Origin of the sequence: Mycobacterium haemophilum DSM 44634 (assembly GCF_000340435.2) — a bacterium.
Classification (GTDB): Bacteria; Actinomycetota; Actinomycetes; order Mycobacteriales; family Mycobacteriaceae; genus Mycobacterium; species Mycobacterium haemophilum.
In genome coordinates this window covers 3,740,271-3,797,108 of sequence record NZ_CP011883.2, presented here as the reverse complement: position 1 = coordinate 3,797,108, position 56,838 = coordinate 3,740,271, and the positions used below count along the sequence as shown (strand labels likewise).

General features: G+C 63.7%; 54 protein-coding genes and 4 pseudogenes (2 of these 58 running past the window's edge). 29 read left to right on the top strand and 29 right to left on the bottom strand.

Going from position 1 to position 56,838, the window contains the following annotated elements; genetic code table 11:
• The 6 genes and pseudogenes from B586_RS17845 to B586_RS17820 all read right to left on the bottom strand — a co-directional run.
• Window positions 1–49, bottom strand: the 5' portion of a protein-coding gene (locus tag B586_RS17845; RefSeq protein ID WP_054879231.1) for an MBL fold metallo-hydrolase. The gene continues 872 nt to the left of window position 1, outside the view; the window shows 49 of its 921 coding nt (coding positions 1–49); its start codon is at window positions 47–49; its stop codon lies beyond the left edge, outside the window.
• Window positions 49–599 (bottom strand): annotated as a pseudogene (locus B586_RS17840) (LamB/YcsF family protein). Before B586_RS17840 ends, B586_RS17845 begins: the two are co-directional and overlap by 1 nt.
• 88 nt (window positions 600–687) lie before the next feature.
• A complete protein-coding gene (locus tag B586_RS17835; RefSeq protein ID WP_054879232.1) occupies window positions 688–1,398 on the bottom strand; it encodes a sensor domain-containing protein in 711 nt (236 codons plus the stop codon).
• A gap of 88 nt (window positions 1,399–1,486) precedes the next feature.
• Window positions 1,487–2,344 (bottom strand): metal ABC transporter permease, encoded by an 858-nt coding sequence (locus tag B586_RS17830; protein ID WP_047316716.1) that lies wholly within the window; start codon window positions 2,342–2,344, stop codon window positions 1,487–1,489.
• A complete protein-coding gene (locus tag B586_RS17825) occupies window positions 2,344–3,171 on the bottom strand; it encodes a metal ABC transporter ATP-binding protein (RefSeq protein WP_047316733.1) in 828 nt (275 codons plus the stop codon). Before B586_RS17825 ends, B586_RS17830 begins: the two co-directional genes overlap by 1 nt.
• Before the next feature lie 17 nt (window positions 3,172–3,188).
• The gene (locus B586_RS17820; RefSeq protein ID WP_047316715.1) at window positions 3,189–4,094 is read right to left on the bottom strand and encodes a metal ABC transporter solute-binding protein; all 906 of its coding nucleotides are present in this window, start codon (window positions 4,092–4,094) and stop codon (window positions 3,189–3,191) included.
• Between the two features lie 140 nt (window positions 4,095–4,234).
• Between B586_RS17820 and B586_RS17815 the strand changes: the two genes are divergently transcribed.
• A complete protein-coding gene (locus B586_RS17815) occupies window positions 4,235–5,323 on the top strand; it encodes a LacI family DNA-binding transcriptional regulator (RefSeq protein WP_054879233.1) in 1,089 nt (362 codons plus the stop codon).
• Here B586_RS17815 and kstR read toward each other — a convergent pair.
• On the bottom strand, window positions 5,320–5,925 hold the full coding sequence (gene kstR, locus B586_RS17810) for a cholesterol catabolism transcriptional regulator KstR (protein ID WP_168162600.1): 606 nt from the start codon (window positions 5,923–5,925) through the stop codon (window positions 5,320–5,322). The genes B586_RS17815 and kstR overlap by 4 nt on opposite strands.
• Window positions 5,926–6,196: 271 nt before the next feature.
• On the opposite strand from kstR, the gene B586_RS17805 reads away from it, so the two are divergent.
• The gene (locus B586_RS17805; protein WP_054879234.1) at window positions 6,197–8,329 is read left to right on the top strand and encodes an acyl-CoA dehydrogenase family protein; all 2,133 of its coding nucleotides are present in this window, start codon (window positions 6,197–6,199) and stop codon (window positions 8,327–8,329) included.
• A gap of 97 nt (window positions 8,330–8,426) precedes the next feature.
• On the opposite strand, the gene B586_RS17800 is transcribed toward B586_RS17805, so the two are convergent.
• Together B586_RS17800 and B586_RS17795 are read right to left on the bottom strand one after the other, a co-directional pair.
• Window positions 8,427–8,960: a hypothetical protein gene (locus B586_RS17800; protein WP_047316884.1), complete on the bottom strand. Its 534-nt coding sequence runs from the start codon at window positions 8,958–8,960 to the stop codon at window positions 8,427–8,429.
• 25 nt (window positions 8,961–8,985) lie between these two features.
• Window positions 8,986–10,062: a ferredoxin--NADP reductase gene (locus B586_RS17795; protein WP_054879235.1), complete on the bottom strand. Its 1,077-nt coding sequence runs from the start codon at window positions 10,060–10,062 to the stop codon at window positions 8,986–8,988.
• A gap of 209 nt (window positions 10,063–10,271) precedes the next feature.
• On the opposite strand from B586_RS17795, the gene hsaA reads away from it, so the two are divergent.
• The 4 genes from hsaA to hsaB are packed head-to-tail and all read left to right on the top strand — an operon-like array spanning window position 10,272 to window position 13,823.
• A complete protein-coding gene (gene hsaA, locus B586_RS17790) occupies window positions 10,272–11,456 on the top strand; it encodes a 3-hydroxy-9,10-secoandrosta-1,3,5(10)-triene-9,17-dione monooxygenase oxygenase subunit (protein ID WP_047316886.1) in 1,185 nt (394 codons plus the stop codon).
• Between the two features lie 18 nt (window positions 11,457–11,474).
• The gene (gene hsaD / locus B586_RS17785; RefSeq protein WP_047316887.1) at window positions 11,475–12,353 is read left to right on the top strand and encodes a 4,5:9,10-diseco-3-hydroxy-5,9,17-trioxoandrosta-1(10),2-diene-4-oate hydrolase; all 879 of its coding nucleotides are present in this window, start codon (window positions 11,475–11,477) and stop codon (window positions 12,351–12,353) included.
• Entirely contained in the window at window positions 12,350–13,252 is a 903-nt protein-coding gene (gene hsaC, locus B586_RS17780; RefSeq protein ID WP_054879236.1) for an iron-dependent extradiol dioxygenase HsaC, read from the top strand. Before hsaD ends, hsaC begins: the two co-directional genes overlap by 4 nt.
• 7 nt (window positions 13,253–13,259) lie before the next feature.
• The gene (gene hsaB / locus B586_RS17775) at window positions 13,260–13,823 is read left to right on the top strand and encodes a 3-hydroxy-9,10-secoandrosta-1,3,5(10)-triene-9,17-dione monooxygenase reductase subunit (RefSeq protein WP_054879237.1); all 564 of its coding nucleotides are present in this window, start codon (window positions 13,260–13,262) and stop codon (window positions 13,821–13,823) included.
• On the opposite strand, the gene B586_RS17770 is transcribed toward hsaB, so the two are convergent.
• Together B586_RS17770 and B586_RS20510 are read right to left on the bottom strand one after the other, a co-directional pair.
• On the bottom strand, window positions 13,779–15,275 hold the full coding sequence (locus B586_RS17770) for a sugar porter family MFS transporter (RefSeq protein ID WP_047316890.1): 1,497 nt from the start codon (window positions 15,273–15,275) through the stop codon (window positions 13,779–13,781). The genes hsaB and B586_RS17770 overlap by 45 nt on opposite strands.
• A 340-nt stretch (window positions 15,276–15,615) precedes the next feature.
• Window positions 15,616–16,645, bottom strand: a pseudogene (locus tag B586_RS20510) (protein kinase domain-containing protein); the annotation flags it as partial.
• A gap of 247 nt (window positions 16,646–16,892) precedes the next feature.
• On the opposite strand from B586_RS20510, the gene B586_RS17755 reads away from it, so the two are divergent.
• Window positions 16,893–17,723, top strand: coding sequence for an arylamine N-acetyltransferase family protein (locus tag B586_RS17755; protein WP_054880835.1), 831 nt, complete (start codon window positions 16,893–16,895; stop codon window positions 17,721–17,723).
• Window positions 17,724–17,818: 95 nt separating this feature from the next.
• Here the strand turns inward: B586_RS17755 and B586_RS17750 are convergent, their stop codons facing one another.
• The 5 genes from B586_RS17750 to fadD3 are packed head-to-tail and all read right to left on the bottom strand — an operon-like array spanning window position 17,819 to window position 23,564.
• Entirely contained in the window at window positions 17,819–18,985 is a 1,167-nt protein-coding gene (locus B586_RS17750; protein WP_054879240.1) for a pyridoxal phosphate-dependent aminotransferase, read from the bottom strand.
• The gene (ipdE2, locus tag B586_RS17745; RefSeq protein ID WP_054879241.1) at window positions 18,985–19,947 is read right to left on the bottom strand and encodes an acyl-CoA dehydrogenase IpdE2; all 963 of its coding nucleotides are present in this window, start codon (window positions 19,945–19,947) and stop codon (window positions 18,985–18,987) included. Before ipdE2 ends, B586_RS17750 begins: the two co-directional genes overlap by 1 nt.
• Window positions 19,944–20,882 carry an acyl-CoA dehydrogenase family protein gene (locus B586_RS17740; RefSeq protein WP_054879242.1) on the bottom strand — a complete coding sequence of 313 codons (939 nt, stop codon included), beginning with the start codon at window positions 20,880–20,882 and terminating at the stop codon, window positions 19,944–19,946. The genes ipdE2 and B586_RS17740 overlap by 4 nt, the downstream gene beginning before the upstream one ends.
• 8 nt (window positions 20,883–20,890) lie before the next feature.
• The gene (locus B586_RS17735; RefSeq protein ID WP_054879243.1) at window positions 20,891–22,027 is read right to left on the bottom strand and encodes an acyl-CoA dehydrogenase family protein; all 1,137 of its coding nucleotides are present in this window, start codon (window positions 22,025–22,027) and stop codon (window positions 20,891–20,893) included.
• 1 nt (window position 22,028) lies between these two features.
• Window positions 22,029–23,564, bottom strand: coding sequence for a 3-((3aS,4S,7aS)-7a-methyl-1,5-dioxo-octahydro-1H-inden-4-yl)propanoate--CoA ligase FadD3 (fadD3, locus tag B586_RS17730; protein ID WP_054879244.1), 1,536 nt, complete (start codon window positions 23,562–23,564; stop codon window positions 22,029–22,031).
• Between the two features lie 46 nt (window positions 23,565–23,610).
• Between fadD3 and ipdE1 the strand changes: the two genes are divergently transcribed.
• From ipdE1 to B586_RS17705, 5 genes are all read left to right on the top strand, one after another.
• Complete coding sequence (ipdE1, locus tag B586_RS17725; RefSeq protein WP_054879245.1) at window positions 23,611–24,771, top strand: acyl-CoA dehydrogenase IpdE1; 1,161 nt, start codon at window positions 23,611–23,613, stop codon at window positions 24,769–24,771.
• The gene (gene ipdF / locus B586_RS17720) at window positions 24,768–25,556 is read left to right on the top strand and encodes a (5R,7aS)-5-hydroxy-7a-methyl-1-oxo-2,3,5,6,7,7a-hexahydro-1H-indene-carboxyl-CoA reductase (protein ID WP_047316594.1); all 789 of its coding nucleotides are present in this window, start codon (window positions 24,768–24,770) and stop codon (window positions 25,554–25,556) included. Before ipdE1 ends, ipdF begins: the two co-directional genes overlap by 4 nt.
• 50 nt (window positions 25,557–25,606) lie before the next feature.
• Window positions 25,607–26,203, top strand: a complete 597-nt coding sequence (kstR2, locus tag B586_RS17715; RefSeq protein ID WP_156166579.1) for a TetR family transcriptional regulator KstR2 — start codon at window positions 25,607–25,609, stop codon at window positions 26,201–26,203.
• A gap of 21 nt (window positions 26,204–26,224) precedes the next feature.
• Window positions 26,225–27,373 carry a steroid 3-ketoacyl-CoA thiolase FadA6 gene (gene fadA6, locus B586_RS17710; RefSeq protein ID WP_047316596.1) on the top strand — a complete coding sequence of 383 codons (1,149 nt, stop codon included), beginning with the start codon at window positions 26,225–26,227 and terminating at the stop codon, window positions 27,371–27,373.
• 102 nt (window positions 27,374–27,475) lie between these two features.
• Complete coding sequence (locus B586_RS17705) at window positions 27,476–28,345, top strand: endonuclease domain-containing protein (RefSeq protein ID WP_054879246.1); 870 nt, start codon at window positions 27,476–27,478, stop codon at window positions 28,343–28,345.
• 51 nt (window positions 28,346–28,396) lie between these two features.
• Here the strand turns inward: B586_RS17705 and ipdC are convergent, their stop codons facing one another.
• The 4 genes from ipdC to echA20 all read right to left on the bottom strand — a co-directional run bounded on the left by ipdC (window position 28,397) and on the right by echA20 (window position 32,037).
• The gene (ipdC, locus tag B586_RS17700; RefSeq protein ID WP_054879247.1) at window positions 28,397–29,473 is read right to left on the bottom strand and encodes a (3aS,4S,5R,7aS)-5-hydroxy-7a-methyl-1-oxo-octahydro-1H-indene-4-carboxyl-CoA dehydrogenase; all 1,077 of its coding nucleotides are present in this window, start codon (window positions 29,471–29,473) and stop codon (window positions 28,397–28,399) included.
• A gap of 106 nt (window positions 29,474–29,579) precedes the next feature.
• Window positions 29,580–30,332 carry a cholesterol ring-cleaving hydrolase subunit IpdB gene (ipdB, locus tag B586_RS17695; protein ID WP_156166580.1) on the bottom strand — a complete coding sequence of 251 codons (753 nt, stop codon included), beginning with the start codon at window positions 30,330–30,332 and terminating at the stop codon, window positions 29,580–29,582.
• Between the two features lie 2 nt (window positions 30,333–30,334).
• The gene (ipdA, locus tag B586_RS17690; protein ID WP_054879248.1) at window positions 30,335–31,213 is read right to left on the bottom strand and encodes a cholesterol ring-cleaving hydrolase subunit IpdA; all 879 of its coding nucleotides are present in this window, start codon (window positions 31,211–31,213) and stop codon (window positions 30,335–30,337) included.
• Window positions 31,214–31,293: 80 nt separating this feature from the next.
• Window positions 31,294–32,037 carry a (7aS)-7a-methyl-1,5-dioxo-2,3,5,6,7,7a-hexahydro-1H-indene-carboxyl-CoA hydrolase gene (echA20, locus tag B586_RS17685; RefSeq protein WP_054879249.1) on the bottom strand — a complete coding sequence of 248 codons (744 nt, stop codon included), beginning with the start codon at window positions 32,035–32,037 and terminating at the stop codon, window positions 31,294–31,296.
• Window positions 32,038–32,105: 68 nt separating this feature from the next.
• Here echA20 and B586_RS17680 point away from each other — a divergent pair, with 68 nt between their 5' ends.
• The 3 genes from B586_RS17680 to eccB all read left to right on the top strand — a co-directional run bounded on the left by B586_RS17680 (window position 32,106) and on the right by eccB (window position 35,489).
• Window positions 32,106–32,897 (top strand): SDR family oxidoreductase, encoded by a 792-nt coding sequence (locus tag B586_RS17680; RefSeq protein ID WP_054879250.1) that lies wholly within the window; start codon window positions 32,106–32,108, stop codon window positions 32,895–32,897.
• Between the two features lie 27 nt (window positions 32,898–32,924).
• A complete protein-coding gene (locus B586_RS17675; RefSeq protein WP_054879251.1) occupies window positions 32,925–33,848 on the top strand; it encodes an SDR family oxidoreductase in 924 nt (307 codons plus the stop codon).
• A gap of 219 nt (window positions 33,849–34,067) precedes the next feature.
• On the top strand, window positions 34,068–35,489 hold the full coding sequence (eccB, locus tag B586_RS17670; RefSeq protein WP_047316623.1) for a type VII secretion protein EccB: 1,422 nt from the start codon (window positions 34,068–34,070) through the stop codon (window positions 35,487–35,489).
• Window positions 35,490–35,501: 12 nt separating this feature from the next.
• On the opposite strand, the gene B586_RS17665 is transcribed toward eccB, so the two are convergent.
• From B586_RS17665 to B586_RS17655, 3 genes are read right to left on the bottom strand one after another with little or no spacing between them, the layout of a single operon-like run.
• Window positions 35,502–35,948: a nitroreductase family deazaflavin-dependent oxidoreductase gene (locus B586_RS17665; RefSeq protein WP_054879252.1), complete on the bottom strand. Its 447-nt coding sequence runs from the start codon at window positions 35,946–35,948 to the stop codon at window positions 35,502–35,504.
• Between the two features lie 13 nt (window positions 35,949–35,961).
• Complete coding sequence (locus tag B586_RS17660; protein WP_054879253.1) at window positions 35,962–36,348, bottom strand: DUF8021 domain-containing protein; 387 nt, start codon at window positions 36,346–36,348, stop codon at window positions 35,962–35,964.
• Window positions 36,349–36,356: 8 nt separating this feature from the next.
• On the bottom strand, window positions 36,357–37,532 hold the full coding sequence (locus tag B586_RS17655) for a steroid 3-ketoacyl-CoA thiolase (RefSeq protein WP_047316605.1): 1,176 nt from the start codon (window positions 37,530–37,532) through the stop codon (window positions 36,357–36,359).
• A gap of 161 nt (window positions 37,533–37,693) precedes the next feature.
• On the opposite strand from B586_RS17655, the gene B586_RS17650 reads away from it, so the two are divergent.
• From B586_RS17650 to B586_RS17620, 7 genes are all read left to right on the top strand, one after another.
• Window positions 37,694–38,947, top strand: a complete 1,254-nt coding sequence (locus B586_RS17650; protein WP_047316606.1) for a cytochrome P450 — start codon at window positions 37,694–37,696, stop codon at window positions 38,945–38,947.
• A 17-nt stretch (window positions 38,948–38,964) separates the two neighbouring features.
• On the top strand, window positions 38,965–40,008 hold the full coding sequence (locus B586_RS17645; protein WP_054880836.1) for an acyl-CoA dehydrogenase family protein: 1,044 nt from the start codon (window positions 38,965–38,967) through the stop codon (window positions 40,006–40,008).
• Window positions 39,993–41,156: an acyl-CoA dehydrogenase FadE29 gene (fadE29, locus tag B586_RS17640; protein WP_047316607.1), complete on the top strand. Its 1,164-nt coding sequence runs from the start codon at window positions 39,993–39,995 to the stop codon at window positions 41,154–41,156. Before B586_RS17645 ends, fadE29 begins: the two co-directional genes overlap by 16 nt.
• Entirely contained in the window at window positions 41,153–42,118 is a 966-nt protein-coding gene (locus B586_RS17635; RefSeq protein ID WP_047316608.1) for a bifunctional MaoC family dehydratase N-terminal/OB-fold nucleic acid binding domain-containing protein, read from the top strand. The genes fadE29 and B586_RS17635 overlap by 4 nt, the downstream gene beginning before the upstream one ends.
• A complete protein-coding gene (locus B586_RS17630) occupies window positions 42,115–42,516 on the top strand; it encodes a MaoC family dehydratase (protein WP_047316609.1) in 402 nt (133 codons plus the stop codon). The genes B586_RS17635 and B586_RS17630 overlap by 4 nt, the downstream gene beginning before the upstream one ends.
• Complete coding sequence (locus tag B586_RS17625) at window positions 42,516–43,697, top strand: lipid-transfer protein (protein WP_054879254.1); 1,182 nt, start codon at window positions 42,516–42,518, stop codon at window positions 43,695–43,697. The genes B586_RS17630 and B586_RS17625 overlap by 1 nt, the downstream gene beginning before the upstream one ends.
• Window positions 43,698–43,785: 88 nt before the next feature.
• Window positions 43,786–44,625 carry a hypothetical protein gene (locus B586_RS17620; protein ID WP_054880837.1) on the top strand — a complete coding sequence of 280 codons (840 nt, stop codon included), beginning with the start codon at window positions 43,786–43,788 and terminating at the stop codon, window positions 44,623–44,625.
• Between the two features lie 63 nt (window positions 44,626–44,688).
• Here the strand turns inward: B586_RS17620 and B586_RS17615 are convergent, their stop codons facing one another.
• Together B586_RS17615 and kstD are read right to left on the bottom strand one after the other, a co-directional pair.
• Complete coding sequence (locus tag B586_RS17615; protein WP_054879255.1) at window positions 44,689–45,549, bottom strand: MaoC/PaaZ C-terminal domain-containing protein; 861 nt, start codon at window positions 45,547–45,549, stop codon at window positions 44,689–44,691.
• A 5-nt stretch (window positions 45,550–45,554) separates the two neighbouring features.
• Window positions 45,555–47,264 (bottom strand): 3-oxosteroid 1-dehydrogenase, encoded by a 1,710-nt coding sequence (gene kstD / locus B586_RS17610; protein ID WP_054880838.1) that lies wholly within the window; start codon window positions 47,262–47,264, stop codon window positions 45,555–45,557.
• A gap of 72 nt (window positions 47,265–47,336) precedes the next feature.
• On the opposite strand from kstD, the gene B586_RS17605 reads away from it, so the two are divergent.
• From B586_RS17605 to B586_RS17580, 6 genes are all read left to right on the top strand, one after another.
• On the top strand, window positions 47,337–48,122 hold the full coding sequence (locus B586_RS17605; RefSeq protein WP_047316612.1) for a 2-keto-4-pentenoate hydratase: 786 nt from the start codon (window positions 47,337–47,339) through the stop codon (window positions 48,120–48,122).
• A 33-nt stretch (window positions 48,123–48,155) separates the two neighbouring features.
• Window positions 48,156–49,082 carry an acetaldehyde dehydrogenase (acetylating) gene (locus B586_RS17600; protein ID WP_054879256.1) on the top strand — a complete coding sequence of 309 codons (927 nt, stop codon included), beginning with the start codon at window positions 48,156–48,158 and terminating at the stop codon, window positions 49,080–49,082.
• Entirely contained in the window at window positions 49,079–50,161 is a 1,083-nt protein-coding gene (gene dmpG, locus B586_RS17595) for a 4-hydroxy-2-oxovalerate aldolase (protein WP_236971320.1), read from the top strand. Before B586_RS17600 ends, dmpG begins: the two co-directional genes overlap by 4 nt.
• Window positions 50,162–50,343: 182 nt before the next feature.
• A complete protein-coding gene (locus tag B586_RS17590; RefSeq protein WP_054879257.1) occupies window positions 50,344–51,483 on the top strand; it encodes a hypothetical protein in 1,140 nt (379 codons plus the stop codon).
• A 2-nt stretch (window positions 51,484–51,485) separates the two neighbouring features.
• Window positions 51,486–52,268, top strand: a complete 783-nt coding sequence (locus tag B586_RS17585; RefSeq protein ID WP_047316627.1) for an SDR family oxidoreductase — start codon at window positions 51,486–51,488, stop codon at window positions 52,266–52,268.
• On the top strand, window positions 52,268–53,422 hold the full coding sequence (locus B586_RS17580) for a sulfotransferase family protein (RefSeq protein ID WP_047316616.1): 1,155 nt from the start codon (window positions 52,268–52,270) through the stop codon (window positions 53,420–53,422). Before B586_RS17585 ends, B586_RS17580 begins: the two co-directional genes overlap by 1 nt.
• 1 nt (window position 53,423) lies before the next feature.
• On the opposite strand, the gene B586_RS17575 is transcribed toward B586_RS17580, so the two are convergent.
• Window positions 53,424–53,873, bottom strand: a complete 450-nt coding sequence (locus B586_RS17575; RefSeq protein WP_054879258.1) for a hypothetical protein — start codon at window positions 53,871–53,873, stop codon at window positions 53,424–53,426.
• A 5-nt stretch (window positions 53,874–53,878) separates the two neighbouring features.
• Window positions 53,879–55,036, bottom strand: coding sequence for a 3-ketosteroid-9-alpha-monooxygenase, oxygenase component (locus tag B586_RS17570; protein ID WP_054879259.1), 1,158 nt, complete (start codon window positions 55,034–55,036; stop codon window positions 53,879–53,881).
• A gap of 101 nt (window positions 55,037–55,137) precedes the next feature.
• Between B586_RS17570 and B586_RS21190 the strand changes: the two are divergent.
• A pseudogene (locus tag B586_RS21190) lies at window positions 55,138–55,221 on the top strand (gamma carbonic anhydrase family protein); the annotation flags it as partial.
• 62 nt (window positions 55,222–55,283) lie between these two features.
• Here B586_RS21190 and B586_RS17565 read toward each other — a convergent pair.
• Together B586_RS17565 and B586_RS17560 are read right to left on the bottom strand one after the other, a co-directional pair.
• Window positions 55,284–56,222, bottom strand: coding sequence for an NHL repeat-containing protein (locus B586_RS17565; RefSeq protein ID WP_236971319.1), 939 nt, complete (start codon window positions 56,220–56,222; stop codon window positions 55,284–55,286).
• 296 nt (window positions 56,223–56,518) lie between these two features.
• Window positions 56,519–56,838: pseudogene (locus B586_RS17560) on the bottom strand (PE family protein); its annotated part runs 1,179 nt beyond the window's last position; the annotation flags it as partial.

Sequence of the window (56,838 nt, the reverse complement as noted above, 5' to 3'; positions counted from 1 at the left end):
ACCGATTCGAATACCGCGCGATGTCGGGACGACCGAGTCTCAATCTCATCAGCAGAACGCCCTGATATCGACATCGGCGGCGTTGAGCTGATCACGCACCGCAGCCGCCATCTGCACCGCGTCGGGCGAATCGCCATGCAAACAAACCGATTCCACGATGACAGCCAGCTGCGTGCCGTCGACCGCGGTGACCTGGCCGGTGGCCACCATGGTCACCACCCGCTGCGCTACCACCGCCGGATCGTGCAACACCGCGCCGGGTGCGTGCCGAGAAACCAGCTGGCCGTCCGGCCGGTAGGCGCGATCGGCGAACGCCTCCGCCACCGTGCGTAAGCCAAGGCGCGCGGCCTCATCGAAAAAGGCCGAACCCGCCAAGCCCAGCACCGGCGGCGTCGCATCCACCAGCTGTGTCGCCGCAGCGACGGCGGCAACGTCGATGAAGCGCCGCCCGAACCCGGCCAGGTCGCGATAGCTCACCTGCGCTCCGATGCGCACGCCACGTTGGCGCTAGTGACGATCCGCAGCATGGCGTCATCATCGCCGAGCCGCCAAACGCCGAAGCCTTCGCCCAAGTCGGCGTTGAGGTCGATACCGGCCATGCGGCTAGCTTAGGAGCTGGCCCCGCAGCAAACTCATTGCGGGATGTGGACGGCCATCGAGGTGCCCGTCGCATTGCTTAGCTCATGGCTACTGCTTAGGCACCTTGGCGGCGATCTGGGAAGCGATGTCGATCGCCACCGGACCCGTTTGGCTGTAGCCGCACGTCACGATGTCGATGGCGACATTGTTGCGCACGGTCAGCGCACGCTGGCAGATCCATCCGTCGCCGCCTTCTTGAGCCTGCGAGGTGCCGAGCATGCCGTTGGCGTTGGTCACCCCAGCTACCGTCCACACGGTGTCCGGCGCACCGGGGTTGCTATCGGAATACCGGCGCCTCGAGCAGGTGGGCCAGCTTTGTGTCGAGGCATCGTAAAACGCGGACGCGTCCTGCGCCGACGGGAACCCGACCACAGCCTGAATGGCGTAGTGGTTGCGCTTCATGGAGTCGTCGATGCTGTCGTCGAGGCGTTGGCCGCGGACACCGATCCACCCAGTGTCCGCATAGACCTTGGCTTGTGCGGGCCCATCTATTGGTAGGCAAGTCGTGTCACTCACGCTGGCGCTCCAGTCCCACATTCCCGTGGCGTTGAACCACACCTTCATCGATGTCGCGCTCAACGCGCTATTGATCTGGCTGACGTCGAGCAGTAGCCCGTTAAGCGCCGAAACCGTTACCGCATTCGGTGACGCCGGTCCGGCATTGTCGGCGGCTACGGCCTTTCCGTTAACCGTGGTGCTGCAGGCCACGGTGAGTGTGCACACGCCGGCCAGCACAACGCCTGCAATTTGCTCACGCACTGCGCCTCCCCAGAGCTGTGCGCGAGCCGGAACACCCGTGCTGTCCCACCGATTCGGTCATTATGGTGGACAAGCTTATGCGCAGACCTCACCCCAATACTTCACGTCGCCCGAGTAGCCAGCAAAATAGGTAGATCAAAAACGAGATGGTCGCGACGAACACCGACACCGGCACACCGGGCGCCAACGACAGCACCACACCCCCGACTGCAGAGACCTCGGCGAAGACCACAGCGGCCACCATTGCCGCGATCGGCGAGGCGACGACCCGGGCGGCCGCGGCCGCCGGCGTGATCAGTAGCGACATCACCAACAACGCCCCGACAACCTGCACGGCTTGCGCGGCCACCACACCGACCAACGCGGCAAATACGATGCCCAGCGCGCGAACGGGGACGCCACGCGCGGCCGCGACGTCCGGATCGACCGTCGCGAACAACAGTGGTCGGTAGCACATCGTCAACACCGCGATGACAAGCAGGCAAACGAGCGCCAGCATGGCCAGCCCGGAGTAGCCCACGCCGACGATCTGGCCGGTCAGCAACGCGAAACTGGTCCCGGTCCGTCCGGGGTAGAGATGGATGAACAGCACCGCTAACCCCAGCCCGAACGCCAGCACGACCCCGATCACCGAATCCCGCTCTCGGGCTCGCCGACCAAGGATGCCGAACAGCGCTGCCGCCAAAGCGCTGCCGACTAGGGCGCCCACGCCCACCTCAAACCCGACCAGAAGCGCGAATGCGGCTCCGGTCAGCGACAGTTCGCTGGAACCGTGCACGGCGAACGACATTTGGCGCATCACGATAAACGGCCCGATCAGCCCGGCCACCAACCCCAGCAGCGCCGCCGCCAGCAGCGCCTGCTGGACGAAGTCGTGACTGAGCAAATGCGCAGTGATGTCGAAGGAGAACAGATGGTTCCACATGTGGGCGAGCCGATCGTTCATCAGGGCTCGCCAACCACGACGTAACGATCCTTGACCTTCACCACCTGGATGTCTGCCTGGTAAAGCGCTGACAGTGTCTCGGTGGTCATCACCTGTTCGACAGTGCCGATCAGGAATCGGCCGTCGACCAGATAGAGCACCCGGTCCACATACGGCAGGATCGGGTTGACCTCATGGGTGACGACGAGCACCGTGGTGCCGGCTTCCCGGCGGCGACGGTCGATCAACGCCGACACCAGCTTGGCGTTGGCCGGGTCCAAGGTCAGCAACGGTTCGTCGCACAGCAGCAGCGTCGGGTCGCTGACCAGCGCCGAAGCGATGCGGACGCGCTGCAACTCGCCGCCCGACATCACCCCGACCCGGACATCGGCCAGCTGCTCGCCGTTGACTTGCCGCAGCGCCGTGCATACGGCCTCGCGCCGGCGAGCCCGATCGGCGGACCGCAGTGGCATGGCGCCCCAGCGGCGTCCGTCGATGCCCAGTCGAACCAGGTCACGACCGCGCAGCAGCACTTCACGGTCGATGGGGCGGTGTTGCGGCACGTAGCCGATGCGTGGACTGCCGGCGGTGATCCGCTTGCCCTCCACCCGCGCAACGCCGGCACTGAGCGCCAGTTGTCCGAGCAGCACCTTGAGTAACGACGTCTTACCGGTGCCGTTGGGGCCCAGCACCGCGATGAACTCGCCTGCCGACACCGACAGGTTGAGGTGATCCCACAGCACACGATCGCCGAACGCCAGCCGCGCGTCGCTCAGCGAGATCGTGTGGGCAGCGTTATCCGCGGACCGCGGTCGTTGCGAGACCGCTTCGAGATCTTCAACCGCCACGGCAGTAATTTTCGGGATCATCGGGATGGCCGGTTCGACCGCAGCGCAATGAGCAGCTGATCAACCGTGTTGCGTTGCCAGGTCAGATAATCGGTGCCGCTCGGCAACGTCTCGGTCACTTCGGTTACCGGCACACCCGACCGTCGGGCCGCAGCCTGCAGGCCAGTGGTTGCGGCGCTCGACGTCTGCGGATTGACCAGCAGCGCCGAGACTTGACGGTGGTTAATCAGGTCGAGGACGGCCGCCATGTCGGCTGGCGACGGATCGCTCTCGTTCTCGTGGGCTGCGGTAAAGGCCGGCGGCGTGCGATTGACCAGGCCGGATGCCTGCAGCAGGTAGTGCACCACCGGCTCGGTCACGATGACCCCGGCGGCGGGGTAATCGCTGGCAATGGCGTGTTCGGAGATGGCGATCGCGTCGGCGCCGCGGCAGAATTCGGCGGCGTTGGCCTGGTAGTCCGCGGCATTGTCCGGATCGATGGTCACCAGCCGGTCGGCGACCAGGGCGGCGACCGACTTGGCGATGCTCAGGTCGTAGAAGACGTGTTCGTCGGGCGGCCTGTCGGTGGTGGCAGCCCTGCTAGCCAGAAGCGAGTAAGCATCCACCGATTGGATACCCGGACGGCCGGCCAGCACCGTGTCGACCCATGGGTCGTAACCGCCGCCGTTGTAGACCACCAATGCGGCATCGGTGATCGCGGCAGCGTCAGCGGGACTGGCGTGATACGCGTGCGGATCGGTTTGGGCGCCGGTCACGATGGAGGTCACGGTGACATGGCCGCCTGCGACAGCCCGCGCCACACTGCCCCACACATCGGTGGATGCCACCACGGCTGCCGCGCGCGGGTGCCCTGAACCAAGGGCGCCGCAGCCGGTCAGCGTGGTTGAGCCGATCAGGCACCAGACGATAGCCGTCAGACCCATTGGGGCTATTCGCACGCTCGACTTTCCTCTCGCCGGCCGGCCAGCCGCCACATAATACTAATGAAAATCGTTTTCAACAAATCGTAGTTTGATCGGACACGCGTAGGCACTGGAGAGAATCCGCGGTAGCCTCACCGAACGTGAGTCCCACACCACGTCGGCGTGCGACTCTGGCGTCGTTGGCGGCGGAACTCAAGGTTTCGCGCACCACAATTTCGAATGCGTTCAACCGTCCCGATCAGCTCTCGGCTGACCTGCGCGAACGGGTGTTGGCCACAGCCAAGCGGCTCGGTTACGCCGGACCCGATCCGGTCGCCCGATCGTTGCGGACTCGTAAGGCCGGCGCGGTTGGCTTGGTCATGGCCGAACCACTGACCTATTTCTTCAGTGACCCGGCAGCACGCGATTTCGTTGCCGGGGTAGCGCAATCCTGCGAAGAGCTAGGGCAGGGGCTCTTGCTGGTGGCGGTCGGACCCGGCCGCAGTCTGCAGGACGGGACAGCCGGTGTGCTTGCGGCCGGGGTGGATGGCTTCGTGGTGTATTCGGTTTGCGACGGCGATCCCTACCTGCAGGTCGTTCTTCAGCGGCGCCTGCCCGTTGTTGTGGTTGACCAGCCCAAAGGCCTGTCGGGCGTGTCCCGGGTGGGTATCGACGACCGGGCCGCGATGCGCGAACTCGCTGACTATGTGCTCGGACTGGGGCATCGCGAGATCGGGCTGCTGACCATGAGGCTGGGCCGGGACCGCCGACAAGACCTGGTGGACGCCGACCGGCTCCAGTCGCCGACCTTTGACGTGCAACGCGAGCGCATTATCGGTGTCTGGGAAGCAATGACAGCCGCCGGTGTCGCGCCGGATTCGCTGACCGTGGTGGAGAGCTATGAACACCTGCCGACGTCGGGTGGCGCCGCGGCCAAGGTGGCCCTCCAGGCCAATCCGCGGATTACCGCACTGATGTGTACCGCGGACATATTGGCCCTGTCAGCCATGGATTACCTTCGGGCACAAGGCATTTACGTGCCCGGTCAGATGAGCGTGACCGGTTTTGATGGTGTGCCCGAGGCGATCAGTCGTGGCCTGACCACGGTGGCGCAGCCAAGCCTGCAGAAGGGCCGCCGGGCAGGCGAACTTCTGCTGAAGCCACCACGGACAGGCACGCCGGGCCTGCCGGTTGTCGAGCTACTGGACACCGAGCTGATTCGGGGGCGCACCGCCGGCCCGCCTGCTTAGGCTGGGCTCGACTCTTGGTCGCCGATCAGCAGCTGCACGGCCAGGTCCAGTCGCTTGCTGACGTCGGTTGCCGAGGCCCGCCGGGTCAGCCATGCCAGCAGGTTCGACAGCCACACGTCCGAGATCACCCGGGCGATGTGGTATTGGTCTTCTGTCGGTTCGCCGTCGGCCATCGCGCGCGCGAACATGGAATCGATGAGCTTCTCGACGTGGTCGACCTCGCTGGCCGCGGAGGCGTCGGCGAAGACGTAGGCACGCGTCATCGCCTCGGTGAGCAGCGGATTGCGCTGCATCGCGCGGTTGAGCTTGCTCACCATGAAGTTCAGCCGCTGATACGGGCTGTTGCCGGACACCGAGGAGCGATCGGTCTTGGCGTCGATGCGGCCAAATTCGCGGCCCAACGCCGACACCAGCAGGTGCACCTTCGACGGGAAGTAGCGATACAGCGTCCCAACGGCCACATCGGCCCGGTCCGCCACGGCGCGCATCTGCACCGCCTCGTAGCCGCCTTTCGACGCGATCGCCATGGTGGCGTCCAAGATGCGTTTGCGTCGTTCCCGCTGCGCCTCCGAACCAAGTTCGGACTCAGCCAGCACCGCCACGTTCATGACCTCGCGCGGCTGTGAGTCAGCGACGTGGGCCGGGGTCGTGTTCGCTGGCGACATCTGACAGGCTGCTCCTCTTCCAGGCGGTTCGTTTGCAAACGATACGCATGCCGAGTGTGAATTTCGCACCTCCCCGAAGCAGGGACAACCGCGTGTGCTGCTGTAATGATGTTCGACTTGACGCTTGATCGCTGGCACTATTAGAACACGTTCTAGTGCGATTGGAATCACCGACGACCAGTCGAGTTCATGACGCGGAGGACCACCGGTGGTAGCGACAGTTACCGATGAACAGTTTGCCGCCCGTGCGTTGGTGCGCGACTGGGCCCGCAACGCGACTTCGGGACCGGGCGGGACTGTAGCGGTCCGTGAGGTCGAGCAGGGCAATGCCGACGCCTGGCGGCCGGTGTTCGCGGGCCTCGCCGACCTAGGACTGTTCGGTGTCGCCGTTGGTGAGGACTGCGGCGGGGCCGGCGGCAGCATCGAGGATCTGTGCGCGATGATCGAGGAGGCGGCCAAGGCGCTGGTGCCCGGGCCGGTCGCCACCACCGCGTTGGCCACGTTGGTGGTCGGTGATTCAGAAGTGCTGTCCGCGCTCGCCTCGGGTGAGCGCTTCGCTGGGGTGGCGCTCGAGGGTGATGTGCACTTCGACGACGCGACTTCGCGAGCCTCGGGCACCGTCGAGATGGTGCTGGGCGCCGCCGACGGCGGAATACTGCTGCTGCCCGCTGCCGGGACCTGGGTACTGGTCGACACCGGCAGCGAGGGCGTCGCGGTGCAGCCGTTAGGCGCCACCGACTTTTCCCAGCCTTTGGCCCGGGTGGTGCTGACGTCAGCACCGGCCACCGTGGTGGCGGTGTCGCGGGACCGAATGACCGAGCTGGCCGCGACGGTGCTCGCGGCTGAGGCGGCCGGCGTGACCCGATGGGCCCTGGACACCGCGGTTGGCTATGCCAAGGTGCGCGAACAATTCGGCAAGCCGATCGGCAGTTTCCAGGCCATCAAGCACCTGTGTGCGGAGATGCTGTGTCGCGCTGAGCAAGCCGAAGTAGCCGCCGCCGACGCCGCCCGGGCCGCTGCAGATTCCGATCACTCCCAGTTGTCCATTGCGGCGGCGTTGGCCGCGGGTGTCGGTATCGCCGCGGCGAAGGCCAATGTCAAAGACTGCATCCAGGTGCTCGGCGGGATCGGCTGTACCTGGGAGCACGACGCGCATTTGTACCTGCGTAGGGCCCATAGCATCGGGCGGTTCCTGGGCGGCGCTGAGCGTTGGTTGCGCCGCGTTGCCGCGTTGACCCAGGCCGGTGTCCGTCGTCGCCTGGGCTTGGACGTCACTGGCCTGAAAGAGGTTGCCGGCATGCGAGCCGACATCGCCGCGGCCGTTGCCCAGGTCGCCGCGCTGCCTCAAGGCAAGCGGCAAGTGGGCCTCGCCGATGCCGGGCTGCTGGCGCCGCACTGGCCGGCACCCTATGGACGCGGAGCCTCGCCGGCCGAGCAGCTGCTGATCGACCAGGAGATGTCGGCGGCCGGCGTCGTGCGGCCGGACTTGGTGATCGGTTGGTGGGCGGCGCCGACCATTCTGGAGCACGGCACACCCGAACAGGTGCAGCGCTTTGTGCCGGCCACCATGCGCGGTGAATTCCTTTGGTGCCAGCTGTTTTCCGAACCTGAGGCCGGCTCCGACTTGGCGTCGTTGCGCACCAAGGCGGTCCGGACAGATGGCGGCTGGCTGCTGACCGGCCAGAAGGTGTGGACATCCAAGGCGCACCTGGCGAAGTGGGGTGTGTGCCTGGCTCGCACCGATCCGGATGCCCCGAAGCACAAGGGCATCACCTACTTCCTGGTGGATATGGCCGCCGCCGGAATTGAGATCCGGCCGTTGCGCGAGATCACCGGCGATGCGTTGTTCAACGAAGTCTTCTTGGACAACGTGTTTGTCCCCGATGAGATGGTCGTTGGCGCCGTGAACGACGGCTGGCGGCTGGCCCGCACCACGTTGGCGAACGAACGGGTCGCGATGGCCACCGGGACCACGCTGGGCAACCCGATGGAAGAGCTACTCGAGGTGCTGGCGGAAACCGATAGCGATGTGGCTCAGCAAGACCGGCTGGGGTGGTTGATCGTCGCCGCTGCGACCGGCGCGCTGCTGGACCAGCGCATCGCGCAGCTCGCCGTCGGCGGCCAGGATCCGGGGGCGCAATCCAGCGTGCGCAAACTCATCGGGGTCCGTTACCGGCAGGCGCTGGCCGAATACATGATGGACATGTCCGAGGGCGGCGGCCTGGTGGAGAATCGCGCCGTGCACGACTTCCTGAACACCCGGTGCCTGACCATCGCCGGAGGCACCGAGCAGATTTTGCTCACGGTGGCCGCCGAGCGGCTGCTTGGTTTGCCGCGTTAGTCTTTGACGGCGAGATTGCCGCTGTGGCTGTGGATTTACGACGAGCACGACCGTGGGCGCAATCTCGGCGACGATCGTGTCGTAAGCAGAAGCACCGCTACGAAAATGTCGTTTGCGCGCAGGTGCTGGGGGAGGTGAGATTGACCCCGGGGTAGACCACCTGGATGTGGGTGCAGACGATGACGTTCGAGTCCGTCTTCGGTTGGCCCGTCGACCAATCGGTCGAGTCGATGACGCCGGTGATCTGGTACTTATCCGGCGGGCCTTCGCCAAAGTAGATGGTGGTGATCACGTCGGACCCACCTGCTTTCATGATTCTCTCGAACGGGCTGGTGGCGTGGGTGTCCAAGTAGGCCAACCGGTTTGACGACCGGATCTCGGTGGTTTGGCGGGCCCACAGACCCGGGGGAAATCCGGTCACACCGTCGGGTGTACGCAGCTGCGCCCCGGCAGTGAAGTCGCAACTGCCGGTTGCTTTGTGGCAATCGACCACAACGTGCGTTTCCAGCTCGGTCACGCCGTCAACCGGGAACACGGTGGTGGCGGTGTTGCTGGCCGCCGCGGAGATCGGCGCGGGCGCGAATGTCAACAGCAGCCCGACCACCGCGAGGCCCTTTACCAGCCGCTTCATGTCGCTTCCCTTCGGTTCCCGGCGACTACTCGTCGTAGGTCACCTCCACCGACTCGGATTCCGGGTGCGACTGACAAGCCAGGATGAGTCCGTCGTCGAGGTCCTGCTGCTCGAGCACGTCGTTGACTTCCATGCTCACTTTGCCACTGCGCAGGGTGCAGGCACACGCACCGCAGTGGCCCTCCCGGCACGAGAATGGTGCGTTGAGACCTTTCGCGAGCAGGACATCGAGCAGCTTGGCCTGGCGCGGCCACGACACGGTGTGGGTTTGACCGTCTAGCTGTACCACCGCGGTGGCGGGCGGCTCGTCGGCGGTGTCCTCGATTTTCACCGCCGCGAACGGGTCTGAATCCAGCGACTTGAACACCTCGATGTGCACTTTCTGGGCAGGCACTTTCAGCATTGCCAGGGCGTCTCGGGCCGCCTGCATGTATGGACCGGGCCCACAAATAAATGCCGGTCGGTCGGCGTAGGGCGCGGCCAGTTTCGCTAGCGCAACGGCGCTCGGCAGTCCCTGTAGCGATTCCAGCCAGTGCATGACCGTCAGCCGATCGGGATACTTGACGGCCAATTCACGCAGCGCGTCTCCGAAGATCACTGAGCGGTCGTCGCGGTTGGCGTAGAGCAGGGTTACCTGCCCGCTGCCCTCGGCGAGCGCCGACTTGCAGATCGACATGATCGGGGTGATCCCACTGCCGGCGGCCATCAAGAGAAAATCGCTGTCGAGCGTCTTGGGCACAAAATTGCCCGATGGAGCCAGCACGTGGATGCGCATGCCCGCCTGCGCGTGGTCGCATAACCAGTTGGACGCGTATCCGTCCGCGGTGCGTTTCACCGTGACAGTGAGTGCGTCGTCGGTGAACGGCGAGCTACACAATGAGTAGCAGCGCGCCACCGAGCCGGTACGTTCACTGGGGATGCGCAGTGTCAGAAACTGGCCGGGCGCATAGCGCAGCCGGTCCGGCGGGATTACTTGGTCGTCTGGTCCCTCCGGCGCCGTGAACACCAGCGACCGTGCGTCGGCGGTCTCGGCGACGACCTCGGCGATCTGAAGTTCCAGGACGTGGTTGCCGAGCGGTTCGTCCGGAATTGTCTCGGTCACTACCAGCCCTCTCTACCGGCTAACTAGAACATGTTACAGAAAACGGGATTCGTGTCGCTACCAGCCGCAGGAACACCCTGCTCGACACAAATCGGAACGTGTTCTAGTCTTTCTCTAGGTTTTCGTCAGGTCCCATTGCCCGGCCCCTACTTTGCTCCACCAGGGGTCGGCAGGTCGTCTTAGTCCGCACTCCCGGGAGGCAAACGTAAGTGACGTCCATTCAACAGCGTGATGCGCAGTCAGTCTTGGCCGCCATCGATGATCTGCTTCCGCAGATTCGTGAGCGCGCCCAGGCGACCGAGGATCTGCGGCGGCTGCCGGACGAGACCGTCAAGGCCCTCGACGACGTCGGCTTCTTCACCCTCTTACAGCCCGAGCAGTGGGGCGGTCTGCAGTGCGATCCGACGCTGTTCTACGAGGCGACGCGGCGGCTTGCCAGCGCATGTGGTTCTACCGGCTGGGTGAGCTCGATCGTCGGTGTGCACAACTGGCATCTGGCGCTGTTTGACCAGCGGGCTCAGGAGGAGGTCTGGGGCGAGGACTCGAAAACGCGGATCTCGTCGTCGTATGCGCCAATGGGTGCCGGTGTCGTGGTCGAGGGCGGCTACCGGGTTAGCGGCTCGTGGAACTGGTCGTCGGGCTGTGATCATGCCAGCTGGACGTTCGTGGGTGGCCCGGTCATTAAGGACGGTCGGCCGGTGGACTTCGGCAGCTTCTTGATCCCGCGCACCGAATACGAAATCGACGACACCTGGTATGTGGTCGGTTTGCGCGGCACCGGTAGCAATACGCTGGTGGTCAAAGACGTCTTCGTGCCCCGGCACCGGTTCCTGTCCTACAAGGCGATGAACGATGGTACCGCTGCCGGATACCAGACGAACACCGCTCCTGTATACAAAATGCCTTGGGGAACAATGCATCCCACCACAATCTCGGCGCCGATCGTGGGTATGGCTTACGGCGCGTATGCTGCGCATGTGGAGCATCAGGGCAAGCGGGTGCGTGCAGCGTTCGCGGGAGAGAAGTCCAAGGATGACCCGTTCGCCAAGGTCCGCATCGCTGAGGCTGCTAGCGATATCGACGCTGCGTGGCGTCAGCTGATCGGCAATGTCGGGGACGAGTACGCATTGTTGGCCGCCGGCAAGGAGATTCCCTTCGAGTTACGTGCCCGCGCACGTCGCGACCAGGTGCGTGCCACTGGCCGGTCGATCGCCTCGATCGACCGGCTGTTCGAGGCTTCCGGTGCCACCGCGCTGTCCAATGACGCCCCGATTCAACGGTTCTGGCGCGACGCGCACGCCGGCCGGGTGCACGCTGCCAACGATCCCGAACGTGCCTACGTGATCTTCGGGAACAACGAGTTCGGGTTGCCGCCCGGCGACACGATGGTTTGATCGGCGAGGCCTGAAGCCATGACCGCCACTGAGGAATTGACCTTCGAATCCACTTCGCGCTTCGCGGAGGTCCAGGTAGAAGGCGGGCCGCTAAAGCTGCACTACCACGAAGCCGGCGTCGGCAACGACCAGACCGTGGTGCTGCTGCACGGCGGCGGTCCCGGCGCATCGAGCTGGACGAACTTCTCGCGCAACATCGCGGTGCTGGCGCAGCACTTCCATGTGCTGGCCGTCGACCAGCCCGGCTACGGCCACTCTGACAAGCGCGCCGAGCATGGACAGTTCAACCGCTTTGCCGCGACCGCGCTCAACGGGCTCTTCGACCAGCTGAATTTGGGGCGTGTTCCGCTGGTGGGCAACTCGCTGGGTGGGGGCACCGCGGTGCGGTTTGCGCTCGACTACCCCGACCGGGCTGGGCGACTGGTGCTGATGGGTCCCGGCGGGCTGAGCATCAACCTGTTTGCGCCCGACCCGACCGAGGGCGTCAAACGACTCTCGAAGTTCTCCATCGAGCCCACTCGAGAGAATCTCGAGGCGTTCCTGCGTGTCATGGTGTACGACAAGAACCTGATCACCGCGGAGTTGGTGGATCAGCGATTCGCGTTGGCCAGCACGCCTGAATCGTTGGCGGCGACACGAGCGATGGGAAAGTCGTTCGCCGGAGCAGACTTTGAGCTTGGCATGATGTGGCGAGAAGTGTATCGGCTGCGTCAGCCGGTGCTGCTGATCTGGGGTCGCGAAGATCGCGTCAACCCACTGGACGGCGCGCTGGTCGCGCTGAAGACCATTCCGCGTGCGCAGCTGCACGTCTTCGGGCAGTGTGGGCACTGGGCACAGGTGGAGAAGTTTGACGAATTCAACAACTTGACTATTGATTTCCTGGGAGGCGCGCGATGAGTATCCGGTCGCTCGGCTACCTGCGCATCGTGGCCACCGATGTGTCGGCCTGGCGTGAATTCGGCCTGAAAGTCCTCGGCATGGTTGAAGGTAAGGGCAGCACCGAGGGCGCGCTGTATCTGCGGATGGACGATTTTCCGGCCCGGTTGGTGATCGTGCCCGGCGAGCAGGACCGGCTCACCGAAGTCGGCTGGGAGTGCGCGAATGCCGAAGGCCTGCAAGAGATCCGGAATCGTCTCGATGTGGAAGGCGCGCCGTACAAAGAGGCCACCGCCGCGGAATTGGCAGACCGCCGAGTGGACGAGATGATCCGGTTCTGCGACCCGTCAGGCAACTGTCTTGAGGTTTTTCACGGCGCCGCCCTAGAGCATCGCCGGGTGGTCAGCCCGTACGGGCACCGGTTCGTCACCGCTGAGCAGGGCCTGGGCCACGTGGTGTTGTCTACCCGTGACGACGCCGAGGCGTTGCACTTCTACCGGGATGTGCTGGGCTTCAAGCTGCGTGACTCGATGCGGCTACCGCCGCAGTTTGTTGGGCGGCCCGCTGACGGAGCCCCCACTTGGCTGCGCTTCTTTGGCTGCAACCCGCGTCACCACAGTCTGGCCTTCCTGCCGATGCCGACACCTAGTGGCATTGTGCACCTGATGGTCGAGGTTGAGTGCGCCGACGACGTGGGTCTATGCCTGGACCGGGCGCTGCGTCGCAAGGTGCCGATGTCGGCCACGCTGGGCCGTCATGTCAACGACCTGATGCTGTCCTTCTACATGAAGACACCCGGCGGGTTCGATGTCGAATTTGGTTGTGAAGGAAGGAAAGTCGACGATCACGATTGGATCGCCCGGGAAAGCACCGCCGTCAGCCTGTGGGGTCACGACTTCACGGTCGGCGCCCGCGGCTAGCGCACTGATGTCGACGCCGATCGATCCCCAGACTTTCCGGCAGGTGCTGGGTCAGTTCTGCACCGGGATCACCATCATCACCACCGTGCACGACGAGATCCCGAGCGGCTTTGCGTGCCAGTCATTCGCAGCGTTGTCACTGGACCCGCCGCTGGTGTTGTTTTGCCCGACCAAGGTGTCGCGGTCCTGGCGGGCGATTGCGGCCAGCGGCCGGTTCTGCGTAAATGTATTGGCCGAAAAACAGAAGCACATTTCAGCGCGATTCGGATCGAAGGATCCCGACAAATTCGCCGGTATCGGTTGGCGCCCTTCGCAACTCGGTTCGCCGATTATTGACGGATCACTGGCCTACATCGACTGCACGGTGGCGTCGGTGCACGACGGCGGCGATCATTTCGTGGTGTTTGGCGCGGTTGCATCATTGTCGGAGGTTCCCAAGGTCAAGCCGCGGCCGCTGCTGTTCTATCGCGGCGACTACACCGGCATCGAACCGGACAAGACCACACCGGCTCACTGGCGCGATGACCTAGAGGCATTCCTCACCGCCACCACCAACGACACCTGGCTGTAATAGCTTTCCCGAGTGCCAGGCCTCTGGGTGCATGTCTTCCAGCTGTTTGCCCTTGGTCTCGGCGACGCAGCGCCAGACAAACAACAGTGACAGGATCGCGCACAGTGCGTAGAACCCGTACGCGAAGCCCAGCACGTTGCGCAACGCCGGGAAGGTCACGGTGATGAACCAGTTGGCCGCCCACTGCCCGGCCGCGGCCACGCCCAGCGCGGCGGCACGGATTCGGTTCGGGAACATCTCACCGAGCAGCACCCACACGACCGGTCCCCACGACATGCCGAACGCGACCACAAAGAGGTTGGCCGCGATCAGCGCGACTGGGCCGGCGGCACCCTCGAGGTGCGGCTTGCCGTCAATCAACCTTGCGGCCCCAAAAATCACCGCCATCGTGGCGAGCGTGACGGACATGCCCGCGGACCCAATCAGCAGCAGTGGTTTGCGGCCGATTTTGTCGATCAGCGCGATCGCGATCAGTGTTGTCAGGATGTTCGTCACCGAGGTGATGACGGTGATCGTGAACGATGAGCTTTCGGTGAACCCGACCGCTTCCCACAGCACGTTGGAGTAATAGAAGATGACGTTGATGCCGACGAACTGTTGAAAGATCGACAATCCAAAGCCCACCCACACGATGCCGTACAGCCCGCCGGTCGGTTTACGTAGATCCCGCCAAGACGGCGGCTTTTCGGCCCGCAGCGACTCCTGGATCCGCGCGACCACCAAATCCAGTTGCCGCTGTCCCAACAATAACGTGAGCACCCGGCGAGCCTCTGGAATCCGATGTGTCGCAACAAGATAACGGGGAGACTCCGGGACCGTATAGGCCAGCGCGCCGTAGGCGGCGGCGGGCACCGCCATCACGATGAACATCCATCGCCAGGCCTGCAGACCCAGCCACAGATGCTCACGCGAGCCGCCGGCCAAGTGCGCCAGCAGCCAGTCGGCCGCCAGTGACAAGAAGATGCCCGACACGATGGCGAGCTGCTGCAGCGAGCCCAGGCGCCCGCGGATAAGCGGCGGCGACGTCTCCGCGATATAGGCGGGCGCGATCACCGACGCCACCCCAACGCCGATCCCACCGATGATCCTGAAGACAACCACGATCCAGACATTGGGTGCCAGGCCGGTGCCGACCGCGCTGACCAGAAACAACAGCGCGGCGATCTTCATGACGGCGATCCGGCCGAGCTGGTCGGCGAGCCGTCCTGCCGTCAACGCCCCGGATGCCGCCCCGAGCAGCGCAGCGGCCACGGCGAAACCCAACACGGCGTTGCCAATGTGGAAGTCGTCCTGAACGGCTGCCACCGCGCCGTTGATCACCGCGCTGTCGTAGCCAAATAGCAGACCGCCCAGAGCGGCGACTGAAGCAACCCGAACTGCGCTACGGACCGATGAGAGGTCCTCCCCAGAATTGGTCGACGTCGACTGCCCGATCGGACCGTGACTTGCCATGTGGTCCCTCTCCGCCTAACAGATCTGCGGTTAGCAGCGAACCATACCGCCAGCCCGGCTGAGCAACTGGGCACCGCAGCGGCGCGCAACTCGAACGTGGTCACTAACGTCTTGCCGCTCGCGTCTTGCGAAGCTACCTGAAATCTAGGGCCTCGACCGTCGCGATCGGGCCTTGATGCGTCGGGCGGTTGGCGCCATCGATGCAGTACACGGTGTTGCCGGTCGCACCCCCGATGATGACCACCTCGCCGTGGTAGGTCACCGCCGTCGCATGATGCAAAGCGATGGGCAATGACGGCCCGGCGCGCCAGGTTCTGGTCTGCGGGTCGTATCGCTCGACGGTGGTGAGGGCAGCTCCGCCTTGCAGCCCGCCCATGATCCAGATCTTGTCGTCGTGCACCGCCCACGCCATCTCCAATCTGGCGTGTGGTGCGTCCGGGAGGGTCCGCCACTGCGACGCGGGCTGGACCCTGCGCGGCGGCAGCGTCAGTTCTTCGGCGGCCGAGGTCAGCTGACTGTCGCCAGCATTAGTTGAGCCGCCGATCGCATACACCGACTTCTCCACCGCCGCGACCGCCATGCGGTGGCGCGCGGTCTGCATGTCCGGCAAGCCGGCCCAGGTTTTGGCCATCAGATCGAGGGCGGAAACGCTTTTGAGGACTTGCCCCGATGACACGCCTCCGACCGCCACCAGACGTCCATCGGCGATGGCCACGCCCACGTCATTTCGTGGTTCGGGAAGGGCCGACAAGGTGGTCCAGGTTTTCCCGGCCGGGTCATAGGCCTCGACGGTCGTCAGGTCGGCGTTGCCGTTCGATCCGCCAACCGCGTAGAGCAGCTTGCCGTCCGAGGCCGCGGCCAGCGTCTGGCGCGGGGTCGATGTGGGCGATCCCGAAATCGCTCAACTGCGGTTCGCCGTAATCGTTGATCAGGATGTTCGCCGGCTTGATATCGCGGTGCAACGTGCCGGCCTGGTGCGCGGTTTCCAAGGCTCCGCATAGCTTCACACCGATCCGCAACGCCTCCGGCCAGGCCACTGGCCCTTCCCGGCGCAACCGTACCGCCAGCGAATCCGCAGCGTGGTAGGGCATCACGATGTAGGGCCGCCCGCTGGGGCTCACACCGACGCGCAGAATGTTAACGATGTTGGGATGCCCCGAGAGCCCACCCATCGCGTAACCCTCACGCAAAAACCGCTCCCGGCCATCATCGTCAAAATGGGACGGCAGCACCTTGACCGCCACGTTTCGCCCCAGCGCCGTCTCGTAGCAGCGATAGATCACCCCGGCCCCGCCTCGAGCCACTTGGCGCGCATTCTCGAATCCGGCGGCGGCTAACTCCGCAGCGATCCCGCTCGGTACCGACGCCAAACTGTCGGTCGTGGACCCTTCACCCGTCTCGGGGCGCTCCACCTCTTGTGCGATACATATTTCGTCAGCTTCAGCGTAGCGAACGGGAACGGGAACGGGAACGGACGGGTGTACGGTAACGATCGTTGTGAAAGGTGCGGTTTAGTGCCACCAGCGGGACGGAGTTATTCGTTGCCGGCCGGGTTGTGACGATGCCACGAAGAAAGCGCTAGCCGGCGCCGCGGGACGGCCAATCAGAATGGGCTTTATGACAGTGGATCTGGCTGGATACTTCGACCGCATCAACTATCGTGGCGCGACTGCGCCCAACCTGGATCTCCTGCAGGATTTGGTGACTGCTCACACTCGAACCGTTCCGTTCGAGAACCTGGATCCGTTGCTGGGAGTGCCCGTCGACGACCTGAGTCCAGATAGCCTCACCGACAAGCTGGTTTACCGGCGCCGGGGTGGCTATTGCTACGAGCACAACGGGCTGATGGGCTATGTGTTGGCAGAACTCGGCTTTCGGGTGCGGCGCTTGACCGGTCGGGTGGTCTGGATGGCTGCGCCGGATGCGCCGCCGCCGGCGCAGACGCACACCGTATTGGCAGTGACATTCCCCGGCGCCCAGGGGTCCTATCTGGTGGATACGGGCTTCGGCGGCCAGACGCCGACTTCACCCCTTCGTCTGGAAGCCGGCAGTGTCCAGCAGACGACGCATGAACCGTACCGACTTGAGGACCGGGGCGACGGGCTGGTGCTGCAGGCCTTGGTTCGTGGTGAGTGGCAGGCGCTCTACGAATTCACCACGCAGACCAGGCCGCAGATCGATCTGAAGGTGGGAAGCTGGTTTGTCTCCACCCACCCCTCGTCACACTTTGTGACTAGCCTGACCGCTGCAATAGTTACCGATGACGGACGGTGGAACTTATCTGGCCGGAACCTGGCCATCCACCGTGACAGCGGGACGGAGAAAATCCGCCTCGACGACGCGGCCGCGGTTGTCGACACCCTGCGTGATCGGTTCGGCATCAATGTGGCAGATGTCGGCGAGCGCAATGTCCTTGAAGCACGCATCGATACGATCCTCGACACCTAGCTACGCATGTGACGAGCGTGCGCAAAATGCCGGCTGCAACAGCGTGTCGTCGTACAAACTACGCGCGCTCGCGACCCGAGCAGTCGTAACTTGAGTTACCGAGTCGCAAGCCAGGGCCCGATTCGCCGAAGACACTCTTCGATGTCGGTCGTCGGTCCAGCGAACGACAGCCGGACGAACGAACCGCCGCGCGTGGTATCGAAGTCGATGCCCGGCGCGATAGCAACACCGGTGTCGGCCAGCAACTTTGAGCAGAACGTCAGCGAGTCGTTGGTGAAGTCCGAGACGTCGGCGTAGACGTAGAACGCACCGTCGACGGGTGCCAGCCGGTTGATGCCAATTCCGCGCAGACCGTCGAGCAGCAGCGAGCGGTTGACGCTGTAGTGGTGCAGATTGCCGTCGGCTTCCGCGGTTGCCTCGGGGGTGAAGGCCGCCACCGCCGCGATCTGCGACAGCACGGGCGGGCAGATAGTGAAGTTACCCGTCAGGCAGTTCACTGCCCGGCGCAGCTCGGGTGGCACCAGCAGCCAGCCCAGCCGCCAGCCCGTCATCGCGTAATACTTGGAAAAACTGTTGACCACCACAGCATTTCGTGACGCTTGCCAAGCGCAGCTGGTCTGCGGCGCTCCAGCGTAAACCAGACCGTGGTACACCTCATCGCTGATCAGTCGAACCCCGGAGGCCTCACACCAGGACGCGATCGCCGCCAGCTCCGCAGGTGGGATGACCGTCCCGGTGGGATTGGCCGGGCTGGCGACGATGACGCCTTGCACCGGCGGGTCGAGTTCGTCGAGCATCTGCGCGGTGGGCTGAAATCGCGTCTCGGGTCCGCATTGAATGTCCACCACCTCACATCCCAACGCCGACAAAATGTTCCGATAGCACGGATAGCCGGGACTGGCCAACGCCACTCGATCACCCACGTCAAAACAAGCCAGGAAGGCTAGCAAGAACCCGCCCGAGGAACCCGTGGTGACCACCACCGCGTCGGACTCGACGTCGATTCCGTGTTGGCGCTGGTAGTCCGCGGCGATCGCAGCGCGCAGTTCCGGGATACCCAGCGCGACACTGTAACTCAGCTGGTTGAGATGCAGGGCGGCCGCCGCCGCGGCGCGAACGGGCTCGGGAGCGCCGACACTGGGCTGGCCCGCCGACAGATTCACCAGATCTGCATGGCTACGTTGGCGCTCTGCTGCCGCCAGCCAAACATCCATCACATAGAACGGCGGGATGCCGGCGCGTAGTGCGACATGAGCATTCATTACTGGATCACTTCCGATTCCAGTCGGCGCAGCAGCGCGCGCGGCGAGCCGAGCAGCTGTGCGCTGGCATGTGCGCGTTTGAAATACAAGTGCATGTCGTGTTCCCAGGTGATCGCGATGCCGCCGTGCAGCTGGATGCCTTCGGCGGCCACGGTACACAACGCTTCGCTGGCCGCCAGGCGCGCAGTGGCGGCGTTGGTGGGCGTGGGTGTGTTGCACGCATCGGCGACGACCGCGCGGGCCGTCGCGATTGCGACGTACAGATCGGCCATCCGATGCTTGAGTGCTTGAAAGCTGCCGATCGGACGGCCGAATTGAACCCGGCTCTTGGCGTATTCGACGGTCAGGTCCAGACAGCGTTCGGCGGCGCCGATCTGCTCGGCCGCCAGCAGGATTGCGGCGCTGTCCGCGAGGCCCGGGTCGGTCGCTATGACTCGGGTTTCTTCGGGCCGAACGCGGGCCAGCCTGCGCGTGGGGTCCATGGTGGCGACGGGCTCTGCGCTGAATCGGGCCCACCAGGTCAGCTGACCGCCTGGACTTTCCGGGGCAGCGATGACGACGTCGGCGATGTCGCCGTTAATGACGTAGTCGGCATCGAGCACCAGCGCACCTATCGAGCTACCCCCAGCTAGGCGGGTCAGTGCTGCCAGAGCCTGGGCCTCCGGCTCGGGTGTGGCCAGCAGCGCCAGCTCTGCCAACGTCGTGCCCAGCAGGGGAGAGGGCACCAACGCGCGGCCCAGCTCCTGCAAAACCGTTGCGGCATCCGCTAGTTCGCCACCGGCTCCGCCCAACTCCTCGGGTATCACCAGCGCCGCCGCGCCGACCTGCTCGCACAGCAACTGCCATAGCGACTCGTCGTAGCCGCGGTCCGATTCCATCGCGGCACGCACGGCCTCGGGGTTGGCATGCTTGGCTACCAAGGCGGCCACGGTCTCTCGCAACATCTCTCGTTCTTCGGTCATGAGAGCGCCTCCAGTACCCGGCGTCGGTGTGCCTCGGGCGTACCCCAGGCGGAGCGCAAAGCTTGTACCCGTAGCAGCAACAGCGATAGGTCGTGCTCTTGAGTGAACCCGATGGCGCCGTGGGTCTGCAATGACGACCGTGCTGCCAGCATTGCCGCCTCGCCCGTAGCCACTTTGGCGGCGCTGACGTCGCGCGGTTGCAACGACAGCGCCGCTCCGTAAACCAGCGGTCGGGCCAACTCGATCGCGATGTGCACGTCGGCGAGCTTGTGCTTGATTGCCTGATACGAGCCGATCACCCGGCCGAACTGTGTCCGCTGCTTGGCGTAGTCGACGGCGGCGTCCAGCATCGCCTCGGCGGCACCCACCAGTTGCGCGGCGGTGGCCAGCGCCCCGAACTCGTAGGCGCGCTGGATATCTGCGTGCCACAGTGCGCCGGTGGCCGCTACCTCATATAGGCGACGGCTGGGGTCGACGGATTGGTGGCACTCGCCGGCTTCGGCCGCGCTGACGTCGCTTCCGTCTACCACCAGCACCAGCGCGGCGGTGTCGGCGTCGACTGCGTAAGGCACCTGCGGCGGCAGCGAGACGGTGGCGATCAGCTCACCGGAAGCCAGTCCGGCGCTACGCCCATCGTCGGCGAGCAAAACCGGTGCGACGGCGATGGATTCGGTGACCGGGCCTGGCACGCACCAGTAACCGAGACGTTCCAGCGCAACCACGAGGTCGACCGGGTGAGCGTCGATGCCGTCGAACTTCTCCGGTACGGCTAGCGCGGTGACGCCGAGATTGGCCAACTGCTCCCACACCTTGCGGCCGGGTGCGACATCGCCCGCGGACCAAGCACGGACCGCGCCGGGCAGATCCGAGGTGCCTAGCGCCGCGTCAATGCTGGCCGCAAAGTCGCGCTGCTGTTGATCTAGTGCGAAATACACCGTCGCTGCTACCCCTTCTTTTCTCGAGGCAGGCCTAATAGCCGCTCCGAGATGATGTTGCGCTGGATTTCGTTGGTACCGGCGTAGATCGGGCCGCCCAGTGCGAACAGCAGGCCCTCGGTCCACGGCCCGGCAAGCTCGCCGTCGGCGCCCAGGAGGTCGAGCGCGGTCTGATGCAGCTGCACATCGAGGTCGGACCAGAACACTTTGGTCACCGAGGATTCCGCCCCCAGCTCCCCGCCGGCAGCCAGCCTGGTTACCGTTCCGAAGGTTTGTAGTCGGTAGGCCTGCGCCTTGATCCAAACATCGGCGACGCGGTCGGCGAAGACTGCGGGTGAGCCGTTGTCTTTCCACAGCTGCACCAATCGTTCTGCGGCGGCCAGGAAGCGGGCCGGGCTGCGCAGCGACATTCCGCGCTCGTTGCTCGACGTGCTCATGGCCGCGCGCCAACCGTCGTTCGGGGTGCCGATGACGTCGATGTCGGGGACGAAGACGTCGTCGAAGAAGATTTCACCGAAGCCGGTGTCGCCGCCAAGTTGGACGATGGGCCGCACCGTGATGCCTTCGGCCTTCAGGTCGAACATGAAATATGTCAGCCCGTTATGGCGCTCCGCTGCGGGGTCGGATCGAAACAGGCCGAATCCCATCTCGGCAAACGGTGCCCGCGAACTCCAGATTTTCTGCCCGTTGAGCAGCCAGCCACCGTCCGTCTTGGTTGCGGCGGACCGCAGTGACGCCAGGTCGCTGCCGGCTTCGGGCTCCGACCACGCTTGGGCCCAGATCTGTTCTCCGCTAGCCATTTTGAGCAGTATCCGGTCCAGTTGCTCCTGGGTACCGTGCGCGAACAACGTCGGTGCCAGCATCGAGGTGCCGTTGGCGCTGGCCCGGCCGGGCGCTCCGGCGCGGAAGTATTCCTCTTCGAACACCACCCAGTGCAGTAGTGGCGCGTCACGGCCGCCGTACTTCTTCGGCCAAGTGATCACCGACAGGCCCGCGTCAAACAGTACCCGGTCCCAACGACGGTGTTGCGCGAAACCTTCGGCGTTGTCGTAGGACATCGTCGGGATCGACTTGGCGTTGGCCGACAGAAAGTCCCGCACCTCGGCCTGGAAGGCTAGTGTCTCTTCGTCTAGTTCCAGGTCCATTTCAAGCCAGCCCTCGCAGTTGTGGTTTGATCACCTTGCCGCCGGCATTGCGCGGCAACGCATCGACGAACTGTACTGACCGCGGTGCCTTGAAGTTCGCCAAATGTTCACGGGTGTAAGCGATCACAGCTTGCTCGTCAAGTGTCGAGCCTCGCCGGGCGACCACGAACGCCCGGCCGACCTCGCCCAGGCGCTGGTCGGGAACTCCGACGACCGCGACGTCGGCCACCCCGTCCATCCGGGCCAGTACCTGTTCGACTTCGGCGGGGTAGACGTTGAATCCGCCGCAGATGTACATGTCCTTGAGACGGTCGGTAATTCGCAAGTTGCCGGCCACATCGACGGCTCCGATATCGCCGGTGTGCAGCCAGCCGTCGGCATCGATAGCCGCGGCAGTCGCTTCCGGGTCGTCCAGGTAGCCCAGCATGACGTTTGGCCCGCGCAGCAGCACTTCACCGGCCTCTCCGGCGGCGGCCGAGTCGATGCGCAATTCGAAGTCGGCGAACGGGCGGCCGCAGGTGGTGGCGACCGTTACCGCGTTGTCGTCGGCGCGGCACATGGTTCCCATACCGTTGGCCTCAGTCAGACCGTAGGCGGTCAACACAATGTCAATGTCGAGTTCGGACTGCATACGTTCCACCAGCACCACCGGCACGGTGGCCGCCCCGGTCACCGCGAACCGCAGCGAGCTCAGGTCGTAGTCACCGCGGGCCGGGTGGTCGAGCAGGCTTTGGTAGATGGTGGGCGGCCCGGGCAACACGGTAATGCGCTGTTGCTCGATCGCCTGCAGCGTGCGTAGTGGATCGAACGTCGGATGCGGGATCAGCGTCGCGCCGGTCTGCAGGCAGGCCAGGATGCCGGCTTTGTAGCCGAAGTTGTGAAAGAACGGGTTGATGCATAGGTAGCGGTCGGCGCTGGTGATTTCGCCGCAGGCAGCCCACGCCGCCGAGCCCGACAGCGATTGTCGGTGCGCGCACAGTACGCCCTTGCTGCGGCCGGTGGTGCCGGAGGTGAACAGGATGTCGCTGACGTCGTCGGGCGCGACGGCGGCAGCGCGTGCCGCGACGGCACCCGGTTCGCGGCCCTGGGCCATGAAGTCGTCCCAGGTTCCGTCGTTCGCCTCTACCGGCACCCGGACGATGTGCCGCAACGCCGGCAATGCGGCGCGGTCCAGACGGGCAACCCGGTCGGCGTCGAGGAACTGACCCATCGCGAACAACACCAGCGCACCGGTGCGAGCGAGGATGTCGGCGGCTTCCTCGGCGGTGTAACGGGTGTTGACGGGCACCAGCGTGGCACCGGCGTGGTGGATCGCCAGACACGCCACCACCCAGTGCCAGGTGTTGGGCGACCAGATCGCGACCCGGTCGCCGGGCGCGACGCCGAGCGCGATCAGTGCCGCGGCGGCTTGGTATACCTCGTCGCGCAGGGCGGCTGCCGTAAAACACCGGTCGTCGGTGATCAACGCGTCGTGGTCGGGAAGCTCGCGCGCGAAACGATCCAGCGCCGCCGGCACGGTGTGGGGACCGCTCGTCATCGATGCTCCTCACAAAGCAAGTGCTTGGTAGGTTAGCCTACAGGTCATGCAGGATGTCGAGGAGTTCCGGGCGGAGGTCCGCGGTTGGCTCGCCGACAATCTGGTGGGCGACTTCGCAGCACTGAAGGGGCTCGGCGGGCCGGGACGCGAGCACGAGGCGTTCGAGGAACGTCGGGTCTGGAACCAGCATCTGGCGGCGGCCGGACTGACGTGTCTGGGGTGGCCGGTCGAACACGGCGGGCGGGGCCTGCCGACCGCACACCGGGTGGCGTTCTATGAGGAGTATGCCCGCGCCGACGCGCCGGCCAAGGTTAACCACTTTGGCGAGGAGCTGCTAGGGCCAACGCTGATCGCATTCGGAACGCCCGAGCAACAGCAGCGCTTCCTGCCGCGCATCCTCGATATCACCGAGCTGTGGTGCCAAGGATATTCAGAACCCGGCGCCGGCAGTGACCTGGCGAATGTGTCGACTACGGCCGAGCTTGATGGCGATCAATGGGTGATCAACGGTCAGAAAGTCTGGACGTCCTTGGCGCACCTGTCGCAATGGTGCTTCGTGATCGCGCGCACCGAGAAGGGCTCCAAGCGGCACGCCGGGCTGTCGTATCTGCTGGTGCCGCTGGACCAGCCCGGCGTCCAGATCCGGCCAATCGTCCAGATCACTGGTACCTCGGAGTTCAACGAGGTGTTTTTCGACGACGCCCGCACCGACGCCAGCATGGTGGTCGGCCAGCCGGGTGATGGCTGGCGGGTCGCGATGGGCACCTTGACTTTCGAGCGCGGCGTCTCGACTCTAGGGCAGCAAATCGTCTATGCCCGTGAGCTTTCCAGGCTGGTCGAGCTGGCACAGCGCAACGGCGCCGCCGATGACCCGTTCATCCGGGAGCGGCTGACCCGGGCCTGGGCCGGGTTGCGCGCGATGCGTTGCTATGCCCTGGCCACCTTGGAAGGGCCAGCCGGCGGTGGTCAGCCGGGTCAAGACAACGTGTCAAAGCTGCTGTGGGCCAATTGGCACCGCGATTTGGGTGAGTTGGCGATGGATGTGATCGGCAAGCCCGGTATAACCTTGGCCGACGGCGAGATGGACGAATGGCAGCGGCTGTTTCTGTTCACCCGGGCAGACACCATCTACGGCGGCTCCAACGAGATCCAACGCAACATCATCGCCGAGCGAGTGCTCGGTTTGCCCCGGGAGGTCAAAGGATGACCCTGTCTGTCGCGCCGAAAGAAGTTGCTGGACACCGGCTTTTGGACGGCAAGGTGGTTGTCGTGACCGCAGCCGCCGGCACCGGCATCGGCTCGGCCACCGCACGGCGGGCCCTTGTCGAGGGCGCCGACGTCGTGCTCTCCGACCATCATGAACGACGGCTGACCGAGACCGCCGCCGAGCTGTCAACGCTGGGACTGGGCCGGGTGGAAAGCGTGGTGTGCGATGTGACGTCCACCGCCCAGGTCGATGCCCTCGTCGCGTCGGCCACCGCCCGGATGGGTCGCATCGACGTGCTGGTCAACAATGCCGGGCTGGGAGGGCAGACTCCGGTGGCCGACATGACCGACGATGAATGGGACCGCGTTCTTGACGTGACGCTTACCTCGGTGTTCCGAGCCACCCGCGCAGCACTGCGGTATTTCCGCGATGCGCCGCACGGGGGAGTGATCGTCAACAACGCCAGCGTCCTTGGCTGGCGGGCTCAACATTCGCAGTCGCACTATGCGGCCGCCAAAGCCGGCGTGATGGCGCTGACCCGTTGCAGCGCAATAGAAGCCGTCGAATACGGGGTGCGGATCAACGCGGTCTCGCCCAGCATCGCCCGCCACAAGTTTCTGGACAAGACGACTTCGACAGAGCTGCTGGACCGGTTATCCGCCGACGAGGCGTTCGGGCGCGCCGCCGAGCCCTGGGAAGTGGCGGCCACGATCGCGTTCTTGGCCAGCGACTACTCCAGCTATCTCACCGGTGAGGTGATCTCGGTCTCCAGTCAGCATCCGTGACCCATGCCTCACAACTAGCCGAGCAAGCGCTTGGTTGATACCCTGACTAGGTGGACCGAGTGACCGGTCAGGCGAACAGCCGCCGCGACGAACTACTGGGGCTCGCCGCTACCATGTTCGCTGAGCGTGGCTTGCGCGCCACCACCGTGCGTGACATCGCCGACGGTGCCGGCATCCTGTCGGGCAGTCTGTACCACCATTTCTCCTCCAAGGAAGAGATGGTCGACGAGCTGCTGCGGGGGTTCCTGGACTGGCTGTTTGCCCGCTATCGCGAGATCCTGGACAGCGAGGCCAATCCGCTGCAGCGGTTCACGGGTCTGTTTATGGCGTCATTCGAGGCGATCGAGCATCGGCATGCGCAGGTCGTCATCTACCAAGACGAAGCGGGGCGGCTGTCATCGCAGCCGCGGTTTTCCTATATCGAGGACATGAACCGGCAACAACGCAAGATGTGGGTCGAGGTGCTCAGTGAAGGCATGCACGAGGGTTACTTCCGGCCCGACCTCGATGTCGACCTGGTCTACCGTTTCATCCGTGACACCACCTGGGTGTCGGTGCGCTGGTATCAACCCGGCGGGTCGCTCACCGCAGGCCAGGTAGGTCAGCAGTATCTCGCCATCGTCCTTGGCGGAATCACGGCGAATTGATCTGAAGAAGGAGTGACGCAAATGTCTGAGGCGTACATTGTGGAGGCTGTGCGTACCGCGGTCGGCAAGCGCAACGGATCCTTGGCCGGCGTACATCCGATTGACTTGGGGGCCAACGTATTCCACGGTCTGTTCGGACGTGTCGACGTGGACCCTGCCGCTGTTGACGACGTGATCGTGGGCTGTGTGGACGCCATCGGAGGGCAGGCGGGCAACATCGGCCGGTTGGCGTGGTTGGCGGCGGGTTACCCGGAGGAGGTTCCTGGCGTCACCGTCGACCGGCAATGCGGGTCCAGCCAGCAAGCGATTTCGTTTGGCGCACAAGCCATTATGTCAGGCACAGCGGACGTCATCCTGGCCGGCGGTATGCAAAATATGAGCCAGATCCCCATCGCATCGGCGATGGAGGTCGGCAAGCAGTTCGGCTTCACCTCGCCGACCAGCGAGTCCAACGGCTGGCTGCACCGCTATGGCGACCAGGAGATTTCCCAGTTCCGGGGTGCTGAGCTGATCGCTGAGCGGTGGAACCTGTCTCGCGAAGAGATGGAGCAATACGCGCTGAACAGTCACGAGCGTGCCTTATCGGCAATCCGGGCAGGGCATTTCGACAACGAGATAATCGCAGTCGGGGACTTCTGCATCGATGAGGGGCCTCGGGAGACATCGCTGGAGAAGATGGCGGGATTGAAGCCCCTTACCGAGGGCGGCCGGTTGACTGCGGCGTTGGCCAGCCAGATCTCCGACGGCGCCAGCGCGGTATTGCTCGCTTCCGAGCAGGCTGTCAAAGATCACAAATTGACTCCGCGGGCCCGCATCCACCACATCAGTGCGCGTGGCGCCGACCCGGTATTCATGCTCACCGGGCCCATCCCCGCCACCCGCTACGCGCTGGAAAAGACCGGTCTGTCCATCGACGACATCGACACCGTCGAGATCAACGAAGCGCTTGCGCCGGTCGTGCTGGCCTGGCTTAAGGAGATCAAGGCCGACCCGAAGAAGGTCAACCCCAACGGCGGCGCGATCGCCCTCGGTCATCCGCTGGGTGCCACTGGGGCCAAGTTGTTCACCACCATGCTGGGTGAGTTGGAACGCACCGGCGGCCGTTACGGGCTGCAGACGATGTGCGAGGGCGGCGGCACCGCCAACGTGACGATCATTGAGCGGCTATAGCCGCTCGGCGCCGAGTGTGAACCACACGACGGTCTATCGGCGTGTCGCGTCGCAGGATTCACAGTCGGTGTAGTTGTCAGTGGGTGATGCCACCATTCGCCCATGAAGGAACTCCCGTGGCCACTTTTGGGTTCGGAGGCATTGGCTGCGAAGGCCATCCCGGAGCGGACAATGCGTGCGATGTACGAGTCGGTCTACCCGGGTGTCTATGTTCCGTCTGGTATCGAACTGACCGCGAGCCAGCGCGCCTGCGCGGCATGGCTGTGGTCGCGGCGACGGGCAGTCGTCGCCGGAAACTCGGCGGCCGCGCTGCTCGGCACAAAGTGGGTAAGCCCGGTGCTGGCTGCCGAACTGGTACACGACAACCGAAAGCCCCCGCCGCAGATCGTCGTGCATACCGAAACGTTGGCGCCGCACGAGATACTGGAGGTTGACGGTATCGCGGTAACCACCCCGGCGCGCACCGCCTTCGATATTGGGCGTCGAACAACCGCACGACTCCAATCGGTGCAACGGCTCGACGCGTTGGCGAATGCGACCGACGTCAAGATCACTCAAGTGGAGGCGGTCATTGCGGAACATTCCGGCGCGCGTGGTCTGGTTCGGCTGCGACGGGTATTGCCGCTTGTCGATGGAGGTGCGGAATCCCCGCAGGAGACACGAACTCGGTTGGCGTTGGTTGACGCGGGCCTGCCGAGACCGCAGACACAGATTGCGGTGTTCGACGAATACGGGGACTTCATCGCCCGCCTTGATATGGGCTACGAGAAATTGCGGGTCGGTATTGAGTACGACGGATCGCAACACTGGACAAACCGTGAGCAGCGCGACCGCGACATCGACCGGTACAGCGGATTGCTCGATCAGGGTTGGACGATCATTAGGGCCAGTAGTGAACTGCTCCGATATCGGCAGGGCACGTTCGTGGCCCGCGTCGTTGCTGCCATGCGCGCGGCGGGATGGCGCCCGTGAGTGCCGAGTGTGAACCACACGACGGTCTATCGGCGTGTCACGTCGCAGGATTCACAGTCGGCGGTCGATGAGGGCTCCCGCGGCCTGCAAATGCTCGATCGCGTCCTGCACGATCGAGTGGATCAGCTCAGCGCACGACGGCAGATCATCGAGGATGCCGGCCACCTGGCCAGACGCCAACACCCCGGCATCGGTATTGCCGTCAACTAACCCAGCTTTTAACAGCATTGGGGTATTGGCCGCCATCACCACCTGAGACCAGGTCAGCTCCTTGCCGTGGCGCATTGCCAGGCCGTCGCGGATCATTGACCGCCACGTCATCTGCGACAGCTGCTTGAACTTCGCGGCATTGCGCACTGCAGCAATGAATCCCCTTGCTCGCGAGCCACTTTCCAACTTCTCGACAAGTCCGGTGCGCAACACACGGTGTGGCATGCCGTCGACTCGTGTGGTGACCATCGTCCCATCGAGCGCCGCATCCAGATAGCGGCGTTTGACCGCATCGGGCACGGTGGAGTCCGAGGTGAGCAGGAACCGGGTGCCCATCGCCACGCCGGCCGCCCCGTAGGACAGCGCTGCCGCCAGCCCGCGTCCGTCGAAAAATCCGCCCGCCGCGATCACCGGGATGCCGCTGCCCTGCACAGCGTCCAGCACGGAAGGCAGCAGCAGCGTTGTTGCGACGGGTCCGGTGTGTCCGCCGCCTTCGCCGCCCTGCACGATCATCGCGTCGGCGCCCCAGCTGGCGACCTTGCGCGCATGTTTGGCCGCGCCGATCGACGGGATAACAACCACCCCAGCGTCTTTCAGTCTGGCTATCAGTTCCTGTTTGGGTGCCAACGCAAACGATGCCACCTTCACGCCCGCGTGGATCATCAGCTCGACGCGGTCGGCGGCGTCGGCGGCGTCAGCGCGGATGTTGACACCGAACGGCTTGTCGGTGGCGGCCTTGACCTTACTGATGGCGGTTTCCAGCTCGTCCAGGGTCATGGTGGCCGACGCCAGGATGCCGAGGCCGCCCGCGTTGGCCGTGGCCGACACCAGCCGCGCACCGGCCACCCAGCCCATCCCGGTCTGCACCACCGGGTGCTGGACGCCCACCAGGTCGGTCAGCGGCGTGCGTAACTTCATAGCCACCGCCGACGATGCAGTGGGGGCACCCCCAGCCGCGAAGCGGCGAGGGGGACGAAGCGATGAGGTGGGGGTACCTCCCGCTTGCGGGGGAGAGGTGGAATAATCATGATCGTATCTCTCTGTCCCGCCACGACTTCGGGTCGATGACCGCGCGGATCAGGCGCAGTTCGTCGTCGGTCGGCAACCTGGTCTCGTCGGCCTCGTCGAGACCATGCATCTCGAACGAGGTGGCCTCGCGGACCTCATCGCGCGACACCCCGGGGTGCAGGGTCAAGGCCCGCATCGTGTGGTCGGGGCCGCCGAAGTCGAACACGCCGAGGTTGGACACCACCCGATACGGGTTGGCGAACCGGAACGCGGGATTGTCGGTGTCCACCTTATCGTGGCCGATGCCGCAGACAATGTCGACGGCCTCGCAGAACACCCGCTTCGAGTGGTTGCCGACCCAGTAGCTGGTCGCGTGGTTGATCGCGTTGCCGGGTGCACCACGAACGCCGAACATCTGCCGAGTCGGGTGTTGCAGCGGTCCGAACGCCGAGAGGTTCTGATTGCCGAAGCGGTCAATCTGATTGGCGCCCATCACCACATGGCGTCGCCCCCAGGCCAGCGTCTCGAACACCCGGCCGAACGGCATCCAGCCCTCGATCCTGTTTGGGCCTCCGGTCGCTCCTAGCGTCGGGGTGTCGGCCAGCAGCTGCGCCTCACCGTCGGTCAGCAAAATGTCGGGAGAGAAAGTGAGACGCGCCAACCGGGCGCCGATGGCAGCCATGTTCGTCATCGGGCTGACCAAAATTTCGCCTACGTCCCGGAACAACTCAGCGCAAGCGACCGCGCATATTTCAGCTCTAGTGCTCACGATCAAGACTCCTCACGGAAAGCTCGCACAGCAGCTTGATATTCGGCTTCGCTGCCCGATAGGTAGGTCGCGACGAACTGCCGCCAACTTTCCTCGGAGGAGGCGGCTTCGGCATAGTGCCGCTGGAATTTCTCATCACGGTCGTAATCCGGTGCAGCGGTAGTGAAGTGGGCGCCACCCGGCGCTTCCACGACGGCGTCGACCATCATCCGGTTCACTAGCAGCGCCTGCGGCGGCACCGCCTTGACCAGCTCCTGAGTGGATACCACCCGTTCAACGGACAGATAGCGCTTCTCGGCGGCCATCAGGAAGAGATCGTCAAAGTATGGGTCGATGCCGGTATAAGCGGCATTGCCTTGGCTATCACCAAGATTGAGGTGGACGAAGGCAGCATCCAACCGCAGCGCCGGCATAGCGATCAGCGTCTCGTAGCCGCCGCCGGGTGCAGGGTACGGCGAGCGAACGGTAGTCAGCTCGCCCTCCCAAAAGTCCGGTACCGAACTGCCCAGTCCGGCGCGGATCGGCAGGAACGGCAGCCGCTGCGCTGCCGCCTGCAGCCCGCAGCGCAGCATGCCCTCGTCCATTTCCCGGGCTTCGATCGCCCCGCTGGTGCGTGCCTTGGCGAACCACGGGTCGTAGAACGGGGGCGAATCCAGGGAGACGAACCCGTAGTAGACGCGTCGTACCTTGCCGGCCGAGCACAGCAGTCCCAGGTCGGGACCGCCGTAGCTGACCACGGTCAAGTCCGTGAGGTCGGTGCGCAGCATGGCGCGCACGAATGCCATCGGCTTGCGTCGGGATCCCCAGCCGCCGATGCCGATGGTCATGCCGCTGCGCAGTTGCGCGACCGTGTCGTCGAGGGTGGTTCGCTTGTCGCTCATTCCGCGCCACTCCTCCTCATCGCTTCGTCCCCCTCGCCGCTTCGCGGCTGGGGGTGCCCCCACTGCATCGTCGTCGGCGGCTATGGTTTCTTGACGAACGTGTCGCGGTGCTCGTCGGACACCCCGGCGAGGTTGAGCTCAAAGGTAAAGCCTTGCTCCATACGATAACTCGAGTTAACACGTTGTACGTCGATAAGATTCAACGCTTCCTTGGCGGCGCGAATGACCCGGGTGTCCTTGGCCGCGATGTCGCGGGCCAGTCGTAGTGCGGCCTCGTCCAACTCCTCGCGGGGCACCACTTCGTGCACCGAGCCGAAGTGGTGCAAGGTGGCGGCGTCCACGGTGGCCGCGGTGAAGAACAGTCGCCGCATCAGGTGCTGGGGGACCAGCCGTGACAGATGGGTGGCCGCCCCGAGTGCGCCGCGCTCCACCTCCGGCAGCCCGAAGGTAGCGTCGTCGGAGGCCACGATGACATCGGAGTTGCCGATTAGGCCAATGCCGCCGCCGACGCAGAACCCGTTCACCGCGGCGATCACCGGCACCGCGCACTCGTACACCGCGCGGAATGCGGCGAAGCAGCCGCGGTTGGCGTCGATCAGGGCAGTGAAGCCTGCAGTTTGCTGCATTTCCTTGATGTCCACACCGGCGTTAAACCCGCGCCCCTCGGCTCGCAGGATCACCGCGCGGGTATCGGGACTGTCGCCGGCTGTCGTAATCGCGTCGGCGAGTTCGAACCAGCCGCGTGACGGGATCGCGTTAACGGGTGGGTAATTGACGGTGACCGCGACAATGCCCGGTTCAGTGGTGCTAGATGTGATGGGCAAGGTGGCACCTCCCTGGGGAACGTATGGGCCGACTACCTAAGCAAGCACTTGCTTGGTACGCTAGCACAGTGACTCGCGCCGAAGGAGGCCCCCCTTCTGGAGAAGCCATCAATTTGGGACTTGCCGGGCGGGTGGTTTTGGTCACCGGTGGCGTCCGCGGTGTAGGTGCGGGTGTCAGTTCGGTTTTCGCTGAACAGGGCGCGACCGTGATCACCTGCGCACGACGAGCCGTCGAAGGTTTGCCACATGAGTTCCATGCCTGCGACATCCGCGATGAGGACTCAGTGGCTCGGCTCATTGGCTCAATCGCTGAACGGCACGGACGCCTCGACGTGTTGATTAACAACGCCGGAGGATCGCCGTATGTCTTGGCGGCTGAGGCCACGCACACCTTCCACCGTAAGATCGTAGAACTCAATGTGCTTGCACCACTGTTAGTTTCGCAGCACGCGAATACATTGATGCAAACGCAACCTAACGGCGGGTCGATTGTGAACATTTGCAGCGTCAGCGGTCGCCGTCCCACCCCGGGTACGGCCGCCTACGGGGCGGCCAAAGCGGGTTTCGAAAACCTGACTCTCACACTGGCGGTGGAATGGGCTCCCAAGGTCAGGGTTAATGCGTTGGTGGTCGGCATGGTGGAAACTGAACAGTCGGAACTGTTCTACGGTGACGCTGAGTCGATCGCTCGGGTAGCTGCCACCGTGCCATTAGGGAGGCTGGCGAAACCCAGCGACATCGGCTGGGCTGCAGCGTTTCTGACGTCTGATGTGGCTTCATATATCAGCGGAGCCACGCTGGAGGTGCACGGCGGCGGTGAGCCACCGCCCTATCTTGCCGCTTCCAGCGTCAACAAGTAATTAGATAACACGTAAGGAGCAATGGGTATGGGCGTGGGCAGCGGCCTGCTAGAAGGCCGTGTCGTCATCGTCACCGGAGCGGGCGGCGGTATCGGTCGCGCGCATGCGCTGGCTTTCGCGGCCGAAGGTGCGCGCGTGGTGGTCAACGACATTGGGGTCGGCCTGGACGGATCGCCCGCCAGCGGGGGCAGCGCCGCGCAGCGCGTGGTCGACGAAATCACGGCAGCCGGTGGGGAAGCCGTCGCCAACGGATCCAACATCGCGGACTGGAATGAAGCGGCGGCCCTTGTTCAGACTGCCATCGACGCCTTCGGCACCCTGGACGTCGTGGTCAACAACGCCGGCATCGTGCGCGACAGGATGATAGCCAACACCAGCGAGGAGGAGTTCGACGCCGTCATCGCGGTGCACCTCAAGGGTCACTTCGCCACGATGCGGCACGCCGGCTCGTACTGGCGCGCACTGTCCAAAGAGGGCAAAACCGTTGATGCACGGATCATCAACACCAGTTCCGGTGCTGGCCTGCAGGGCAGCGTCGGGCAGGGAAACTACAGCGCCGCTAAGGCCGGAATTGCGGCGATGACGCTGGTCGGCGCCGCAGAAATGGGTCGTTACGGCGTAACCGTCAACGCCATCGCACCGTCGGCCCGGACCCGCATGACCGAGACCGTCTTCGCTGAGATGATGGCAAAACCGGCCGAAGGATTCGACACGATGGCGCCGGAAAACGTGTCACCGCTGGTGGTGTGGCTGGGCAGCGCTGCATCCCGTGGCGTGACCGGGAGGGTGTTCGAGGTCGAGGGCGGCATCATCCGCGTCGCCGAGGGCTGGGCGCATGGCCCCCAAGTCGATAAGGGCGCGAGGTGGGAGCCCGCCGAGTTGGGGCCCGTCGTCACCGACCTGTTGGCCAAGTCGCGGCCGCCGGTCCCGGTTTATGGGGCCGGGTCTTGATTCACCGCGGCTGACGGCAGCCTCATCGCCGGCGTGGTGGCCATCGATGGCAAGGCGATGTTTCCCGACCCGCTACACTTGGTCGATTTGCCGACGACGCATGGGATCCGGCCGCGCGCATCGTGATAACCGTGCCGTGGCCCGCCGACCGCATGGCCGCCGCGGCGGCAAATCGGTGCTGCGCGGTGGGTGCGCGCCGCAACGGGAGGGAGTGAACAATTGGGTCTTCGCTTGACTACCAAGGTTCAGGTTAGCGGCTGGCGCTTCCTGCTTCGCCGACTTGAACATGCCATCGTGCGGCGAGACACCCGGATGTTCGACGATCCGCTGCAGTTTTACAGCCGGTCGGCCACAGTCGGCATGGTGATCGCGCTAATGCTCGTGGCCGGCGCCGGATTCCTAGCCTACTTCAAACCAGTGGGCAAACTGGGTGGCAGCAGTTTTTTCGCTGACCACACGACCAACCAACTTTATGTGATGTTGTCAAGGCAGCTGCATCCTGTCTATAACCTGACTTCGGCGCGATTGGTGTTGGGCAATCCGGCGAACCCAGCCGTCGTGAAATCCGCCGAACTGAGCAAGCTTCCCGTGGGTCAGACCATTGGGATCCCCGGCGCTCCTTATGCCACACCCGTTTCGGGTGTTTCTTCGTCGATCTGGACACTCTGTAACACCGTCGCGACATCCGGCAGCTCTTCGCCGACGGCGCAGACCGCGGTGATAGCAATGCCGTTGGTGATGGATTCCTCGATAGATGTGATCCGGCCTAATGAGGCGCTGCTGGTGTCTTACCAGGGCAAAACATGGATCGTTACCCAACAGGGCCGGCACGCCATCGATCTAGATGACCGCGCTCTGACCTCGGTGGCGGGCATACCCATGAGCGCCCAGCCGACCCCCATCTCCGAGGAGATATATAACGCCCTGCCCGACGCCGGTCCGTGGCAGCTACCGCCGGTGCCCGATGCGGGCGCGCCGAATTCCTTGGGGCTGCCTGAAGATTTAGTGGTCGGGTCGGTGTTTCAGCTCCTTACCGGAGCGGGGTCGCAATACTATTTGGTGCTTGCCGACGCGATCGCGAAGGTGAACGCCGCCACCGCTGAGGCGTTGCGTGCTACCCAGTCATATGGACTAGCAGCGCCACCGGCGATGGAACCCAGCCGGGTTGTCAGGATCGACGAAGAGGTTTACCAATCACCGCTGCCCGATGAACCGCTCAAGATCGTGGCTCGGCCGGACGCGACTACGCTGTGCTGGACGTGGGAGCGCGGAGTCGGCGACCAGGCGCCGAAGACCACGGTGCTGGCGGGTCGGCACCTGCCGATAGCGCCATCGGCGATGGCCGCAGGCATCAAGCAACTCCACGGCAAGGCCACCGTGTACATAGACGGTGGAAAATCTGTCGCATTGCAGTCCCTGGACCCTCGATACGGTGAATCCCAGTACTACATCGACGAACAAGGTGTGCGGTACGGAGTTCCCGACGCGGACGCCGCCAAGGCGTTGGGCCTGACGTCACCCGAAACCGCGCCGTGGCAAATCGTTCGGCTCCTGGTCGACGGCCCGGTGCTATCCAAACAGGCCGCCCTGCTCGAGCACGACACATTGCTCGCGGACCCAAGCCCCCAAACCGATAAGTGAGAGCCCGAACCTTCAGGGATCGCAGATGACGACCGGGATCACCCGCTCGGTCCACGACTGGTAGTCCTCGAGGGTGGGATATACGGCGGTCAGCTTCGGCCAGTATTTTGCGCGCTCTTCGGCGGTGGCGTCGCGTGCCCGCAGCTGCAGTACCTCTTTCTTAATCTGCACCGAGACTTTCGGGTTTTCCTTGAGGTTGAGGTACCACAGCGGGTGTTTGTCGGAGCCGCCCCGCGACGCCACCAGCACCACGCGATCGTCGTCGCGCACATAGATCAGCGGGCTCACCCGCGGACCACCGGTCTTGCGGCCGGTCGTGGTCAGCAATGCGACCGGGGCCTTCTGAATCGTGCCGCCGAGCTTTCCGTTGCTGCGGCGATAGATCCACGTGTTGGCCCGAGATGTCCACTTGATCACGGTGTCGGCCCAACGCGAATTCAACGCTCGTGGTTTTTCCATCGGGTGGGTATTCCTAGCGGTGAATGAATGGTTTGAAGCGAACCTTGATGTGGTGGATTTCGGCTTTCCCGCTTGGGTTTTCGGCAGGAATCAGGAAGGTCTCGTTAACCCGCGCGGCAAGCCTGCTGCCGCAAAACGCCATCTTCGTCAGCACGTCATACGCCGCGTGTACCTCATCGCCGACGATCTGGTAGTGCGGTGGCGTCGTGTCGGCGATAACCCAGTACTGAGGTCCGCGATTGAGGCTGCGCCGCAGGTGATTTCCGGAAAATCCGTTCTTGACGCCTTGCTCGACCCGAGTGCATCCCGCCGCCAACGGAACGGAGTCCCCGTCATGGCTGACGAGCGCGTCGATGTAAGCCTGTGCGGCGGCGATGCGGCTCTCTTCAGAAACGATCACCGCTGGTGCTAGATCCGCTCGATGATGGTGCCCGTGGACAGGGCTCCGCCCGCGCACATGGTGATCAGCGCGGTGCTCTGGTCGGTGCGTTCCAGCTCATGCAGCGCGGTGGTAATCAACCTACTGCCGGTGCAGCCCACCGGATGGCCCAATGCAATTGCTCCGCCGTTGACGTTGACCTTGGCCATGTCGGGATCGTGTACCCGCGCCCACGACAACACCACCGATGCGAACGCCTCGTTGATCTCGACGATGTCGATGTCGCCGATCTTCATTCCCGCCTTCTCCAGCACCTTGGCGGTCGACTGCACCGGCCCGTCTAGGTGGTAGTAGGCCTCCGCGCCGACCAACGCTTGGCTGACGATCCGCGCCCGCGGTCTTAACCCAATGGCCTTAGCTTTCTTCTCATCCATCCACAACACCGCCGCTGCGCCGTCGGAGATCTGCGACGACGTGCCCGCAGTATGTATCCCGCCCTCGAGCACCGGTTTGAGCTGGCTCAAGCCCTCCATGGTGGTGTCGCGCAGGCCCTGGTCGCGGGTCACCACGTGTCGTTGCATGGTGGGCTGCTGCTGCTCGTCTAGCACTGGAGCCTCGATCGGCGAGATCTCCCGATCGAAACGGCCCTCGTCCCACGCTCGCTTAGCGCGTAGCTGAGATTCGAATCCGAACGCGTCGATCTCTTCGCGGGTGATGCCGCGACGCTTGGCGATTCGCTCGGCGGCCTCGAACTGGTTCGGCATGTCGATGTCCCATGACTGTGCGCGGATGAGCGAGCGGTCCGGACCCGCGTTGGCACCTAGGCCCACCCGGCTCATCGCCTCGACGCCGCAGGCGATACCGATGTCGATAGCGCCGATAGCAATCAAGCCGGCGATGAGATGGTTGGCCTGCTGGCCACTGCCGCACTGACAATCGACGGTGGTGGCGCCAACGTGTTCGGGCAATCCCGCGGTCAGCCATGCCGTTCGGCTGATGTTATTCGACTGTTCGCTGAACTGGGTCACGCAGCCGCCGATAATTTGTTCGATGTCGCCGGCTTGCAAGCCAGATGAGATACCGGCCTTGTCGACCAGCGCCTTTTGCACTGCCCCAAGTAGCTCGGTGGAATGCAGCCCTGACAACCATCCATTGCGTTTGCCGATCGGGCTACGGGTCGCTTCAACGATTACCGGGTTCCCCATGGGGTCAGGCTAGAACACGTTTCATTACTATGACAAGCGAGGACGCGTCGGCACCTTTTGTCTGCGGTGAAGGCATGTTTTACTGGCAGTACAGCGTCACTAGGAGAGCTAGTGTCCTCCAACTCGCCGGCCAATAAGGACTGTCAGTAAGGAGAAGTAGCGTGCCCCGCCCGAATCTTCCACCCGGATTCGACCTGACGGATCCTGACATGTACGCCCTGCGGATACCGGTCGAAGAGTTCGCCGAGTTGCGCGCATCCGCGCCGATCTGGTGGAACCAGCAGGCTCCCGGTACTGGCGGAGGTTTCCATGACGGCGGCTTCTGGGCGATCACGAAACTTGACGACGTCAAAGAGGTGTCGCGTCGTAGCGACGTCTTCTCCAGCTGGCAGAACGGGGTGATACCGCGGTTCCCCAACGAGATAGCTCGTGAGGAGATCGAGGTGCAGCGGTTCGTCATGCTGAACATGGACGCGCCGCACCACACCCGGTTGCGTAAGATCATTTCTCGCGGTTTCACGCCGCGGGTCGTCGGACGTCTGCACGATGAACTCAACGATCGCGCCCAAAAGATCGCCAAAGCGGCGGCGGTCGCGGGTTCTGGAGACTTCGTCGAGCAGGTGTCGTGCGAGCTGCCACTCCAGGCCATTGCGGGTTTGCTGGGCGTGCCGCAAGAGGACCGGGGCAAGCTATTTGAATGGTCGAACCAGATGACCGGCAGCGAAGACCCCGAGTACGCCGATATCGATCCGAAGATGGCCTCGTTGGAGTTGATCACCTACGCGATGAAGATGGCCGAGATCAAGGCCAAGAATCCCGGCAATGACATCGTGACCGCGTTGATCGAAGCCGATATCGACGGTGAAAAGCTTTCCGACGACGAGTTCGGCTTCTTTGTGGTGATGCTCGCCGTCGCCGGCAACGAGACCACCAGGAACTCCATTACTCAAGGCATGATGGCGTTCGCTGACCACCCCGACCAGTGGGAGCTGTACAAAAAGGAGCGTCCGGAGACCGCCGCCGACGAGATCGTCCGGTGGGCCACTCCGATCACCGCCTTCCAGCGCACCGCGCTCGAGGATTACGAGTTGTCCGGTGTTCCGATTAAGCAGGGCCAGCGGGTGGTGATGTTCTACCGCTCGGCCAATTTCGATGAAGAGGTCTTCGGAGATCCCTTCACCTTCAACATCCTGCGCAACCCCAACCCGCACGTCGGCTTTGGCGGTACCGGGGCGCATTATTGTATCGGCGCCAATCTGGCCCGGATGACGATCAACCTGATCTTCAACGCCGTAGCCGACCACATGCCCGACCTGAAGCCGATTTCGACGCCGGAGCGACTGCGGTCAGGTTGGCTCAACGGCATCAAGCGCTGGCAGGTTGATTACACCGGGAAGTGCCCGGTGGTTCATTGATGGATTTAAAAGACCAGATGGACTTCGAGCTCACCGCGACGCAGCAGGCTGTCGCCGATGTGGTTACGACGGTGCTGGACCGGGAGTTGACGTGGGATGCGCTGGTTAGCGGCGGTGTGACGGCCTTGCCCGTTCCGGAACGCCTCGGCGGTGACGGGGTGGGCCTACTCGAGGTCGCGACGGTGCTGACTGAAGTGGGTCGTCACGGCGTTGCCACACCGGCGCTGGCGACGTTGGGTCTCGGTGTGGTGCCGCTGCTCGCCCTGGCCTCGGCGGAGCAACAGGACCGATACTTGGCCGGGGTCGCCACGGGAGGGCTGTTGACAGCAGCGCTCAACGAACCCGGTGCGGCGCTGCCGGATCGACCTGCCACCAGCTTCGTGAATGGGCGGTTGTCGGGCACCAAAGTCGGTGTTATGCATGCCAAACAAGCGGACTGGATGCTGGTGACGGCCGACTGCGCGGTCGTGTTGGTAGCACCGGGCGCCGATGGTGTGCAGCTGACCAAGACACCGACCTCGAATCGTTGCGACGAGTACACCGTCGGATTTACCGAGGTCGAGATCGCTGATTCGGACATTTTGGCGGGCGCGCTGGCACACCGGGTCAACCAGCTGGCGTTGGCAATGATGGGCGCTTACGCCAATGGGCTGGTCGCAGGGGCGCTGCGGCTCACCGCTAACTACGTGGCCAACCGGCGACAATTCGGCAAACCGTTGTCCACCTTCCAAACTGTTGCGGCGCAGCTCGCCGAAGTCTACATCGCTTCGCGCACTATCGATTTGGCGACAAAGTCGGTGATCTGGCACCTGGCCGAAGGCAGTCAGGCCGACCCCCACGTCGATAGCGACCTGGACGTTCTCGGGTACTGGGTGACTTCGCAGGCGCCACCAGCGATGCAGATTTGCCACCACCTACACGGGGGCATGGGTATGGACATCGCATATCCGATGCACCTCTACTATTCGACGATCAAAGACCTGACCCGGTTGCTGGGCGGGCCGTCTCATCGGCTCGAACTCGTCGGAAATTTGGCAGGTGCGCAATGTTCATCGACCTGACTGTCGAGCAGCGACAGCTGCAAGCCGAGCTACGGCAATACTTTTCGAATCTGATTACGCCCGATGAGATCAAAGAGATGGAGAAAGACCGGCACGGCGCCGCATACCGCGCCGTAATTCGGCGGATGGGTCAGGACGGCAAGCTCGGTGTTGGGTGGCCCAAGGAATTCGGCGGCCTCGGATTCGGTCCGATCGAGCAGCAGATCTTCGTCAACGAGGCCCATCGGGCCGACGTGCCATTGCCCGCCGTGACACTGCAGACAGTCGGACCCACCTTGCAGGTGTATGGCAGTGAGATGCAGAAGAAGAAGTTCCTGCCAGCGATTCTGGCGGGGGAGGTGCACTTCGCGATCGGCTACACCGAGCCCGAGGCGGGCACCGACCTGGCGTCGTTACGCACCTCCGCGGTCCGCGACGGTGACCACTACATCGTCAACGGCCAGAAGCTCTTCACGACGGGTGCGCATGATGCCGACTACATCTGGCTGGCTTGCCGCACCGATCCGGAAGCCGTTAAGCACAAGGGCATTTCGATCCTGATCGTGGACACCAAAGACCCAGGCTACTCATGGACGCCGATCATCCTGGCCGACGGTGCCCACCACACCAATGCCACGTACTACAACGACGTGCGGGTACCGGTCGACATGCTGGTCGGTGAAGAAAACGGCGGATGGCGCCTGATTACCACCCAGCTCAACAACGAGAGGGTAATGCTCGGTCCGGCGGGCCGCCTCGCCGGCATCTACGATCGGGTACGCGCGTGGGCTTCTAAGCCCGGTGGTGACGGCGTCACTCCGATCGATCACGACGATGTAAGGCGGGCGCTTGGCGAGATTCATTCGATCTGGCGGATCAATGAGCTGCTCAACTGGCAGGTGGCAGCAGCCGGCGACCACATCAACGTGGCCGATGCTGCAGCGACGAAAGTATTTGGCACAGAGCGTGTTCAGTATGTCGGTCGGCTGGCCGAGGAGGTTGTCGGCAAGTACGGTAACCCTGCTGAGTCCAACACCGCCGAGTTGCTTAGCTGGCTAGATTCGCAGACTAAGCGTAATTTGGTGATCACATTTGGCGGCGGCGTGAACGAAGTTATGCGCGAGATGATCGCTGCCTCTGGTCTCAAGGTGCCGAGGGTACCGAGATGAGCGGGGCGAGCGACATTCGGGAAGCTGTTGCGCAGATCAAGGCGGCGGGTAGCAGTAAGCCGCGGGCAGCCCGGGATCCGGTGAATCGCCCGACGATCAACAACTGGGTTGAGGCGATCGGTGACCGCAACCCCATTTACGTGGATGAGGTTGCGGCTCATGCCGCCGGTCACCCGGGAATTGTGGCTCCCCCGGCGATGATTCAGGTGTGGACGATGTTTGGCTTGGGGGGAGTTCGTCCGAAGGACGACCCATTGGGGCCCCTCATCAAGCTGTTTGACGACGCCGGCTACGTCGGCGTGGTTGCTACCAATTGCGAGCAAATCTATCATCGCTATCTGCGGCCCGGCGAGGAAGTGAGCGTCAGCACCGAGCTCGGCGATGTGGTGGGGCCCAAACAAACCGCGCTTGGCGAAGGCTGGTTCATCAACCAACACATCGTCTGGCAGGTCGGCGATGAAGATGTGGGCGAGATGGATTGGCGCATTCTTAAATTCAAGCCACGCGCCGAATCCAAGACTTCGCGGAGTTCGGTGCCTGCGGACCTGGACCCCGACGCCATGATGCGGCCCTCGTTATCGCGCGATACCACTTTCTTTTGGGAAGGCGTTAAGGCGCACGAGCTGCGAGTTCAGCGGCTTGCGGATGGCGGCCTGCAGCACCCGCCGGTGCCGGCGGTGTGGCAGAGCAAGTCCGAGCCGATCGACTACGTCGTGGCCAGCGGCAAGGGCACGGTGTTCAGCTTCGTCGTACACCATGCGCCCAAGGTGCCAGGCCGCACACTGCCTTTCGTCATCGCTCTGGTGGAGCTGGACGAGGGCGTGCGCATGTTAGGCGAGCTCCGCAACGTCGACCCGGCCGCGGTCGAGATCGGAATGCCAGTTCGCGCAACCTATATCGATTTCCCGGCCGGTGATAGCGGGCCGGAATGGACACTCTACGCGTGGGAGCCCGACGTATGAGCACGCGTGCTGTTGAGGTTGGCGCCACCCTGCCCGAGCTTAAGCTCTACGGAGATCCCACATTCATCATCTCAACGGCGTTGGCCACCCGAGACTTTCAGGATGTGCATCATGACCGCGACAAGGCTCAAGCCAAGGGATCCAAGGACATCTTCGTTAATATCCTCACCGACACCGGTCTGGTGCAGCGCTACGTCACCGACTGGGCCGGGCCGTCGGCGCTGATCAAGTCGATTGGGCTGCGTCTCGGGGTGCCGTGGTACGCCTACGACACGGTGACGTTTTCCGGTGAGGTGATTGCGGTCGACGACGGCTTGATTACGGTAAAGGTGGTGGGTCGTAACAGTCTTGGCGATCACATCATCGCGACCACCAAGCTGACGATTGGGGATGCCTAATGGCTTCGGGTTCGCTCAGTGGTCGAGCCGCCATCGTTGGCATCGGCGCCACCGATTTCTCAAAGGACTCCGGTCGAAGCGAGCTGCGGCTGGCCGCTGAGGCGGTGCGTGACGCGCTCGACGATGCCGGTTTGAGTCCGGCCGATGTTGACGGGTTGACCACGTTCACGATGGATACCAACACCGAAATCGCCGTTGCGCGAGCGGTTGGCATCGGAGAGCTGAAGTTTTTCTCCAAGATCCACTACGGCGGCGGTGCCGCGTGCGCGACCATCCAGCACGCCGCGATGGCCGTCGCCACTGGGGTCGCCGAGGTTGTGGTGGCCTACCGGGCATTTAACGAGCGTTCCGGTATGCGGTTCGGCCAGGTGCAGACCCGGCTAGCGGGAAACGCTGATGCCCAGGCTGATTCAACGGCGGCGGACAATTCCTTCTCGTATCCGCATGGTCTTTCGACGCCGGCTGCGCAGGTTGCGATGATCGCTCAGCGTTACATGCACCTATCCGGAGCGACCAGTCGGGACTTCGGTGCTGTCTCAGTGGCTGACCGCAAACATGCCGCCAAGAACCCCAAGGCATATTTCTACGAAAAGCCGATAACCATTGAAGACCATCAGAATTCGCGATGGATCGCCGAACCGCTGCGGTTGCTGGACTGCTGCCAGGAGACCGACGGCGCGGTCGCGATCGTCGTAACGTCGCCTGCGCGGGCGCGAGACCTCAAGCAGCGCCCGGCGATTATTGAGGCGGCGTCGCAAGGGTCCAGCCCCGACCAGTACACGATGGTCAGCTACTACCGGCCCGAACTCGGTCTGCCCGAAATGGGTCTCGTCGGACAGCAATTGTGGCAGCAGTCCGGGTTAACACCAAACGACATTCAGACCGCTGTGCTCTACGACCACTTCACGCCGTTCACCCTGATTCAGTTGGAGGAGTTGGGATTCTGCGGCCGAGGTGATGCCAAGGACTTCATCGCCGACGGTGCGATCGAGGTGGGTGGGCGGCTGCCCATCAATACGCATGGCGGTCAACTTGGTGAGGCCTACATCCATGGTATGAACGGCATCGCCGAGGGGGTGCGACAGTTGCGTGGCACCTCGGCGAACCCGGTGCCGAACGTCGAGCATGTGCTCGTCACCGCGGGCACTGGGGTGCCGACGTCGGGCCTCATCCTCGGCTAGCGCCTGCTTCTTCTTCGCTGAGCGTGAAGTTAGGTCCACGTTCGACAGGTGAAGTGACGCCAGCTGTGTGGCATGCGACGCTGCGGCGATGGTTGAGCCGTTCCTTGGTAGTGAGGCCATTGCTCGTGGGCTTCTCACCAGGAGCCAGCTAGCTACCCGCTACACCAGGCTGTTCCGGGATGTCTACGTCAATCGTGATGTAGAAACAACTGCAGCTTTGCGCGCGAAAGCGGGATGGCTCTGGGCGAAGCGTCAGGGAGTCGTCGCGGGACTATCGGCGGCCGCTTTGCACGGTAGCAAGTGGGTCGACGATACGACGACTGTGGAATTGATCCATGACAACCGCCACAGGATGCCGGGCATTTGCACGCGCGGGGACCGCATCGAGGAAGACGAGATCACTGCTGTCAACGGCGTTCCAGTGACGACACCGGTCCGAACAGCGCTCGACCTCGGTTGTTGGTATCCAACCACGAGGGCGGCTGCTGCGATCGACTCGTTGGCCCGTGCGACGGAAATCAAAGCGGCTGACATAGAGCTATTGACTTTGCGATACCCGGGACGTAGAGGAATCGCACGTGCGCGCCTCGCATTCACTCTGTTCGACGCTGGGGCGCAGTCGCCGAAAGAGACCTGGTTGCGGCTGGTTCTGGTGCAGGCTGGCCTACCACGGCCGCAAACCCAGATTCCGGTGCGGGATGAATTCGGCCAAGCGATCGCGTATCTGGACATGGGGTGGGAGGACGTTAAAATCGCCGTCGAGTACGACGGCGATCACCACCGCAGCGATCGCTCACAATTCGGTTGGGACATCAGGCGATTGGAGAGGTTGCAGCACAAAGGCTGGATCGTGATCCGGGTGGTCGCGGGGGATCGACCCGCCGAGATCGTTCGACGAGTCCGCACGGCACTGTCTAGCCGAGCGTGAAGTTAGTTTCACGCTCGGCACCGAACGTGAGAGTAGTTTCACGCTCGGCGGGCGCAAAGGGGTCTAGGCCGGGACCAACTCCACACCGCTGAGCACGACGGCGTTATCGCGCGAAGGCGCGACAACGCTAGCCAACACGCGGTTGTCGTCCTTCCAGATGTTGACCTGCAGTGCTTCGCCGGGGAAGGCCACACCCGAGAAGCGTGCGCCATAGGCGGCCACGGCCGCAGCATCCCCGTCCAGCAGGGCGTCGGTGATGGCCTTGCAGGTCATGCCGTACGTGCACAGGCCGTGCAGAATGGGCTGCGGAAAGCCTGCGGCAGCAGCGAATTGCGGGTCGGAGTGCAGCGGGTTGCGGTCGCCGCAGAGCCGGTAGAGCAGTGCCTGCTGCGGCAGCAGGGGCATTGCGACTTCGAGATCGGGCGCCCGCGCAGGCGCCTGGTCCGACCCTGACGGCCCGCGATCGCCGCCGAACCCGCCTTCGCCGCGCGCATAGATGGACCGCTTCTGCGTCCACAGCAAGCTGCCGTTCGCGTCGTGTACCTGGGTCTCGCTCCAGATCACCGCGGCCTTGCCCTTGTCCCAGATATCCGTGAATCGGGTGACGGCGATGGCGGAGCCCGACGGTGGCAGTGGCGCAGGCACTTCGACCCGCTCGCTGGCGTGCAGCACTTTGCTCAGCTCTATGTCGATACCGGGAAACTGCACGGTTGGTGGCTTGGTGGCGTGGAAGGTGGCGGCCACGGTGGCGAATGTCGGCAGCACCTGGGGCGTGTCATCGACCAGGTAGCACAGCTCGCGCGGGTCCATCGGATCGGTGCCCGCACCTAGGCTCAGTTGGTATAGCTGCACATCGCTACTGGACCAAGAGAATTCGATTGGGTCCAACTCGGCACTGAGCGCGACTTCTGCATCTATCGGCATGGCCCCTACTTCCCAGCTCGATCGGCAATGTGTAGGGCGGCCAGGTAGCCAAATGTCATGGCTGGCCCAATGGTTCCGCCCGGCCCGGGGTAGGTGTGTCCCATTACTGGGGCACTGACATTGCCTGCGGCGTAAAGCCCTTCGATGACGCTCCCGTCGTCGCGTAATGCACGTCCGTTGAGATCGGTGCAGATGCCGCCCTTGGTGCCCAGATCTCCGGGTACCATCTTGGCGGCATAATAGGGCGGGTGGCTGATCTCACCTAGGTTGGGATTCGGCTTGTTGGTTGGGTCGCCGTAGTACCTGTCGTATGCGCTTTCCCCGCGGTGATAGTCCTGGTCCACACCCGCTCTTGCAAAGCCGTTGAAACGTTCTACGGTCGAGGTGAATTCATCGACAGGAAGGCCGGCATCGTTGGCCAGCTGTTCGAGCGTATCGGCCTGGATGATGACACCGGAATCCAGCCATTTTCCTGGAATACGTTGTCCGGGCTGAAGTCCCGCGAAGATGTAGCGATTCCGGTACTGCTGGTCGAACACCAGCCACGCCGGGATGTTCTCACCCGGACCTGGCCCCTGACCGTGTTCTCCGCCATACATGTGGTGACAGGCTTCGACGTACGGCATTGACTCGTTCATGAACCGCTTACCTGACATGTTGACGATAATCGATCCGGGCGAGTTTCGCTCGGACAAGGCAAACCACGGTGTGCCCACCAGCGGAATAGTTGGCCCCCACCAGGCGTCATCCATCAGATCCAATGCAGCGCCAAGCTTTTCGCCGGCCACGATGCCGTCGCCGGTATTTGCCACAGCGCCGACCGTCCACTCGGTGCTGACTGGCGCGCGCTGGTATTTCACCCGCATCTGTTCGTTGTGCTCGAAACCGCCGCAGGCGAGGATCACCCCGCGTCGGGCCCGGATCAGCCGTGGCTCAGCTGATTCCGTGGCGCCGCTGTCCGTAACGTCACACACATAAATCCCGCTCACCACGCCGTCCTCGACGTAGAGATCGGTGAGCGCGGTGTTCAGTTCGACGGGAACACCGGCCCGCTGTAGTCCGATCCGCAGTGGCCCGATCAGTGCTCGGCCCATGCCGACCAGGTTTTTGCCCGTTGCTTTTGCCCACACCGTCCGGGCGGCGACTTTCAAGCTGCGCAGCACACCGCGCGGGTGTCGCTTCAGCTGGTTCAGTCGCACGTAGTCCTGTTGCATCACAACCACATTGAGAGGAATCTTGCCATAAGCAGGTTCGAGCCCGGCCTCATCAACACCGAGCTTGCGGGCGTTGAACGGCTTGGGCTCGATCGAACGGCCGCTGGGGCACCCGCCCGGGGCCTCGGGGTAGTAGTCGGAGTAGCCCGGCACCCAGCACATCTTCAGTGGCGTGTGCTCCAGCACAAACGACAGCATCTCGGGTCCGCGTTCGAGATAGGCGTCGATGCGCTGCGGCTCGACCCCACTGGTCGACACGCCGCCGACGATGCCGTGCAGGTAGGTGCGGGCCGCCTCAGCGGTGTCCCGCACCCCGGCGCGCTTGAGGACCTCGTTATTGGGAATCCAGACTCCGCCGCCCGAGCGCGCCGTCGAGCCGCCGTAGTGCGGGGCTTTTTCGATGACCACGGTTGAAAGGCCCCGGTGCGCGGCGGCCAGTGCAGCCACCATACCGGCGGCCCCGCTGCCGACCACGACGACGTCGACGTCCTGTGCTGTCATGTAGAACACGTTATAGAATTGCCCGGGCAGGATGCCACAGACCCGGTCAAACGGACGAGGGGAATTCGGTTAATGCTCCGTGTTGCGACCCGTGATGAGCTGGCCGCCGATTTGGCGCAAGCTGAGCGCAGTCGCGAGCCGATCGCTCCGCTGACGGTCGCGTACCCGGATATCGACGTCGTCGACGCCTACGAGATCCAGCTGATCAATATCCGTCAGCGGGTCGCGGAGGGGGCCCGGGTGCTGGGCCACAAGGTCGGGCTGTCGTCGTTGGCGATGCAGCAGATGATGGGGGTCGACGAGCCGGACTACGGACATCTGCTCGACGAGATGCAGGTATTCGAAGACACCCCGGTCAAGGCGGGTGGATATCTGTACCCGCGGGTCGAGGTCGAAGTGGGTTTCATCCTGGCCGCTGACCTGCCGGGAGCCGGCTGCACCGAGGACGACGTGCTGGCGGCCACCGATGCCCTGGTCCCAGCCATCGAGTTGATCGACACCCGGATTACCGACTGGAAGATCGCGCTGTGCGACACCATCGCCGATAACGCCTCGTCGGCGGGCTTCGTGTTGGGGGCTGCCCGAGTGTCGCCCGCCAATGTCGACATCACGACGATCGACGCGGTGCTGAGGCGCAACGGTGAGGTGGTTGCCGAGGGCCGCAGCGATGCGGTGCTGGGAAACCCGGTCACCGCGGTGGCGTGGCTGGCTCGCAAGGTCGACAGTTTCGGGGTGCGCCTGCGCAAAGGTGACATTGTGCTGCCTGGATCATGCACGCGAGCGATCGACGTGCGCGCCGGGGACGAATTTGTCGCCGATTTCACCGGGCTGGGTTCTGTTCGGTTGTCGTTCGAATAATTTTTCAATATCGAGAGCAGTAAAAGGAGCAACATGCCGGCGAAGGCAAGTGTGGCGATAGTCGGATCGGGAAATATCAGTACCGACCTGCTCTATAAGTTGCTGCGATCAGAATGGCTGGAACCGCGCTGGATGGTGGGGATCGATCCGGATAGCGAAGGCTTGGCGCGTGCGGCCAAACTGGGTTTAGAGACGACCCACGAAGGCGTCGACTGGCTACTGGCGCAGGCCGACAAACCCGACTTGTTGTTCGAGGCCACCAGCGCCTACGTGCACAAAGTTGCGGCGCCAAAGTATGCGGCCGCGGGGATCAGGGCCATTGACTTGACGCCAGCCGCGGTGGGTCCAGCGGTCATCCCACCGGCGAACCTGCGCGCGCATCTGGATGCGCCGAACGTGAACATGATCACCTGCGGGGGCCAGGCAACCATTCCCATCGTGTACGCGGTGAGTCGCGCGTTGGCCGAAAAAGGCGGAGTGCCGTACGCCGAGATCGTGGCTTCGGTTGCTTCAGTTTCAGCGGGACCGGGCACTCGGGCCAACATCGACGAGTTCACCAAGACCACCAGCAAGGGTGTCGAAACCATCGGCGGGGCCGCGCGCGGCAAGGCGATCATCATCTTGAACCCCGCCGATCCGCCGATGATCATGCGCGACACCATTTTCTGCGCGATACCGCACGACGCCGATCGCGATGCGATTGCCGCCTCTATTCACGACGTGGTGGCCGAGGTGCAGACGTACGTGCCGGGATACCGACTGCTCAACGAGCCGCAGTTCGACGAGCCGTCGATCAACTCCGGCGGTCAGGCCGTGGTCACCACCTTCATCGAGGTCGAGGGTGCCGGGGATTATCTACCGCCGTACGCCGGCAACCTCGACATCATGACGGCGGCGGCCACCAAGGTCGGCGAGGAAATCGCCAAAGAGACGCTTTCCGTATCAGGAGGGACGCGATGACTAGCAGGTGGGATGTTCGGATCACCGACACTTCGCTACGCGACGGGTCGCACCACAAACGGCATCAGTTCACCACGGACGAAGTGCGGGCGATCGTCGCCGCCCTTGATGCCGCTGGGGTGCCGGTGATCGAGGTGACCCACGGTGACGGATTGGGTGGGTCGTCGTTCAACTACGGCTTTTCCAAAACTCCCGAGCAGGAATTGATCAAACTCGCGGCGCAGACCGCGCAAGACGCCAAAATCGCATTTTTGATGCTGCCCGGGGTGGGCACCAAGGAAAATATCAAAGAAGCACAAGACAATGGCGGATCGATCTGCCGAATCGCCACCCATTGCACCGAGGCCGACGTGTCAATCCAGCATTTCGGCTTGGCCCGCGAACTGGGCCTGGAAACCGTCGGGTTTTTGATGATGGCCCACACCATTTCGCCGGAGAAACTGGCCGCCCAAGCCCGCATCATGGCCGATGCCGGTTGCCAGTGCGTATACGTTGTTGATTCCGCCGGTGCCCTGGTGCTCGACGATGTGGCTGACCGGGTATCGGCCCTGGTCGCCGAACTCGGCGAGGACGCCCAAGTTGGTTTCCACGGGCACGAAAACCTCGGACTAGGAGTGGCCAACTCGGTGGCGGCAGTACGCGCGGGTGCCAAGCAGATCGACGGCAGCGCACGCCGCTTCGGGGCAGGCGCAGGCAACGCGCCGGTCGAGGCCTTGGTCGGGGTATTCGACAAGATCGGGGTCAAGACCGGCATCGACTTCTTCGACATCGCCGATGCCGCCGAAGACGTTGTGCGGCCGGCCATGCCGGCCGAATGCCTGCTCGACCGCAACGCGCTGATCATGGGGTACTCCGGGGTCTATTCCAGTTTCCTCAAACACGCCATCCGTCAGGGTGAACGCTATGACGTGCCCGCTTCTGCATTGCTATACCGCGCGGGTCAGCGCAAGCTCATCGGCGGACAGGAAGACCAACTCATTGACATCGCTTTGGAAATACAGCGTGAGCTGGGGGCACGCCCCACAAGTGGGGAGAGGTACCCTCACCCGCTTGCGGGGGAGACAGCGGCAAAGTCGTAACGCGTTAACTGCCGGCCGCGGTTGCGCCACCGGCATCGCGACTGATCGACTACCTCAACCGGCACCCGGACGTGCGGCAAGCGGGTATCTCCAGTGAGCGGGCATCGTTGTTGAACGCCCCGGACGACGCGTGGGAATGTTCGCCATTGACGCAAAACAGGAACACGTTCTAGCGTCGAGTCGTGTTCTCCAGTTCCTTCTCTGGCCCGCTCACCGCAGCGATCACCGAGGCCGAGAAATTGGTGGCCGCCGCACCGCACATTCAGACCGAAGCCGACCTGCTTGAAGGACTGCAGTACCTAGCGGGCTGCATTGCGGGCTGCACGCATCTGGCCTTCGACTATGAGCGTGACCACCCGTTCCTGCACTCGGGAACCGGGCCGTTCACCAAGATGGGCTTGGACAACCCCGACACTCTCTACTTCGGCACCCGGGTCCATGCCGACCTCGATTACCTGGTTACCGGCCGGCGCGGCTCCACCACCGACTTGAGTTTCCAGGTTCTCGGCGGCGAATACACCACTGCGGTCGTGCCCACCAGTCAGATGGCGTTCGACGACCGTGAACTCGAAATCGCCGACGACGGTAGCTTCGAATGGCGGCTGCGGCCGAGCGGACCCGGGCAGCTGGTGGTTCGCGAGGTGTACGGCGATTGGTCGCAGCAGCGCGGCATCTTAGCCATTTCCAGGGTGGATACTGCCGGCACCGGGCCGCCACCGCTGACCCGTGCGACCATTGAAAAGCGTTATGCCACAGCTGGGTCCCAACTTGTTAACCGGGTTAAGACGTGGCTGCAGTTTCCGCAGTGGTTCTATCTCAACATCCCGGTCAACACCATGGTGCCGCCTCGGCTGACCCCGGGCGGGCTGGCAACCCAGTACTCGTCGGCCGGGCATTTCGACTTGCGGCCCGATCAAGCGCTGGTGATCACGGTGCCGGTCTCGGATGCTCCCTACCTGGGCTTCCAGCTGGGCAGCATGTGGTATATCTCGCTGGACTACATCAACCACCAGACCTCGCTGAATGCCAGCCAGGCCCAAGCGGACCCGGACGGCAAGGTTCGCATCATCGTCGCCGACCAGAATCCAGGAGTAACCAACTGGGTCGAAACGCTCGGTCATCAGCGCGGCTTCTTACAGTTCCGTTGGCAGCGGGTGTCACGTCAGCTGACCGAAGCCGACGGGCCCACCGTTGAGCTGGTCGACTTCGACGCCATACCGGCCAAGCTGCCGTATTTTGCGCACAACAAGATTTCCGATGATGAGTGGCGAGCGCGAATTGCTCTGCGCCAGAAGCAAATTGCATCCAGGATGCTAGGGTGATGATGACGGGGATGCTCAAGCGAAAGGTAGTGGTCATCAGCGGTGTTGGCCCTGGTCTTGGTACCACGCTGGCACGTCGATGCGCGCGCGACGGCGCGGATCTGGTGCTGGCGGCCCGTAGCGCCGACCGGCTGGACGAGGTCGCCAAGCAAATCACCGACACCGGTCACCGGGCGGTCGCGGTATGCACTGACATTACTGACGACGATCAGGTCAAAAGCCTCGTGGACTCCACTCTGGCGGCCTATGGCAAGGTTGACGTCTTGATCAACAACGCATTCCGGGTACCATCGATGAAACCATTGGCCACCACCACATTTCAGCATATTCGCGACGCGATCGAGCTCAGCGCGCTCGGGGCGTTGCGGCTCATCCAGGGTTTTACCCCGGCGCTCGCGGAGGCGCAAGGATCAATCGTCAACGTCAACTCCATGGTGCTCCGGCACTCGCAGGCAAAATACGGCGCCTACAAAATGGCCAAGTCCACTCTGCTGGCTATGTCGCAGTCGTTAGCCACCGAACTCGGCGAGAAGGGCATCCGTGTTAATTCCGTTGCGCCCGGATATATCTGGGGTGACACGTTGAAGAGCTATTTCGAGCATCAGGCCGGCAAATATGGAACCACGGTCGACCAGATCTACCAGACCACCGCGGCGGCCTCCGACCTCAAACGGCTGCCCACCGAGGACGAGGTCGCGTCGGCGATCCTGTTCATGGCCAGCGACCTGTCCAGCGGCATCACCGGGCAAACCCTGGACGTCAACTGCGGGGAGTATCACACCTAATGGCCCATCGAACCGATCGAACCGATGTTGGGACCGTCGACGAACTGCACGCATCAGCCAGCAAGCTCGTTGGGCTCGACGATTTCGGCACTGACGACGACAAGTACCGCGAAGCGCTGCAGGTGTTGTTGGCGTCTTACCGGCGGGAAGCCGGTCTTACCGTGTTGGGCAGCAAGATGAACCGGTTTTTCCTGCGTGGGGCGCTGGCGGCTAGGTTGCTGTCCGAAGCGGCGTGGAAGCAATACCCGCAGCACGCCGACGTCGTCATCGAACGGCCGATTTTTGTCACCGGGCTGGTGCGCACCGGCACGACTGCGCTGCACCGGCTGCTCGGCGCCGACCCGGCGCATCAGGGTCTGCACATGTGGCTGGCAGAGTTCCCGCAGCCGCGTCCACCCCGCGAAACCTGGGAGTCAAACCCGCTGTATCGCCAACTCGATGCGCGGTTCACCCAGCATCACGAAGAAAACCCCGGATACACAGGTCTGCATTTCATGGCCGCATCCGAGCTGGAGGAGTGCTGGCAGCTGCTGCGGCAGTCGCTGCACTCGGTGTCTTACGAAACCCTGTCGCACCTACCGGGTTACGCGGAATGGCTGTCACAGCAGGACTGGACGCCGTCATATCAACGGCACCGCCGCAACCTTCAGCTGATCGGACTACACGACGCCGACAAGCGGTGGGTGCTGAAGAATCCCAGCCATCTGTTCGCGCTTGATGCTCTGATGGCGACTTATCCCGATGCGCTTGTGGTGCAGACTCATCGGCCAGTCGAGACGATCATGGCCTCAATGTGCTCGCTAGCCCAGCACACCGCCGAAGGATGGTCGACCACCTTTGTCGGAGCCCAGATCGGTGCTGACGCAATGGAAACCTGGTCTCGTGGTTTGGAGCGGTTCAACACCGCACGCGCTAAATATGATTCGGCTCAGTTTTACGATGTCGACTACCGCGATCTGATCGCGGATCCTCTTGGCACGGTGGCCGAGATTTACCGGCACTTCGGACTGACACTGACCGAACAGGCTCGGCAAGCTATGGCGAATATCGATGCCCAGAGCAGGACCGGCGCGCGGGCCCCGAAGCATACGTATTCGCTGGCCGATTACGGCCTTACCATGGAGAGCGTCAAGGAGCGGTTCGCCGGGCTTTAATTCAGCAATTGTCGGGCCGTGCGTCCAGATAGCCCTCCGCGACGGCGTGTTCGATGCTGTCGGCCAGGCGCGGGCAGGACTTGACGCGTGCGGTATCGCCGCCAGATTCCCGCACTTCGGCGAAGTGGACGCAACGCTGTGACGCTTCGGTATTCCATTGCACCGCGGTATGACCGGGCCCCAGCCTGTTGACGGCGACCGTAGCATGGCAGAACCGGCAGTCCACTGGCTGCAGGCCCGACGTGAGGTAGCGTTCACGGTCGGCGAGAGAAGCTTGCCGAACTGCAGCGCCGCGTTGCGGGTCGTTAGCGAAATCCCTTGACTTCGACCAGGATCCAGTTCCGCTGTTGAGTGCAGGTGCTTCTTCGTGGCGATCGTCGTGATCGCCGTGCAGCAACAGCATCGACCGGGCGAGCCGATCGACGTCAGGGACGGCCTGTTCGTCGGACATGTCCGTTAGTGTTGCTCGGCGGGCACTTCGTCGGCTTCTTTTGCCTTCAAGTTTTCGGCCACCTCGGCGTTCCAATATTCGTTGGCGCGCGTGGTGTCGACTTCGATCTCGAAGCGCTCCACCATTTCCGGCTTGATGTCGGCGACATCGACATAGAACTGGTCATACCAGCGACGCAGCTGGTAGACCGCGCCGTCTTCCTCGACCAACAGCGGATTATCGATCCTGGTCTTGTGTTTCCAGATCTCGACGTCCTGCAGGAAGCCCTTGCTGACACCATCGGTAAATACCCGAGACAGCTTGTCCGTCATCTTTTCGTCCATGCCTTTGGGCTTTTCGACGATGACGCCCCACTGCAGCATGAAGGAGTTCTGGGTGACCGGGTAGTGGCAGTTGATCAGGATCGACTCGGACTTGAAGCTCCCATAGCTATTGTGCAGCCAGTTGATCATGAACGACGGCCCGAAATAGGATGCCTCGGAGTCCAGGTGTGCTTCGCCGTACGAGGTCCCCAAATCGTCGACATCCGGCCGGCCCACATTGTGCAGATACTGCGAGGCGATGTGCCCCTCGAAGACGTTCTTGAAGTAGGTCGGCAGACCGAAATGGATGTAGAAGAAGTGCGCCATGTCGGTGACGTTGTCGATAATGTCGCGGCAGTTGGATCCCTCGATGAGGATGCTGTTCCACCGCCAGTCAGTCCATTCGTCGCTGGCGGCGTCGGGAATCTCGGGGATCCTGACGGCGGGATCCGGCGGATTGCCTTCATGGTCATGCCAGACGAACAACAGGCCGCCGCGCACGTCGGTCAGCCACGGCCGGGTGCGTGCCATTCTGGGAGTGCGCTTGGCATAGGGGACCAACTTGCACCGACCGTCGCCGCCCCACCGCCAGTCGTGGAAGGGGCAGGCGACTTCGTCGCCCTTGATAGTGCCCTGGGTCAGGTCGCCGCCCATGTGCCGGCAGTAGCCGTCCAGAACCTTCAGGTCCCCGTGTGAGTCGGCGAAAACCACCAGCTTGGTGCCGAATGCCTCAACACCGTGCGGCTTCCCATCCAGGTAGTCCTTGGCGACGCCCAGGCAATGCCAGCCTCGGGCATACCTGGTCGGCAGGGTGCCGGAATCGATCTCCCGGATGCCGACCCCAGCACTGTCGGTACTCACCTGACACCTCCAACTCGTCTCTAACTAGAACACGTTACAGTTTTACGGTTGGCCGGCGCAACGACGGCGGGGTCTGGTCAGCCCATTCCCTGGTGGTGGCCGGCACCCAGATGTGGGTCAACCGCAATCCGCAGGCCTACCGCGACCTGGCCCAGCGGCATCTGACCGGACTGGAACCGATCTAGCCGCTTCGGCGCTAATCCTGTCGTGTTCTAGGCGAATTCGTCAGACGAGGATGACGTCTGGGTCAATTCGTGAGGGCTTTCGTCTGGTAGCCCGCCGCCAGTTTCAGCACCCGGTCGTGGTAGTCGACCACGTAGACGTTGCCGTCTTTGTCCACTGCGACTTGGTAGGGGCAGAAGAGTCCGGTGAAAGGCAGCACCGCCGGGGTGTCTGAGCCGGCAGGCAGTTTCAGCACCCGGTTGTTGTTCAGGTCGGTGGTGTAGATATTTCCACTGCGGTCCACCGTCACATCACTGGGAAAGTTGAGGCCGGTGAACGGGAGGTCGACCGGTGTGGTGGTCCCTGCGGCCAGCTTCACCACCCGGTTATTGCCAGAGTCGGCGGCGTAGACCGCGCCGGTGCTATCGACTGCTAGGTCGAATGGCTGGTTGAGTCCGATGAATGGAACCTCGGTCTGGGTATCCGAGCCGGCGGCCAGTTTCAACACCTGGTTGGTTTTGAGGTCGGCCACGTAGACATCGCCGCCGCTGCTGACCGCCAGGCCATGCGGCTCGACAAGGCCGGTGAACGGGAGCTCGGTCGGCGTATCCGAGCCGGCGGCCAGTTTCACTACTCGTTTGTTGCAATCCTCGACGACATACACGTCACGGTCGCTGTCCACGGCCAAACCGGACGGACACTTAAGGCCCGGGAACGGCAACACGGTGGATCTGTTGGCGCCGACCTTGAGTTGCAGCACCCGGTCCTTGGCGCCGTCGGCGACGTAGACATCGCCCGCCGAGTCCACCCCGACTCCCCCAGGATCCCCGAGGGCGAACGGCAACACAGTCTGGCTTGGGGGAGCCGGCGCAGACGATGGTGCGGTGGTGCTGGACGCGGTCCCGCTCGACGATGGGCGCGCCACGACCAGGTATCCGGCGACTGCGAGGATCGCGATGACGACGACAGCGGCACCCGTGATGGCTAGGGCACGTCGGTGTCGCGGAAGCCGATAGCGTCCCAATTCCACTCCATCCGCCAGGTCGCTCCCTCACCGCGAAGGTGATCGGGACACCAGGACATTACCGCGCAGGATTTGGGCGCAGCGAGTTGGGCCGGGCCAACCGGGAGTGAATTCCGCGACACTCGATGGGTCGGATTAGTCGCTTGTCGGCGGTGCCCATGGCTACCTCAGCCGGGCGTCCCCTCGAGGCCGACCAGCAGGCCGTGCGCGCCGCCGACGCCGCCGGCGCCGTTGTTTGCCACACCGGACCCGCCGACACCGCCGTTACCGCCGTTACCGATCAGCTGAGCATTGCCGCCCGTACCGCCTTTACCGCCAGTGCTTCCAGGGGCAAGGGCTTCCCCGCCGGCACCGCCGGCACCGCCGGAACCGAGCAGCCCTGCTTTGCCGCCGTTGCCGCCGTTGCCGCCGGTGCTGCCGTCTGGTGCGGTAACCCCGCCGGCACCGCCGGCTCCGCCGTTCCCGAAGATTGCCCCGCCGGTGCCGCCAGCCCCGCCATCGCCGCCGACCGCGTCGCCGAACCCACCTGCGCCGCCGGCGCCCCCGGTGCCAAACAGTCGGCCAGCGCCGCCTATCCCGCCGGTCCCGCCGGTCCCTCCGGAGTCCCCGCCAGTCC

Bases quoted from the DNA above. Each gene is read 5' to 3' on its own strand.
- B586_RS17630 (WP_047316609.1), top strand. From the start codon at position 42,115: ATGAGCACGCGTGCTGTTGAGGTTGGCGCCACCCTGCCCGAGCTTAAG.
- B586_RS17655 (WP_047316605.1), bottom strand. From the start codon at position 37,532: ATGGGGAACCCGGTAATCGTTGAAGCGACCCGTAGCCCGATCGGCAAA.
- fadD3 (WP_054879244.1), bottom strand. From the start codon at position 23,564: ATGACGAGCGGTCCCCACACCGTGCCGGCGGCGCTGGATCGTTTCGCG.
- dmpG (WP_236971320.1), top strand. From the start codon at position 49,079: ATGACTAGCAGGTGGGATGTTCGGATCACCGACACTTCGCTACGCGAC.
- B586_RS17575 (WP_054879258.1), bottom strand. From the start codon at position 53,873: ATGTCCGACGAACAGGCCGTCCCTGACGTCGATCGGCTCGCCCGGTCG.
- fadA6 (WP_047316596.1), top strand. From the start codon at position 26,225: ATGTCTGAGGCGTACATTGTGGAGGCTGTGCGTACCGCGGTCGGCAAG.
- kstD (WP_054880838.1), bottom strand. From the start codon at position 47,264: ATGACAGCACAGGACGTCGACGTCGTCGTGGTCGGCAGCGGGGCCGCC.
- ipdE1 (WP_054879245.1), top strand. From the start codon at position 23,611: ATGCAGGATGTCGAGGAGTTCCGGGCGGAGGTCCGCGGTTGGCTCGCC.
- B586_RS17615 (WP_054879255.1), bottom strand. From the start codon at position 45,549: ATGCCGATAGATGCAGAAGTCGCGCTCAGTGCCGAGTTGGACCCAATC.
- B586_RS17580 (WP_047316616.1), top strand. From the start codon at position 52,268: ATGGCCCATCGAACCGATCGAACCGATGTTGGGACCGTCGACGAACTG.
- hsaC (WP_054879236.1), top strand. From the start codon at position 12,350: ATGAGTATCCGGTCGCTCGGCTACCTGCGCATCGTGGCCACCGATGTG.
- B586_RS17620 (WP_054880837.1), top strand. From the start codon at position 43,786: ATGGTTGAGCCGTTCCTTGGTAGTGAGGCCATTGCTCGTGGGCTTCTC.
- B586_RS17735 (WP_054879243.1), bottom strand. From the start codon at position 22,027: ATGGACCTGGAACTAGACGAAGAGACACTAGCCTTCCAGGCCGAGGTG.
- B586_RS17675 (WP_054879251.1), top strand. From the start codon at position 32,925: ATGGGCGTGGGCAGCGGCCTGCTAGAAGGCCGTGTCGTCATCGTCACC.
- B586_RS17770 (WP_047316890.1), bottom strand. From the start codon at position 15,275: ATGGCAAGTCACGGTCCGATCGGGCAGTCGACGTCGACCAATTCTGGG.
- B586_RS17705 (WP_054879246.1), top strand. From the start codon at position 27,476: ATGAAGGAACTCCCGTGGCCACTTTTGGGTTCGGAGGCATTGGCTGCG.
- B586_RS17830 (WP_047316716.1), bottom strand. From the start codon at position 2,344: ATGAACGATCGGCTCGCCCACATGTGGAACCATCTGTTCTCCTTCGAC.
- B586_RS17585 (WP_047316627.1), top strand. From the start codon at position 51,486: ATGACGGGGATGCTCAAGCGAAAGGTAGTGGTCATCAGCGGTGTTGGC.
- B586_RS17645 (WP_054880836.1), top strand. From the start codon at position 38,965: ATGGACTTCGAGCTCACCGCGACGCAGCAGGCTGTCGCCGATGTGGTT.
- ipdE2 (WP_054879241.1), bottom strand. From the start codon at position 19,947: ATGACCGAAGAACGAGAGATGTTGCGAGAGACCGTGGCCGCCTTGGTA.
- B586_RS17820 (WP_047316715.1), bottom strand. From the start codon at position 4,094: ATGGGTCTGACGGCTATCGTCTGGTGCCTGATCGGCTCAACCACGCTG.
- fadE29 (WP_047316607.1), top strand. From the start codon at position 39,993: ATGTTCATCGACCTGACTGTCGAGCAGCGACAGCTGCAAGCCGAGCTA.
- B586_RS17600 (WP_054879256.1), top strand. From the start codon at position 48,156: ATGCCGGCGAAGGCAAGTGTGGCGATAGTCGGATCGGGAAATATCAGT.
- B586_RS17750 (WP_054879240.1), bottom strand. From the start codon at position 18,985: ATGAATGCTCATGTCGCACTACGCGCCGGCATCCCGCCGTTCTATGTG.
- hsaB (WP_054879237.1), top strand. From the start codon at position 13,260: ATGTCGACGCCGATCGATCCCCAGACTTTCCGGCAGGTGCTGGGTCAG.
- B586_RS17625 (WP_054879254.1), top strand. From the start codon at position 42,516: ATGGCTTCGGGTTCGCTCAGTGGTCGAGCCGCCATCGTTGGCATCGGC.
- ipdC (WP_054879247.1), bottom strand. From the start codon at position 29,473: ATGAAGTTACGCACGCCGCTGACCGACCTGGTGGGCGTCCAGCACCCG.
- B586_RS17605 (WP_047316612.1), top strand. From the start codon at position 47,337: ATGCTCCGTGTTGCGACCCGTGATGAGCTGGCCGCCGATTTGGCGCAA.
- ipdA (WP_054879248.1), bottom strand. From the start codon at position 31,213: ATGAGCGACAAGCGAACCACCCTCGACGACACGGTCGCGCAACTGCGC.
- ipdF (WP_047316594.1), top strand. From the start codon at position 24,768: ATGACCCTGTCTGTCGCGCCGAAAGAAGTTGCTGGACACCGGCTTTTG.
- B586_RS17800 (WP_047316884.1), bottom strand. From the start codon at position 8,960: ATGAAGCGGCTGGTAAAGGGCCTCGCGGTGGTCGGGCTGCTGTTGACA.
- hsaD (WP_047316887.1), top strand. From the start codon at position 11,475: ATGACCGCCACTGAGGAATTGACCTTCGAATCCACTTCGCGCTTCGCG.
- B586_RS17665 (WP_054879252.1), bottom strand. From the start codon at position 35,948: ATGGAAAAACCACGAGCGTTGAATTCGCGTTGGGCCGACACCGTGATC.
- B586_RS17635 (WP_047316608.1), top strand. From the start codon at position 41,153: ATGAGCGGGGCGAGCGACATTCGGGAAGCTGTTGCGCAGATCAAGGCG.
- B586_RS17755 (WP_054880835.1), top strand. From the start codon at position 16,893: ATGACAGTGGATCTGGCTGGATACTTCGACCGCATCAACTATCGTGGC.